The sequence below is a fragment of the Pseudomonas sp. NPDC096950 genome, assembly GCF_044762525.1.
GTDB lineage: Bacteria > Pseudomonadota > Gammaproteobacteria > Pseudomonadales > Pseudomonadaceae > Aquipseudomonas.
This window is the reverse complement of sequence record NZ_JBIWEL010000001.1, coordinates 355,549-411,916: the sequence shown is the minus strand read 5'-3', so window position 1 is coordinate 411,916 and position 56,368 is coordinate 355,549. Positions and strand designations below refer to the sequence as shown.

54 protein-coding genes and 3 pseudogenes (1 of these 57 cut by a window edge) are annotated in these 56,368 nt (G+C 58.4%); 20 read left to right on the top strand and 37 right to left on the bottom strand.

Translation table 11 applies throughout. The annotated features are described in order from the left end of the window. The 4 genes and pseudogenes from ACIQY3_RS02090 to ACIQY3_RS02075 all read left to right on the top strand — a co-directional run. A protein-coding gene (locus ACIQY3_RS02090; protein ID WP_403016771.1) for a pyridoxal-phosphate dependent enzyme crosses the window boundary here: on the top strand, positions 1 to 1,308 show its 3' portion. The gene continues 69 nt to the left of window position 1, outside the view; the window shows 1,308 of its 1,377 coding nt (coding positions 70-1,377); its start codon lies beyond the left edge, outside the window; its stop codon occupies positions 1,306 to 1,308. Beyond that, positions 1,305 to 2,483, top strand: coding sequence for a cystathionine gamma-synthase (locus tag ACIQY3_RS02085; RefSeq protein WP_403016769.1), 1,179 nt, complete (start codon positions 1,305 to 1,307; stop codon positions 2,481 to 2,483). The genes ACIQY3_RS02090 and ACIQY3_RS02085 overlap by 4 nt, the downstream gene beginning before the upstream one ends. A 158-nt stretch (positions 2,484 to 2,641) precedes the next feature. Beyond that, the gene (locus ACIQY3_RS02080; RefSeq protein WP_403016767.1) at positions 2,642 to 3,775 is read left to right on the top strand and encodes an aminotransferase class V-fold PLP-dependent enzyme; all 1,134 of its coding nucleotides are present in this window, start codon (positions 2,642 to 2,644) and stop codon (positions 3,773 to 3,775) included. 215 nt (positions 3,776 to 3,990) lie between these two features. Beyond that, a pseudogene (locus ACIQY3_RS02075) lies at positions 3,991 to 4,504 on the top strand (AAA family ATPase). A 379-nt stretch (positions 4,505 to 4,883) separates the two neighbouring features. Here ACIQY3_RS02075 and ACIQY3_RS02070 read toward each other — a convergent pair. The 3 genes from ACIQY3_RS02070 to ACIQY3_RS02060 are packed head-to-tail and all read right to left on the bottom strand — an operon-like array spanning position 4,884 to position 7,228. Then, positions 4,884 to 5,831 (bottom strand): SDR family NAD(P)-dependent oxidoreductase, encoded by a 948-nt coding sequence (locus tag ACIQY3_RS02070; protein WP_403016765.1) that lies wholly within the window; start codon positions 5,829 to 5,831, stop codon positions 4,884 to 4,886. A gap of 15 nt (positions 5,832 to 5,846) precedes the next feature. Further along, positions 5,847 to 6,767 carry an NADP-dependent oxidoreductase gene (locus tag ACIQY3_RS02065; RefSeq protein WP_403016763.1) on the bottom strand — a complete coding sequence of 307 codons (921 nt, stop codon included), beginning with the start codon at positions 6,765 to 6,767 and terminating at the stop codon, positions 5,847 to 5,849. 20 nt (positions 6,768 to 6,787) lie between these two features. Next, on the bottom strand, positions 6,788 to 7,228 hold the full coding sequence (locus ACIQY3_RS02060) for an ester cyclase (protein WP_265044821.1): 441 nt from the start codon (positions 7,226 to 7,228) through the stop codon (positions 6,788 to 6,790). 91 nt (positions 7,229 to 7,319) lie between these two features. Here ACIQY3_RS02060 and ACIQY3_RS02055 point away from each other — a divergent pair, with 91 nt between their 5' ends. Beyond that, complete coding sequence (locus tag ACIQY3_RS02055; RefSeq protein WP_403016761.1) at positions 7,320 to 8,231, top strand: LysR family transcriptional regulator; 912 nt, start codon at positions 7,320 to 7,322, stop codon at positions 8,229 to 8,231. Positions 8,232 to 8,239: 8 nt separating this feature from the next. Next, a pseudogene (locus ACIQY3_RS02050) lies at positions 8,240 to 8,647 on the top strand (LysR family transcriptional regulator substrate-binding protein); the annotation flags it as partial. Between the two features lie 39 nt (positions 8,648 to 8,686). On the opposite strand, the gene ACIQY3_RS02045 reads toward ACIQY3_RS02050, so the two are convergent. The 3 genes from ACIQY3_RS02045 to ACIQY3_RS02035 form a co-directional block, all read right to left on the bottom strand. Further along, positions 8,687 to 9,088 (bottom strand): hypothetical protein, encoded by a 402-nt coding sequence (locus ACIQY3_RS02045; RefSeq protein ID WP_403016759.1) that lies wholly within the window; start codon positions 9,086 to 9,088, stop codon positions 8,687 to 8,689. Positions 9,089 to 9,210: 122 nt separating this feature from the next. After that, positions 9,211 to 9,813 (bottom strand): NADPH-dependent F420 reductase, encoded by a 603-nt coding sequence (locus ACIQY3_RS02040; RefSeq protein ID WP_403016757.1) that lies wholly within the window; start codon positions 9,811 to 9,813, stop codon positions 9,211 to 9,213. Between the two features lie 72 nt (positions 9,814 to 9,885). Next, complete coding sequence (locus ACIQY3_RS02035; protein WP_403016755.1) at positions 9,886 to 10,620, bottom strand: SDR family NAD(P)-dependent oxidoreductase; 735 nt, start codon at positions 10,618 to 10,620, stop codon at positions 9,886 to 9,888. A 111-nt stretch (positions 10,621 to 10,731) separates the two neighbouring features. On the opposite strand from ACIQY3_RS02035, the gene ACIQY3_RS02030 reads away from it, so the two are divergent. Then, positions 10,732 to 11,094: a winged helix-turn-helix transcriptional regulator gene (locus ACIQY3_RS02030; RefSeq protein WP_403016753.1), complete on the top strand. Its 363-nt coding sequence runs from the start codon at positions 10,732 to 10,734 to the stop codon at positions 11,092 to 11,094. Positions 11,095 to 11,117: 23 nt separating this feature from the next. Here the strand turns inward: ACIQY3_RS02030 and ACIQY3_RS02025 are convergent, their stop codons facing one another. Continuing rightward, on the bottom strand, positions 11,118 to 11,612 hold the full coding sequence (locus ACIQY3_RS02025; protein WP_403016751.1) for a hypothetical protein: 495 nt from the start codon (positions 11,610 to 11,612) through the stop codon (positions 11,118 to 11,120). A gap of 123 nt (positions 11,613 to 11,735) precedes the next feature. On the opposite strand from ACIQY3_RS02025, the gene ACIQY3_RS02020 reads away from it, so the two are divergent. Then, entirely contained in the window at positions 11,736 to 12,638 is a 903-nt protein-coding gene (locus ACIQY3_RS02020) for an AraC family transcriptional regulator (protein WP_403016749.1), read from the top strand. A gap of 16 nt (positions 12,639 to 12,654) precedes the next feature. Here the strand turns inward: ACIQY3_RS02020 and ACIQY3_RS02015 are convergent, their stop codons facing one another. Next, entirely contained in the window at positions 12,655 to 14,514 is a 1,860-nt protein-coding gene (locus ACIQY3_RS02015; protein WP_403016747.1) for an ABC transporter ATP-binding protein, read from the bottom strand. A 269-nt stretch (positions 14,515 to 14,783) separates the two neighbouring features. Here ACIQY3_RS02015 and ACIQY3_RS02010 point away from each other — a divergent pair, with 269 nt between their 5' ends. The 3 genes and pseudogenes from ACIQY3_RS02010 to ACIQY3_RS02000 all read left to right on the top strand — a co-directional run bounded on the left by ACIQY3_RS02010 (position 14,784) and on the right by ACIQY3_RS02000 (position 15,984). Further along, complete coding sequence (locus ACIQY3_RS02010) at positions 14,784 to 15,329, top strand: GNAT family N-acetyltransferase (RefSeq protein ID WP_403016745.1); 546 nt, start codon at positions 14,784 to 14,786, stop codon at positions 15,327 to 15,329. 123 nt (positions 15,330 to 15,452) lie between these two features. Beyond that, positions 15,453 to 15,626 (top strand): annotated as a pseudogene (locus ACIQY3_RS02005) (AraC family transcriptional regulator); the annotation flags it as partial. A 109-nt stretch (positions 15,627 to 15,735) separates the two neighbouring features. Further along, positions 15,736 to 15,984, top strand: a complete 249-nt coding sequence (locus tag ACIQY3_RS02000; RefSeq protein WP_403016743.1) for a hypothetical protein — start codon at positions 15,736 to 15,738, stop codon at positions 15,982 to 15,984. 182 nt (positions 15,985 to 16,166) lie between these two features. Here the strand turns inward: ACIQY3_RS02000 and ACIQY3_RS01995 are convergent, their stop codons facing one another. Next, positions 16,167 to 16,919 (bottom strand): hypothetical protein, encoded by a 753-nt coding sequence (locus tag ACIQY3_RS01995; RefSeq protein WP_403016741.1) that lies wholly within the window; start codon positions 16,917 to 16,919, stop codon positions 16,167 to 16,169. 141 nt (positions 16,920 to 17,060) lie between these two features. Then, positions 17,061 to 18,236: a XylR family transcriptional regulator gene (locus ACIQY3_RS01990; protein WP_403016739.1), complete on the bottom strand. Its 1,176-nt coding sequence runs from the start codon at positions 18,234 to 18,236 to the stop codon at positions 17,061 to 17,063. Between the two features lie 176 nt (positions 18,237 to 18,412). Here ACIQY3_RS01990 and xylA point away from each other — a divergent pair, with 176 nt between their 5' ends. The 4 genes from xylA to ACIQY3_RS01970 all read left to right on the top strand — a co-directional run bounded on the left by xylA (position 18,413) and on the right by ACIQY3_RS01970 (position 23,740). Next, positions 18,413 to 19,729, top strand: coding sequence for a xylose isomerase (gene xylA / locus ACIQY3_RS01985; protein ID WP_403016737.1), 1,317 nt, complete (start codon positions 18,413 to 18,415; stop codon positions 19,727 to 19,729). Positions 19,730 to 19,878: 149 nt separating this feature from the next. Then, positions 19,879 to 20,880, top strand: a complete 1,002-nt coding sequence (gene xylF, locus ACIQY3_RS01980) for a D-xylose ABC transporter substrate-binding protein (protein ID WP_403016735.1) — start codon at positions 19,879 to 19,881, stop codon at positions 20,878 to 20,880. Between the two features lie 166 nt (positions 20,881 to 21,046). Beyond that, positions 21,047 to 22,603 (top strand): D-xylose ABC transporter ATP-binding protein, encoded by a 1,557-nt coding sequence (gene xylG / locus ACIQY3_RS01975; protein WP_403016733.1) that lies wholly within the window; start codon positions 21,047 to 21,049, stop codon positions 22,601 to 22,603. Beyond that, positions 22,604 to 23,740, top strand: coding sequence for a sugar ABC transporter permease (locus tag ACIQY3_RS01970; protein WP_403016731.1), 1,137 nt, complete (start codon positions 22,604 to 22,606; stop codon positions 23,738 to 23,740). A gap of 169 nt (positions 23,741 to 23,909) precedes the next feature. Here the strand turns inward: ACIQY3_RS01970 and ACIQY3_RS01965 are convergent, their stop codons facing one another. The 8 genes from ACIQY3_RS01965 to ACIQY3_RS01930 form a co-directional block, all read right to left on the bottom strand. Continuing rightward, positions 23,910 to 24,452 (bottom strand): adenylate kinase, encoded by a 543-nt coding sequence (locus tag ACIQY3_RS01965; RefSeq protein WP_403017627.1) that lies wholly within the window; start codon positions 24,450 to 24,452, stop codon positions 23,910 to 23,912. 192 nt (positions 24,453 to 24,644) lie between these two features. Next, a complete protein-coding gene (locus tag ACIQY3_RS01960) occupies positions 24,645 to 25,004 on the bottom strand; it encodes an antibiotic biosynthesis monooxygenase family protein (protein WP_403016729.1) in 360 nt (119 codons plus the stop codon). 41 nt (positions 25,005 to 25,045) lie between these two features. Further along, entirely contained in the window at positions 25,046 to 26,020 is a 975-nt protein-coding gene (locus ACIQY3_RS01955) for a zinc-dependent alcohol dehydrogenase family protein (RefSeq protein WP_403016727.1), read from the bottom strand. A gap of 61 nt (positions 26,021 to 26,081) precedes the next feature. Continuing rightward, positions 26,082 to 26,384 carry a helix-turn-helix transcriptional regulator gene (locus ACIQY3_RS01950; RefSeq protein WP_123509004.1) on the bottom strand — a complete coding sequence of 101 codons (303 nt, stop codon included), beginning with the start codon at positions 26,382 to 26,384 and terminating at the stop codon, positions 26,082 to 26,084. A gap of 54 nt (positions 26,385 to 26,438) precedes the next feature. Continuing rightward, the gene (locus tag ACIQY3_RS01945) at positions 26,439 to 27,113 is read right to left on the bottom strand and encodes a phytanoyl-CoA dioxygenase family protein (protein ID WP_403016724.1); all 675 of its coding nucleotides are present in this window, start codon (positions 27,111 to 27,113) and stop codon (positions 26,439 to 26,441) included. A gap of 94 nt (positions 27,114 to 27,207) precedes the next feature. Further along, positions 27,208 to 28,509: a hypothetical protein gene (locus ACIQY3_RS01940; RefSeq protein ID WP_403016722.1), complete on the bottom strand. Its 1,302-nt coding sequence runs from the start codon at positions 28,507 to 28,509 to the stop codon at positions 27,208 to 27,210. Between the two features lie 546 nt (positions 28,510 to 29,055). Beyond that, positions 29,056 to 30,072, bottom strand: a complete 1,017-nt coding sequence (locus ACIQY3_RS01935) for a LecA/PA-IL family lectin (protein WP_403016720.1) — start codon at positions 30,070 to 30,072, stop codon at positions 29,056 to 29,058. A 345-nt stretch (positions 30,073 to 30,417) separates the two neighbouring features. Then, entirely contained in the window at positions 30,418 to 30,858 is a 441-nt protein-coding gene (locus ACIQY3_RS01930; RefSeq protein WP_403016718.1) for a hypothetical protein, read from the bottom strand. 277 nt (positions 30,859 to 31,135) lie between these two features. Here ACIQY3_RS01930 and ACIQY3_RS01925 point away from each other — a divergent pair, with 277 nt between their 5' ends. Continuing rightward, entirely contained in the window at positions 31,136 to 31,966 is an 831-nt protein-coding gene (locus tag ACIQY3_RS01925; RefSeq protein WP_054615301.1) for an alpha/beta fold hydrolase, read from the top strand. A 42-nt stretch (positions 31,967 to 32,008) separates the two neighbouring features. Here the strand turns inward: ACIQY3_RS01925 and ACIQY3_RS01920 are convergent, their stop codons facing one another. Continuing rightward, positions 32,009 to 32,935, bottom strand: a complete 927-nt coding sequence (locus ACIQY3_RS01920; RefSeq protein ID WP_403016715.1) for a Gfo/Idh/MocA family protein — start codon at positions 32,933 to 32,935, stop codon at positions 32,009 to 32,011. 153 nt (positions 32,936 to 33,088) lie between these two features. On the opposite strand from ACIQY3_RS01920, the gene ACIQY3_RS01915 reads away from it, so the two are divergent. Together ACIQY3_RS01915 and proP are read left to right on the top strand one after the other, a co-directional pair. Further along, on the top strand, positions 33,089 to 33,994 hold the full coding sequence (locus ACIQY3_RS01915) for a bestrophin family protein (protein WP_403016713.1): 906 nt from the start codon (positions 33,089 to 33,091) through the stop codon (positions 33,992 to 33,994). A 117-nt stretch (positions 33,995 to 34,111) separates the two neighbouring features. Then, positions 34,112 to 35,614, top strand: a complete 1,503-nt coding sequence (gene proP, locus ACIQY3_RS01910; protein WP_403016711.1) for a glycine betaine/L-proline transporter ProP — start codon at positions 34,112 to 34,114, stop codon at positions 35,612 to 35,614. A gap of 47 nt (positions 35,615 to 35,661) precedes the next feature. Here the strand turns inward: proP and ACIQY3_RS01905 are convergent, their stop codons facing one another. The 7 genes from ACIQY3_RS01905 to ACIQY3_RS01875 form a co-directional block, all read right to left on the bottom strand. Next, entirely contained in the window at positions 35,662 to 36,030 is a 369-nt protein-coding gene (locus ACIQY3_RS01905) for a DUF6124 family protein (RefSeq protein WP_403016709.1), read from the bottom strand. Between the two features lie 492 nt (positions 36,031 to 36,522). Beyond that, positions 36,523 to 37,326: an alpha/beta fold hydrolase gene (locus tag ACIQY3_RS01900; protein WP_403016707.1), complete on the bottom strand. Its 804-nt coding sequence runs from the start codon at positions 37,324 to 37,326 to the stop codon at positions 36,523 to 36,525. A gap of 98 nt (positions 37,327 to 37,424) precedes the next feature. Next, positions 37,425 to 38,318, bottom strand: a complete 894-nt coding sequence (locus ACIQY3_RS01895; protein ID WP_403016705.1) for a LysR family transcriptional regulator — start codon at positions 38,316 to 38,318, stop codon at positions 37,425 to 37,427. A 68-nt stretch (positions 38,319 to 38,386) separates the two neighbouring features. Next, on the bottom strand, positions 38,387 to 39,601 hold the full coding sequence (locus tag ACIQY3_RS01890; RefSeq protein ID WP_403016703.1) for a pyridoxal phosphate-dependent aminotransferase: 1,215 nt from the start codon (positions 39,599 to 39,601) through the stop codon (positions 38,387 to 38,389). Then, entirely contained in the window at positions 39,591 to 40,220 is a 630-nt protein-coding gene (locus ACIQY3_RS01885; RefSeq protein WP_403016701.1) for an RraA family protein, read from the bottom strand. The genes ACIQY3_RS01890 and ACIQY3_RS01885 overlap by 11 nt, the downstream gene beginning before the upstream one ends. Continuing rightward, positions 40,217 to 40,882 carry an RraA family protein gene (locus ACIQY3_RS01880; protein WP_403016699.1) on the bottom strand — a complete coding sequence of 222 codons (666 nt, stop codon included), beginning with the start codon at positions 40,880 to 40,882 and terminating at the stop codon, positions 40,217 to 40,219. Before ACIQY3_RS01880 ends, ACIQY3_RS01885 begins: the two co-directional genes overlap by 4 nt. Further along, positions 40,879 to 41,547 carry an RraA family protein gene (locus ACIQY3_RS01875; protein ID WP_403016697.1) on the bottom strand — a complete coding sequence of 223 codons (669 nt, stop codon included), beginning with the start codon at positions 41,545 to 41,547 and terminating at the stop codon, positions 40,879 to 40,881. The genes ACIQY3_RS01880 and ACIQY3_RS01875 overlap by 4 nt, the downstream gene beginning before the upstream one ends. A gap of 210 nt (positions 41,548 to 41,757) precedes the next feature. Between ACIQY3_RS01875 and ACIQY3_RS01870 the strand changes: the two genes are divergently transcribed. After that, positions 41,758 to 42,435 carry a class I SAM-dependent methyltransferase gene (locus ACIQY3_RS01870; RefSeq protein ID WP_403016695.1) on the top strand — a complete coding sequence of 226 codons (678 nt, stop codon included), beginning with the start codon at positions 41,758 to 41,760 and terminating at the stop codon, positions 42,433 to 42,435. Positions 42,436 to 42,545: 110 nt separating this feature from the next. Here ACIQY3_RS01870 and ACIQY3_RS01865 read toward each other — a convergent pair whose 3' ends face one another. The 8 genes from ACIQY3_RS01865 to ACIQY3_RS01830 form a co-directional block, all read right to left on the bottom strand. Beyond that, on the bottom strand, positions 42,546 to 43,643 hold the full coding sequence (locus ACIQY3_RS01865; RefSeq protein ID WP_403016693.1) for a methyltransferase: 1,098 nt from the start codon (positions 43,641 to 43,643) through the stop codon (positions 42,546 to 42,548). Between the two features lie 2 nt (positions 43,644 to 43,645). Next, positions 43,646 to 44,689, bottom strand: coding sequence for an NAD(P)/FAD-dependent oxidoreductase (locus ACIQY3_RS01860; protein WP_403016691.1), 1,044 nt, complete (start codon positions 44,687 to 44,689; stop codon positions 43,646 to 43,648). Then, on the bottom strand, positions 44,686 to 46,563 hold the full coding sequence (locus tag ACIQY3_RS01855; RefSeq protein ID WP_403016689.1) for a class I tRNA ligase family protein: 1,878 nt from the start codon (positions 46,561 to 46,563) through the stop codon (positions 44,686 to 44,688). Before ACIQY3_RS01855 ends, ACIQY3_RS01860 begins: the two co-directional genes overlap by 4 nt. 93 nt (positions 46,564 to 46,656) lie before the next feature. Then, entirely contained in the window at positions 46,657 to 47,892 is a 1,236-nt protein-coding gene (gene lysA, locus ACIQY3_RS01850) for a diaminopimelate decarboxylase (RefSeq protein ID WP_403016686.1), read from the bottom strand. A 14-nt stretch (positions 47,893 to 47,906) separates the two neighbouring features. Further along, on the bottom strand, positions 47,907 to 48,281 hold the full coding sequence (locus ACIQY3_RS01845; protein WP_403016684.1) for a cupin domain-containing protein: 375 nt from the start codon (positions 48,279 to 48,281) through the stop codon (positions 47,907 to 47,909). 35 nt (positions 48,282 to 48,316) lie between these two features. After that, positions 48,317 to 49,489 carry an acetyl-CoA carboxylase biotin carboxylase subunit family protein gene (locus ACIQY3_RS01840; RefSeq protein WP_403016682.1) on the bottom strand — a complete coding sequence of 391 codons (1,173 nt, stop codon included), beginning with the start codon at positions 49,487 to 49,489 and terminating at the stop codon, positions 48,317 to 48,319. Positions 49,490 to 49,621: 132 nt separating this feature from the next. Next, positions 49,622 to 50,794, bottom strand: coding sequence for an MFS transporter (locus ACIQY3_RS01835; RefSeq protein WP_403016680.1), 1,173 nt, complete (start codon positions 50,792 to 50,794; stop codon positions 49,622 to 49,624). Next, positions 50,791 to 52,089, bottom strand: coding sequence for a SidA/IucD/PvdA family monooxygenase (locus ACIQY3_RS01830; RefSeq protein WP_403016677.1), 1,299 nt, complete (start codon positions 52,087 to 52,089; stop codon positions 50,791 to 50,793). The genes ACIQY3_RS01835 and ACIQY3_RS01830 overlap by 4 nt, the downstream gene beginning before the upstream one ends. Before the next feature lie 319 nt (positions 52,090 to 52,408). Between ACIQY3_RS01830 and ACIQY3_RS01825 the strand changes: the two genes are divergently transcribed. Next, positions 52,409 to 53,323 (top strand): LysR family transcriptional regulator, encoded by a 915-nt coding sequence (locus ACIQY3_RS01825; protein WP_403016675.1) that lies wholly within the window; start codon positions 52,409 to 52,411, stop codon positions 53,321 to 53,323. Positions 53,324 to 53,348: 25 nt separating this feature from the next. Here ACIQY3_RS01825 and ACIQY3_RS01820 read toward each other — a convergent pair whose 3' ends face one another. From ACIQY3_RS01820 to ACIQY3_RS01810, 3 genes are read right to left on the bottom strand one after another with little or no spacing between them, the layout of a single operon-like run. After that, complete coding sequence (locus ACIQY3_RS01820) at positions 53,349 to 54,386, bottom strand: GGDEF domain-containing protein (RefSeq protein WP_403016673.1); 1,038 nt, start codon at positions 54,384 to 54,386, stop codon at positions 53,349 to 53,351. A 49-nt stretch (positions 54,387 to 54,435) separates the two neighbouring features. Continuing rightward, a complete protein-coding gene (locus ACIQY3_RS01815; RefSeq protein ID WP_403016671.1) occupies positions 54,436 to 54,831 on the bottom strand; it encodes a RidA family protein in 396 nt (131 codons plus the stop codon). Positions 54,832 to 54,848: 17 nt separating this feature from the next. Further along, positions 54,849 to 55,862 carry a GlxA family transcriptional regulator gene (locus ACIQY3_RS01810; protein WP_403016669.1) on the bottom strand — a complete coding sequence of 338 codons (1,014 nt, stop codon included), beginning with the start codon at positions 55,860 to 55,862 and terminating at the stop codon, positions 54,849 to 54,851. Positions 55,863 to 56,368 lie beyond the last annotated feature (506 nt).

Here is a 56,368-nt window from a genome sequence, read left to right as displayed (position 1 = left end):
TTCGACACCGGCCCGTGCACGCTTTTTCTCAAGCTTGAATCGCAGAACCCCGGCGGCTCGATCAAGGACCGCATCGGCCTGGCGATGATCGATGCCGCCGAGCGCGACGGTCGCCTTAAACCCGGCGGCACGATCGTCGAAGCCACCGCCGGCAACACTGGCCTGGGCCTGGCGCTGGTTGGCCGGGCCAAGGGTTATCGCGTGGTGTTGGTGGTGCCGGACAAGATGTCCACCGAGAAGGTCTTGCACTTGAAGGCCATGGGCGCCGAAGTACATATCACCCGTTCCGATGTCGGCAAGGGCCATCCCGAGTATTACCAGGATGTCGCCGCGCGATTGGCCAAGGAAATTCCCGACGCGTTCTTCGCCGACCAGTTCAACAACCCGGCCAACCCGCTGGCCCACGAATGCAGCACCGCGCCGGAGATCTGGGCGCAAACCCAGCATAATCTGGATGCCATCGTCGTCGGTGTCGGTTCCGCCGGCACGCTGACCGGGCTGACCCGTTTCTTCAAGCGCGTGCAGCCAAATCTGGAAATGGTCCTGGCCGATCCGGTCGGCTCGGTGATGGCCGAATACAGCCGCAGCGGCACCCTCGGCAAGCCCGGTTCCTGGGCGGTGGAAGGTATCGGCGAAGACTTCATTCCATCGATCACCGACCTCTCCAGCGTGCGCCACGCCTATTCGATCGGCGATGAAGAAAGCTTCGATCATGCCCGCCAACTCCTGCGCGCCGAAGGCATTCTCGGCGGCTCGTCGACCGGCACTTTGCTGGCCGCGGCGCTGCGCTATTGCCGCGAACAAACCGAGCCGAAACGCGTGGTCACTTTCGTCTGCGACACCGGCACCCGCTACCTGTCGAAGGTCTACAACGACCAATGGATGAATGATCAGGGCCTGTTGCAGTACAAACGCTACGGCGACCTGCGCGACTTGATCTCCCGGCGTTTCGAGGATGGCCGGGTGATCAGCGTCGGCCCGGACGACACGCTGCTCACCGCGTTCCAGCGCATGCGCCTGGCGGATGTGTCGCAACTGCCGGTGCTGGTGGACGGCAAGCAACTGGTCGGGGTGATCGACGAATCCGATATTCTGTTCGGCATGCAAGAAGATGCCTCGCACTTTCGCTTGACCGTGGCCAGCGCAATGACCGACAAAGTGCAAACCCTGTCGCCCGGCGCCAGTCTGGCTGAACTGCAAGCCGAACTCGATCGCGGGCTGGTGGCGATTATCGCCGACGCTTCGGGCTTCCACGGCCTGATTACCCGCGTCGACCTGCTCAATCACTTACGGAGATCCCTTACATGAGTCAGCACGATGAAACCGGTGCACCCCGCGCCTTTGCCACTCGGGTGATCCACGCCGGGCAGGTGCCGGACCCGTCCACCGGGGCGCTGATGCCGCCGATCTACGCCAACTCCACTTATTTGCAATCGAGCCCTGGCGTACACAAGGGCCTCGACTACGGCCGCTCGCACAACCCGACGCGTTTCGCCCTGGAACGCTGCGTCGCCGACCTTGAGGGCGGCACCCAGGCCTTCGCGTTCGCCTCCGGATTGGCCGCGATCTCCACCGTGCTTGAGCTGCTCGACGCCGGCTCGCACATCGTCTCCGGCAACGACCTGTATGGCGGCACCTTCCGCCTGTTCGACAAAGTGCGCCAACGCAGCGCCGGGCACCGCTTCAGCTACGTCGACCTGACCGACCTGTCGGCCTTCGAAGCGTCGCTGCAGGACAACACACGAATGGTCTGGGTCGAAACCCCAAGCAACCCGCTGCTGAGCCTCACCGACCTCAGCGCCATCGCGCGCCTGTGCCGCGACCGCGGCATCATCTGCGTCGCCGACAACACCTTCGCCAGCCCCTGGATCCAGCGCCCACTGGAGCTCGGCTTCGACATCGTCGTGCACTCGACCACCAAATACCTCAACGGCCACTCCGACGTGATCGGCGGCATCGCCGTCGTCGGGCAAAACCCGGAACTGGCCGAACGCCTGGGCTTCCTGCAAAACTCCGTCGGCGCCATCTCCGGCCCGTTCGACGCCTTCCTCACCCTGCGCGGCGTAAAAACTCTGGCCCTGCGCATGGAACGCCACTGCAGCAACGCCCTGGAACTGGCGCAATGGCTGGAACGTCAGCCGCAAGTGTCCCGCGTCTACTACCCAGGCCTGCCCTCGCACCCGCAGCATGAACTGGCACGCCGGCAGATGCGCGGGTTTGGCGGGATGATTTCGGTAGACCTGAACACCGACCTGGCCGGTGCCAAACTCTTCCTTGAAAGCGTGAAAATCTTTGCCCTGGCTGAGAGTTTGGGTGGCGTGGAAAGCTTGATCGAGCATCCGGCGATCATGACCCACGCGAGCATTCCGGCGGAAACCCGGGCGCAGTTGGGGATTGGCGATGGCTTGGTGAGATTGTCGGTGGGGGTTGAGGATGTGGAGGATTTGCGGGCGGATCTGGCGCAGGCGTTGGCGCGGATTTGAAGTGATGGCTGGACTGCAAACATTGCTAATGTCCAGCAATCGACCTGATAAGGCCAGCCGCTCGATAGACGTCGCCATTCAATCCCGAGCAATTTGTCATTTGCCAAGGCTTAGCGCAGGGTCGAAACCACTGAGATCCCTGCCAAAGGAGTTACCCCATGTCAAAGCTCTATCCCAGTATCGATCCCGAGGGACTGGTCGAGTACTCAGTGGTCTATACCGACCGTTCGCTCAACCACATGTCGCAGTCATTTCAAGGCGTGATGAGGAACATTTCCAAGACCCTGAAACAGGTCTACAACGCCCAGGCTGTTGCGGTGGTCCCGGGCAGCGGCACATTCGGCATGGAAGCGGTGGCGCGACAGTTTGCCACCGACCAGCAATGCCTGGTGATACGCAACGGCTGGTTCAGTTATCGCTGGAGCCAGATCCTTGAGATGGGCAACATCCCGGCGGCCACCACGGTGCTGAAAGCCCGACCGGTCGACACCGGTCGCCAGGCTGCCTACGCCCCACCGGCTCTGGACGAAGTGCTGGCAGCCATTGCGGCGCAGAAGCCGCAGATTGTCTTCGCCCCCCACGTTGAAACCTCATCAGGAATTATCCTGCCCGACGAGTACCTGCGGGCCGTCGGCGACGCTGTGCATGCGGTGGGTGGCCTGTTCGTGCTGGACTGCATCGCCTCGGGCACGCTTTGGGTTGATATGCAGAAATGCGCAGTCGACCTGCTGATCAGCGCACCGCAGAAAGGCTGGAGCGCCTCCCCTTGCTGCGCCCTGGTGATGCTCAGTTCTTTGGCCCTCGAGCGCATCGAACAGACGCAAAGCAGCAGCTTCGCCTGCGACCTGAAAAAGTGGCTGCAGATCATGCAGGCCTACGAACAGGGCGGACATGCCTACCATGCGACCATGCCCAGCGATTCCCTCGCGCGATTTAACGAAGTGATGAAAGAGACGCAAGCCTACGGTTTCGAAAAGGTCCGCGGCGAACAGCAGGCTCTGGGCGATCGCGTACGCGCAATGTTGACCGGCAAAGGCATCAAAAGCGTGGCCGCAGCCGGCTTTCAAGCCCCTGGTGTAGTGGTGAGCTACACCGATGATGCCGACATCAAGAGCGGTAAGAAATTTGCCAACCACGGCCTGCAGATCGCCGCCGGAGTACCGTTGCAATGCGACGAGCCGGCCGATTTCCAGACCTTCCGCATCGGTCTGTTCGGGCTCGAAAAACTGCACAATATCGAGCGCACGGTCAGCACTCTGGAGCAGGCACTGGACGAGGTGATGGGTAATTAAGGCCGATTCGGGCCTGCAGTAGATAGCGAGGTTGTGAATGCCAGGAAAGCATTCGGCGCTGGGCACTGCCGGCCGATGACGCTGATCTTTGGCGAGTTTGACGCTGGTTGCCCGAAAGCTGATGTTCGCCAAGGTCTGCTTTTCGCTAAAAGCGGACATTGGCTTCGGCAGGTATTGGCCTAGACTGGGTCAACTCACTAATCGAAGGACATAGAATGCTTATTGTCTTCAGCGGCCTTCCCGGTACTGGAAAAACGACTATAGCAAGTGACCTTGCCACCAGAACAAGTGCGGTGTATCTACGGATCGATACGATTGAGCAGGCTATCCGAAACTCCGGTGCTCTGGCACAAGACGTGGGACGAAGCGGTTATATGGTCGCTAATGAGCTGGCTCTGAGTAATCTTCGCTTTGGCAGTACTGTCATAGTCGACTGTGTTAACCCTGTAATCGAAAGCCGAAAGCCGAAAGGCGTGGAGCGAGATCGCTACTCGCTCTGGTGCTCCATTACTGAATATCCAGGTGGTTTGCTCTGATAAATATGAACACCAACGACGGGTAGAAACCAGGAAGATTGATGTTCCTGGCCTGACGCCACCAACCTGGCAGTCTGTATTGGATCATGAATATGAGCCGTGGGATAACGCTCCGTTTGATATAGACACAGCCCTGATGTCTCCGGCGGAGGCAGTGGCAATGATCACTAAACGATTTTTATCCGAGAAGTAGCGCCATCTGAAAGCTCAACGTAGCAAGGGGTGATCAGTAGACGCTTGCCGCTTTTGGCCGAACGCTGGCGATCGAGAACGGCCGCTTTCTATCGCCTGGCGCTGGAAAAGCACCAGCCAGGTGCTCGTTACCATGCCACTGCCGAATCCAACCTCTCTTTTCGCCTCATAGCTGAAACAATCGGAGAAGGTCTGGGCGTGCCTACATTGACGGTGCCCGCGGATGAAGCGATGGCGACTTTCGGTTGGCTATCGAGCTTTGTGGGGAAGGACATGTCGAGCATGAGTACCAAGACACAATCGCGGTTGGGTTGGCGGCCAAGTGGGCCGGGTTTGATTGACGACCTCAGAAGCTATTTCACCCGATAGCCCGGTCAGGCTCATTTCCGGGGGCGCTGCCCGGCATCGTCCCCAATGCCGGTGAGCGGAGCCGGCAAGATCATATCGTCCAGACCCATCTGGCGCAGAAACTCCGATTGCTTCTGGAAGTACACCGCATCGACTGTTTCGGTGCCCTTATGCTGACCATCAACAGTCACGCGTAAAGGTCGTTGGCCGCGAGGCATTGCAAGCACCTCGGCGGCAGCCTGACCAACCGCTGAAACATCCAGCGCACCGCCATTAGCCAGGTCAATCGCATTAAGCTTCTCGCCCAGACCGGCCATGCGCGCGGCCAGCTCACCGTATTGATGCTCAATGGCCTGGTAAGCCGGAACCTGCGCATCGGCAAAATGTTCGGTTCCAGAGGTAAAAGCGCCCGGCACCAGGATGACGCTTTCGATACCTGATGGCCTGACCTCCATGGCCATGACTTCGGCCAGCGCATCACCCGCCACTTTGCTCGCAATGTAGGGGCCCAGAAAAGGTTCGTGCAGCCGAGCGGTCGTACTGCCGACGTACATCAACAACCCCTGCCCCTGTCGCCGCATTGCTGGCAGCGCCGCGCGATTGACCCGCAGCCACGACAACGCGTTGGTGTCGATAATTCGCGCGACCTGCTCCACTGAAAACGCCTCGGTCAAACCGGTCATCAACATTCCGGCGTTGTTGATCACGACGTCCAGGCGGCCGTGTCGTGCAAGGATCAGATCGACGGCTGCACGACAGGCGGTTTCGCACAACACATCGAGCTCCAGCACTTCTAAAGCGAGGCTTTCCTGCCGGGCCGTCTGTTCCAAAGCATCACTGCGCTCCCGGTTTGTCTTCCTGACATCACGCAGGCTGGCGTAGACATGGTGCCCGTCCCGGGCCAGCGCCAAAGCAATCGCCTTGCCGATGCCCGAACCTGCACCCGTAATCAAAACCACCTGTTGTGCATTGAGTGTCATGTTGTGACTCCCGAATCAATGGCCGATACGGATGATGACCTTGCCACACGCATGCCCGGTGGCCACTTTTTCCAGCGCGGCGCGGGTCTCGTCCAGGGCAAAGATCGAGTCGGTGATGACCTGCAACTGCCCCGCACTGAACTGCCGAACGGCTTTCTGGAGAAAAGGCGTGGCACTGGCGAAGAACACCGCCTGGCCGACATGTCCTTCGCGGGATTCGATGTCGAATTCCACCAGGGTCGCAATACGGCCGCAAATACCCAGCACCGACCAAGAGTTCTCCAGCGTGGAGCCACCCAAGATGTCGAGCACCAGGTCGATGTCACTCAGCGTGGTGAAATCCTGGCTGCGGTAATCGATCACTTCGTCCGCGCCCAGGCTCTTCACCAGTTCAATATTGCGCGCGGAGGCCGTGGCGATAACGTGGGCGCCAGCCATATGAGCCAACTGCACCGCCATGCTGCCTACGCCACCCGCTCCCGCATGGATCAACACCCGTTCGCCGCGTTTCAACTGCCCGACTTCGAATAACGCCTGTCGCGCAGTACCGAACGCCGTAGGCAGCGCCGCGGCCTGCTCGAAGCTCATGGTGGGAGGGATCACGCAAAGGTCGGCGGCGGCGACTATCAACTGCTGGGCAAACGCACCACCCGCGCTGGGTGAGCTGCGGCCGAACACGCGATCACCTGGTTTCAGGTGCGTGACTTGATCACCGACGCTGCTGACGACGCCGCTGAAATCGGTGCCGGGAATGTACGGCAGTTCGACTGGAAACACCGGCTGCATATACCCGGCGATTATCTTCAAATCCAGCGGATTGACGCTCGCGGCCTCGACACGCACGACGGCCTCGTCTGCGCTTGGCTGCCTTGGTCCGGCGTTGTGGAAAGTGACGACCTCAGGGCCGCCAAATAAAGAGATGGATGCTGCTTTCATGATGAGCCTCGTGCGGTGGTTCAAGCTTGAGCAGGGAATTGGCCGAGTTGCAGGAACAGGCCGAACCAGTCCTCCATGTGCCAAGTCGTAACGACACGCTCGCCGTCCAGTGTATGGAACTCATGCAGACGGAAGCTCACCTTCTTGCCAGTGGCGGCAATGCCAAACAATTCGCCCAGGTGGGTGCCCGTTATTTCAGCGCGAACAGCGATCTGACCAGGGACTTGGATCATGTCGTGGATAACGATGTGCACATCCGGAAATGCCTCGCCGAAGCTGCGGATAATCGGCTTGATGCCCTCCGGACCTGGACCTTGCCCAGGTGCCAATGGGATGTCGTCCCAGTCAGCGGACAGCACGCTGTCGACGAGGTCAGGATTCTTTTCGCTAAAGGCGCGATACAGAGTTTCAACTGCCTGGCGTTCGGTGTTGAGGCGGGCGGTAAGTTCGCTGGAAGTCATTGCATTGCTCTCGTCGTGGGGTATGACGAAAGTGTCAGTGATGGGCTAACATCTGTAAAACAAATGATCTGTATAGGTGTTTATTTGAATTATGGATTTTCATGGCATCGATTTGAATTTGCTGGCCGCGTTTAACGCCTTGATGACCGAGCGAAACGTGACTCGAGCAGCGACTCAAGTCGGCGTCAGCCAGCCCGCCATGAGTGCAGCGCTTTCCCGTTTGCGCAAACTGTTAGGCGACCCGCTGTTTTTACGCAGTGCTGAGGGTCTCCTGCCGACACCGCGCGCGCGTGATCTGGCCCAACCCATCGCACTGGCATTAAGGCAAATCGAAGACGCATTGGTGACGAAACCCCGTTTTGCACCCGCCGATACGGTGATCACGATGAACCTTGGCCTGTCGGATTACCCCGCGTTCGTGCTGCTGCCAAAGCTGTTGCAGGCGTTGGAAGAACACGCGCCGAACCTGTCGATCAACGTCCACGCCTTCAACGGCCGCGACCACGCGGTGGACTTGCTCGATGCCGGGGTTATCGACGCCGCCATTGGCGTATTACCGAGCCATCAGGATGGCCGCATTCTGACACGGCCGATCCTGCGCGACGCTTTTGTCACGCTCATCGCTCACGACCACCCAGCGGCCCGAGGCGGGATGGACATGGATACATACCTTGCGTTGCCCCATGTGCTGGTCTCTCCAGAAGGAGAGCGACACGGCCTGGTGGATCAGGCGTTGGCGCAACTGGGTAAACAACGCAAATTGGCACTGACGCTGCCGCATATGTTCGCGGTGCCAGCGGTCATCGCCGCTTCTCACATGACCGCCACTGTCCTGAAACGAATAGCCCTCAGCTCACCCAATGGACGGCAACTCGCCCTGTTCCCTCCACCAGTGGCGCTACCGGAGATTGTTTTTCATCTGATCTGGCACCGTCGTGTCAATGGGAGTACGGCTCAAGAATGGTTCAGGGAGATGATTGAAAAGGTCGCGTTGGAGCTGTGACGGACGAGCAGCATCCGCTGGCCGGCGAACCTTTTCTCGAAGCCTATCGCTTGCAGGACGTGGACATGGTGGTGTTCGACCAGACGTTCTTGCAACGTCATCTGCTCGATGCGTACTGCCATGCCGGCGGCGTGAACTACAGGATCGCGCTACAGAGCAATTTCGTCTCCCTGGTGATCAAGGCGACACGCGATGGCATCGGCATTTCCACCCTGCTGCAATCTGTGCAGCAACGCGAACCGGGCATTCGTGGCGTGCCGTTCAATCCGGCACAGATCATGAGTTTCAGCTTGTGCTGGCGCGCCAATGAATACCTTTCATTGGCGAATAAACGGTTTATTGAATTCGCTCAGAAGGCTGGTTTTTTTAATAACCAAGACACGCATCCCTCTCGCAAAAAAAAGCCCGGCGGATAAGGCCGGGCTTTCGTCGAGTACTGCGGTGAAACCATGCATTCAGGCGGCACGGCGTTCGAGCAGACGGTCTGCGCCACTTTCGGCAACTTGGTTGCCTTTCAGATGATCCGAACCATCAGAGGCAACAGAATCGCTGAACAGTGGATCGGTTTCAGTCGAGGCAACGGCGTCGCTGAACAGCGGATCGGTTTCGGTCGCTGCAACGGCGTCGCTGAACAATGGGTCAGTATTATTAGTGGCAACGGCGTCGCTGAACAAACGATCCGAAGCATCCGCAACAGCGCGTTTTTCCAGGAGGCGATCAGCGCCACCTTCGGTAACTCGATTTTGCATCAGATGATCCGAGCCGCCTTCAGCGATCACAGGTTGGGCAGAAGACGCGGCAAAAGCATTCAGTGCGAAGATCGAGAACGCGATGCCGAGGATGGTTTGGCGTTTCATGATGGTGTGCTCCGGGGTGTAGTGGGTGGGTATGGCGCCGATCTTACGCCCCGGTCGTAATAAGAGAACTTCATTGAATCAATGGTTGCTATTGATAGGCTTAATGATGCCCGGGTTTGAGTCTAGTGGTCGAACTTGACCAAGTCCTTGAAGATCAACTGACCCCAGCTATTTCCGCGCGCCTGCACCAGCAGTCCACCTTCCGAAAGCCCGCCCAGTTTGATCGGCGAGAAACCGAGGTTTTCAGCAAGCGTAGCAATCTCCGCTGCGGCGTCGTCATCGTCGCTCGCCAGGAACACAACTCGCTTGCCACCCTTTACAGCCGGATCCTGATCAAGGACACCAGCGACCAAATGGTTGAAGCCCTTGACCAGTCTTGCACCCGTGAAGGCCTGCGCGATGAACCTGGAAGAAGGCTGTCCTTCCAGTTCCTCGGGAGGCACGCCGTAGGCATTGGTCACATCGATGAGGGTCTTGCCCTTCCAGCTCGGCAGCGCCTTCGCGACATCCCGATGCGACTCGAAACGCACAGCCAAAAAGACGATGTCGGCCTTGATGGCATCCGCCAGTGTTTTGGGAATGATCCCGGGGCCGATTGCGGCCGCAGCGGCGGCAAAGCTTTCCGGGTCGCGAGTGGTTGCAACGGACACTTCAATGCCGCTTCGGGCAAACGCCTTGGCAAGCGCCTGGCCGAGTTTGCCGAAGCCGATAATTGCGTAGCTCATATATTTACCTCAGGTTTTGGCACGCCCAGCAGGCTCCGAATATCGATGGAGTGACCGGCCGGGCGTAGGGATTCAGATTTGCGCCAGACCGCCGTCGACGGCGACCTCACTGGCGGTCATGAAGCTGCTGTCCTGCGACGCGAGAAACGCGGCCGCCGCGCCGATCTCAGCCGGATCGGCCATGCGCTGAAGTGGATTCATCGAAGCGAAGACCTTCATGCCTTCTTCGCCTAGCGCTGCCTTCGCGAGTTCGGTCGCCGTCGGGCCGGGCGACAGCACGTTGACCCGGATGCCGGTGCCCTTCAGGTCCTCCGCCCAGGTCCGCGCGAGGTTGCGCACTGCCGCTTTGCTTGCGCTGTAGACGCTGAACGCCGGGGCGCCCGTGGTGCCGGCGCTCGATCCGGTCAGGATGATCGAGCCACCCTGGCCCATCAGCGGCAGCGCCTGCTGGACCGTAAAGATCAAGCCCTTCACGTTGGTCTCGAAGGTTTCGTCAATGTGTTCGGCGGTGATCTTGCCGAGCGGAAGCTGGCTACCCGCCCCGGCATTGGCGAAGACGATGTCGAGGGTGCCGCGCTCGGCTTTCACCGCCGCGTAGAGTCGGTCGAGGTCGGCCTCATTGGAAACCGAGCCCTTCACCGCGCGGGCATTGGACCCGAGTTCGGCGACAGCGGCGTCAAGTGCTTCCTGGCGGCGGCCGAAGATGAAGACGAAGGCGCCCTCCTCGATGAAGCGCTTTGCTGCGGCGAGGCCGATGCCGGTTGCGCCACCGGTGATCACGGCGGTCTTTCCATTCAGTCTGGTCATGACGTGCATCCTTCGTTGGAGTTTTACCCAAGCATGGATTGCTTGCTTGAGACGAGGATGCAGCGCTGATAACCTAAGGACAAGTATGCACCTTTTGGTAAGTATCCAAATATGACGACGACTTCTGAAATCTGTGGCACCGGTTGCGGGCTCAACGCCACGCTGCGCATCATCTCGGGCAAGTGGAAACCGCTGGTCTTGTTTTTCCTGCGCGACGGCCCGAAACGCTACGGCGAGCTCAAGCGTTTGATCCCGGGCGTCAGCGACAAGGTACTGATCCAGCAATTGAAGGATCTGGAAGCCGATCGCGTGCTGGCGCGGAACGACTACAAGGAAGTGCCGCCACGCGTGGACTACACGCTGACCCCGCTCGGTCGCAGCCTGGCAGACGCGATCATGCCGCTGTGCGCCTGGGGCACCGAAAACGCCACGCAAATGGCCAGCATCTTTGCCCAGCGCGACGCTTTAGCCTAGCGGGATGCTGGAGTACCGCTGTGTCAGGCGACCCTGCGCAGACACGCGCCATCTTTTCGCAAAGCGAACACCTGAGCCGCCACGCCAACCACGAGCACCAGGGCGATAAAACCCAGCGCGCCTTTGAGCAATGGCGAATTCGGGTCAGTGACGATGGGATGGCCATTGGGGACTCGACGCAGCGTTTCCGAGACGGCCGGGACCATTAGCAAGAACGCCGTCAGGCTCAGAAGGATGGTTTCAAGGTACACACCTACCCGGCCCAGCCAGGCAACGAAGTCGACTCCGTAACCGGCGAGCAACAACACGATCGTGACCGCCCCGATCACCGGGCTGATCGGTTGATGGGCCACCAGAAACACAGTCAAACCGCCGATCAGCATCGAGACGAAATAGCCAAGCCCGGCCCGCGACCGTGGCACGATGCGCCCGTGCTTGATGAACATGTAAGCCGCCAAGGGAATGGCTGGCAGGCTTCCAAGGGTGTGTACCCAGCCAAGGGCAGAGATCCCGAACATTCGACTATTCCTGTTTTGATTGGATGATGTACATCACGCAGCGCACGCTGTTGCGTTGTCGATCAACCGCGTGAAAGCGTTATGCTTTGGGGCTCAGACTATTGAAGGCGTGGCCGGACTGACATGACGGATCTACTCGAAGACTTGACCATTCGTCCAGAGATGCAGCTGGAGGGGCTGGCCACCGGCGATCTGCTCTCCCAGGTATTGGCGCAGATTCGTCTGACCGGGGACCGCGTCTACTCCACCACGCAGGCCTTGGGTCAACGACTGAAACTGGACGAAAAAAGCTCGCACATCTGCGTCCTGCAACAGGGACAACTGCACATCGAAGGCGCTGACGGGCAGGTCCAGACGATCGAACAGGGCGACATCCTGTTGCTGCCCCACGATCCGTCATCGTTGAACATCACCGTCTCCGAGGGACCTGCGTCGCTCGTCATCTGCCGCTTCTGGTTCGATGCCAGCAGCTTCCAGGCCATGCTGTTCGCCCTGCCGTGGCTGATCCATATCAAGCAAACCGAAGCCGCCGCGTGGGCCGAAGGTATCCTGCATTTCATGCTGATCGAGGCCAATGACACGCAGCCTGGAGGCGCGTTGATGATTTCGCGCCTGATTGACCTCACCGTCATTCGCATCCTGCGCACCTGGGTTCAGCACGGCATGGCGTCAGGCTGGCTAGGCGGCTTGTCCGACGAGCGCATCGCCCGAACCCTCAGAGCGATCCATGAAAAGCCCGGGCAACAATGGCGCATCGAGGCACTCGCCACGATCGCCGGCATGTCACGCTCAAGCTTCTGCGATCGGTTCAGTGCGCTGGTGGGACGCTCGCCGCTGCGTTACCAGAATGAATGGCGACTGACCCTGGCAAAAACCATGCTGGCCAAGCACAACAGCCGCATCGGCGAGGTCGGGTTTGCGATTGGCTACGAGTCCGAGGCTTCTTTCAGCCGCGCCTACAAGGCGTATTTCGGACGCTCGCCACGGGACGACAACAGCCAGGGTGGGGTTGAAGAACAGGTTTGAATCAGACGCGGCGTCCTCACAACTGATCCACAGCCTCGAACACGCCCTTATCCTCCCCCAGGAACCCGCCGCTTTGATGCTGCCACAGCCGCGCATACACGCCGTTCTTCCCCAGTAATTCGGCATGGGTGCCCTGCTCGATGATGCGTCCGTCATCCATGACGATGAGCCGGTCCATGGCCGCAATCGTGGACAGCCGATGGGCGATGGCGATCACGGTCTTGCCCTGCATCATTTCATCGAGGCTTTCCTGAATCGCCACTTCGACATCCGAGTCCAGCGCACTGGTAGCCTCGTCGAGCAGCAGGATCGGGGCGTTCTTGAGCATCACCCGGGCAATCGCGACCCGTTGGCGTTGGCCGCCCGACAGCTTGATGCCACGCTCACCCACCAGAGTGTCGTAGCCGGTGTGGCCTTGCCGGTCGCTCAGTTGGCTGATGAACCCATCGGCCTGGGCATTGGCCGCGGCGTTGCGGATTTGCGCGTCGGTCGCATCGGGACGGCCGTAAGCGATGTTGTCGCGAATGGAACGGTGCAGCAGGGAGGTATCCTGCGTGACCATCCCGATGGCGCCGCGCAAGCTGTCTTGCGTCACGTGTGCGATGTTTTGGCCATCGATGCGAATCACCCCACTGTCGACGTCATAGAAGCGCAGCAGCAGGTTGATCAGCGTTGACTTGCCGGCGCCGGAGCGGCCCACCAGGCCGATCTTTTCGCCCGGACGGATGCTCAGGCTCAGGCCATCGAGCACCTGGCGTTCGCCGTTGTAGTTGAAGCGGACGTTGTCGAAAGTGACCGCGCCGCCGGAGGTCGCCAGCACGCCCGCGTCCGGCGCATCCTGCACCTTGGCGCCCTGGGTCAACGTCGCCATGCCATCCTGTACGGTGCCGATGCTCTCGAACAGCGACGTCATCTGCCACATGATCCAGTGCGACATGCCATTGATCCGCAACGCCATGGCAGTGATCGCCGCCACGGCACCTGCGCCCACCTCGCCTTGATGCCATAGCCACAGCGCATAACCACCGGCGGCCATAATCAACGCCACGACCAGTGCCTGGTTGACGATCTCGAACAGGCTGACCAGGCGCATTTGGCGAAAGCCGGTTTGCTTGAAATCCTCCATCGCCGCACGGGCAAAGTGCGCTTCACGATTGGAGTGGGAGAACAGCTTCACCGTCGTGATATTCGTGTAGGCGTCCGAGATACGCCCGGTCATCATTGACCGCGCATTGGCCTGTTCCTGCCCGACTTTCCCCAGGCGGGGCACGAAGTACAGCATGGCCAGGCCGAACAACACGACCCAGGCAACGAACGGCAGCATCAGCTTCAGCGCGAAGCCGCCGGCCAGTGCGATGATCGCGATGAAATACACGCCGATCCCGGGCAAGATCTCGATCAGGGTGAACAGCACGTCGCGCACGGCCAGTGCAGTCTGCATGACCTTGGTCGTGACCCGGCCGGAAAACTCATCGGAAAAAAACGAAAGGCTTTGCCGCAGCATCAGGCGATGGAAATCCCAGCGCAGCCGCAACGGCAGGTTAATCGCCAAGATCTGGTGCTGCACCATCGTGCGCAACGCCACCAGCCCGACGCTGGCCACCATGACGATGCCCATACCCCACAACACACGACTTTCCTGCGCAGCCGCCTCACCGCCGGCCTGCCAGGTCGAGAGCAGATCCACGACCTGCCCGAGGAAGGAAAACAGCCAGGCTTCGTAAATCGACACAGCGGCACTGAGCAGCGCCAGCGCCAGGATGTAACCGCGAGCACCCCGAGTGCAGGCCCACAGGAAGCGAGCCAGGCCGTTGGGTGGCGGTGGTACCTCGTCAGGAGGAAAAGGGTCGAGTCTTCGTTCAAACGCACGAAGCATGGTGTTCTCCAAAACGATCAAGTTGAGGGGATTCTGCCATTGATCGGTTGCCTTGAGGGTTTTGCGGAGTGCCTGCAATTGGCCAATAGCTGCCTTTCAGGAAGGGCAACTAACGATCCAAAACCGCACAGCCAGCTGTTACTCGGAAAATAAATCCATCCCCTTTTCTACAGCGATGGCTCCATCATTACCCGTCACATTGGATCTTTCTTTATCAAACTGCCGCTCTAGACTGGCTCCCCCCCTCTTGGCCAATCGGAAAGAAACCCATGTCCGTCCCCGACTTCGACTGCCAACCCGATCTGTGCGGAAGCTCCCTGAGGCTTAAACCTCTGGCAGACAGTGATTTTGAAGGTATGTTTCAGGCAGCGGCTGATCCAGACATCTGGGCCAGCCATCCCGCCAGGGATCGGTATAAACGCGAGGTGTTCGAGGCGTACTTCGCCTCTCTACTCGCCACGAAGAAGGCGCTCGCTGTCATTGATATTGCCTCGGGGGATATCGTTGGCACATCAAGCTACTACACGCCGCCGGATCTACCGAACAGCATTGCCATCGGTTTTACATTTCTGGTGCGTGCGAAGTGGGGTGGCAATTCCAACCGCGAGCTTAAGCAGTTGATGCTGGAGCATGCATTCAAAGCTTACGACATCGTCTATTTCCACATAGCGACTACGAACATTCGCTCGCAAACAGCCACGATGAAGTTGGGTGCGGTGCACTTGTATGACGCCGAACTGAAAATATCCGCCGCGCCTGCCTTGGCGAAGTGTTACGGACTTACGCACGCTCAATGGAAGACGTCGCAGGGGTAAAAGGGGCGGTCACTCATCTATGGCTGTGTCAACCCAAAACCCGCGTTGAGCAAACCCGGCTAGGCACGCTTCCGTCGCTATAGTCGACTCTATTGCCGACCGTACTTCCAGGAGCTTGTCCCAGTGTCCGACACGCCGATCAACGTCGCTTACACAAAGCGCTTCAACGCCGTACTCGCCTACATTGATGAGAATCTTGAAGGTGATCTGTCGGTGAAGACGTTGAGTCATGTGGCGAATTTTTCGACGTTTCACTTCCATCGCCAATTCACCGCGTTCGTCGGTATCACTCAAAGCCCATCTCGACGCATCAAAAAAATTTGAACCGCTTTTGGACGCGCTCGCCTAATGATCAGCATGTGGAGAATCCCACAGGCAATGTGCCAATACCGGCATACTTCGAGAGGTGGTCAACGTGGCTAAAGACGAGAAGAAAAGCAAAGGCGAGTCTTCAAAAGCCAGCAAGGAATTGAAAGACAAAAAATCATCACCGGCCAAGAAATCAGCTGCGGCCTCGGCTCTTTCGAAATCTTCCGACAAGAAAGACACGAAAAAAGATGCCGAACCGAAAAAATCTGCAAAAAAAGCTGATAGCAAGCCAGAAAAGGCTAAAAAATCAGAGAAGGCAGAAAAGCCGGCGAAAAAGAAAAAGTGATGTCTACTATCTGCTAGGGCTTTACGCCCTAGCATCTTCACGCTGTGTTGCCTTCACTATCGCCACCGGTAGCAATAGGTTGGTAACGGCCATTCGCGACAGGCAGCTATCAGCCAGAAGCAGACATTCGGCATCAGGAACCAACAGTGAAGAAGCATCGAATGATTTTACCGCGTTGCCGCTTACCAGAATTTCCACCATGGCTTGCGCGGCAGTGGCAGGTCATGAAGGCGCAGGTACCAGATACGCGGCTTGAGGGCATTGTCCCACGGGCAAATCCCGAGGTATTCGCTTAACGCTTCATAACTCAAGCGGCTGCTTAACCCGAACTCTGGCACCTCCACTTCGCGATCACCCAGATAGTAGATCTTTTGCCACTCATCCTGAGGGCAATTATCTTCCTCAAGGTAAAACTCAGCCGATGCCCAGCGTTCTTCAAACGGTTTCAAGGGCCCGAATTGCTGCACCGGGTTATCGCATGAATGCAGTCGTGATCGCGTCAGAACTCCGTTCTCGATGAATGCGTAGCCGTAGGTGCCTCCGGAGTCGTATTGGCAGAACGGGATGATCATTGCTGGCGAGCCCAAGGTTCGATGCAATTCGCTGGCGTTATAGTGCGGATTTTCCAGCAGCGGCATGGTCAGCGCGTCGCTGCTGATCACCCAGATATCACCGTATTGCTCAACAGCCACCTCATTAGTCTGGCGAGTGTCAAAGCGCGGGGGGCATTGAGCGAGCACCTCAGCGCGCTTGTTGAACAGATCAGACACCACCCGCTGAGGATTGAAATCGATCTGCGGAGTACGGAATGCGATTGCTGCTTGCGAAACGCCCACGTGGGTATCCTTACTGAGGGTTTTTTTGAGGTTATACAGACAGGTGTATCGGCCCTGCTGTTTTGGGCTTGAGTGCTCGTTGAATGAAAGAAAACTCATCAATTGTCTGGCTAAGCTGCTAGTGACAGTCAAACTGTGATCGTCCGTTCTGGCTCGAAAGCAGTCGCTCGTGAACGGTTGCTTCTGGCCGAAACCAACCTTCTCCCCCCCACAACAATCCACCAATCGCACCCCGCATCACTACCTGGCGCCCTGCTGATATTCACGAGGCGTACACCCAAACTCGCGACGAAACACCGTGTGCAGATACTGTGCGGATTTGAAACCGCACGTGCGGGCAACGTCCGCAATCGCGGTGTCGGTATTTTCCAGCCCGCTCGTAGCCGCCGCCAATTTGAAACGCAGAATCTCGTCGTGAACGCTGCAGCCTCGCTCAGCGCGAAAGTGCGACTCCAGCGATGAGCGCGACACACCGACATAAGCCGCCACTTGCGCGGTCTTGATGCCCTGGCAGGCATATTGGCGGATAAACAGCAGCGCTTGCATGACATAGGGGTTGCCCAACGGTTGGTGCAAGCTCGACACCTGCACGTTGATCGCATCCGGCGGGATCAGGATGTGCGTGCCTGTGGACGGCATGCCGTGCAGCATCTGATGGAGCAGTTGCGCGGCGGTGCGGCCCATGGTTTCGGTGCCCTGGATGACCGAGCTCAGGGGGACCCGGGTCAGGCTGCGTGTCAGGGGGTCGTTGTCGATGCCGATCAACGCCACCTGCTCCGGTACGGCGATTCCGGCGGTCAGGCAGGCTTGCAGCAACTGCCGGGCGCGGGCGTCACTGACAGCGATAATACCGATGGGTTTGGGCAGGCTTTGCAGCCAGGCGATCAGTTGTTCGACGGCGCTGTCCCAGAGCGGTGCGCTGGTGCCCATGCCGCGATAGACCTCGGCGTGCAAGCCGTCACGCTGCATCAGTCGTCGAAAGGCTTTTTCCCGCTCCTGAGCCCAACGATTGGCCTGCGCTTCAGGCAGGCTGAAACAGGCAAAACGCTGCAGCCCCGCCTCGATCAAGTGCGCGTAAGCCAGGGTGATCAGTGCGTTATTGTCAGTGGCGACGTATGGAATCCCTTTCGGGTAAGCGTGCTCATCCTGATAAGAACCACCCACCGCCACCACCGGCAACTTGATGTCGGCCAGCGCCTCGCCAATCAGCGGATCGTCGAAGTCGGCGATGATCCCGTCACCTTGCCAGCGCTCGATCCCTTTCAACCGACAGAGAAAATCCTCTTCCAGGAACAGGTCCCAGGACGCGCGGGTGCTGCTCAGGTAGTTGCCGATGCCGCTGATGATGCCCCGGTCATAGATCTTGCTCCCGTTGAACAACAGTGCGATGCGGTGAACAGGCGGTACTGTTTTCATTGTTTTCAGGCTTGTTCCGGGGCCCCTTCTCACGGAGGCGGTTTGCACAGACTAGGCGCGCAGACGACGAATCTCAATACGCAAAATCGCACCCTGTGTTGGTGATTTTCATAATCAGCAGGCACGGGGCCGTTGCTAGTATCGAGACACCGCCAAGAACAACAAGGACATTGCCAATGCTGTACTTTCCCGATGTCGACAAGATTCGCTACGAAGGCCCTGCCAGCGATTCTCCCCTCGCCTTCCGTCACTACGACGCCGACAAAATCATCCTCGGCAAGCCCATGCGCGAACACCTGCGCATGGCCGCTTGCTATTGGCACACCTTCGTCTGGCCGGGTTCCGACGTGTTCGGTGCAGGTACTTTCAAGCGCCCATGGCAACACGCCGGCGACCCGATGGAACTGGCCATCGGCAAGGCGGAAGCCGCGTTCGAGTTCTTCTCCAAACTGGGTATCGACTATTACTGCTTCCACGACACGGATGTCGCCCCGGAAGGCAACTCACTGAAGGAGTACCGCAACCACTTCGCGCAAATGATTGATCACCTGGAGCGACACCAGGAAGAAAGCGGGATCAAGCTGCTGTGGGGAACCGCCAACTGCTTCAGCAATCCGCGCTTTGCCGCCGGCGCCGCCAGCAACCCGGACCCCGAAGTGTTTGCCTTCGCCGCAGCCCAGGTCTTTAGCGCCATGAACGCGACCCAACGCCTGAAAGGGTCCAACTACGTGTTGTGGGGCGGTCGCGAAGGCTACGAAACCCTGCTCAATACCGACTTGAAACGTGAACGCGAACAACTGGGCCGCTTCATGCGCATGGTGGTCGAGCACAAATACAAGATCGGTTTCAAAGGCGACCTGCTGATCGAACCCAAGCCGCAGGAGCCGACCAAGCACCAATACGATTACGACAGCGCCACCGTGTTTGGCTTTCTCCAGCAGTTCGGCCTGGAAAAGGAAATCAAGGTCAACATCGAGGCCAACCACGCGACCCTGGCCGGTCATAGCTTTCATCACGAGATTGCGACGGCCGTCTCGCTGGGGATTTTCGGCAGCATCGACGCCAACCGTGGTGACCCGCAAAACGGCTGGGACACCGATCAATTCCCCAACAGCATCGAAGAAATGACCCTGGCCACCTATGAAATTCTCAAGGCCGGCGGGTTCAAGAATGGCGGGTACAACTTCGACTCCAAGGTTCGCCGCCAGAGCCTCGATGAGATCGATCTGTTCCATGGTCACGTCGGTGCAATGGACGTCCTCGCCCTGTCCCTGGAGCGGGCAGCCGCCATGGTGCAGAACGACCAGCTTCAGCTGCTCAAGGATCAACGCTACGCCGGCTGGCAGCAGCCGTTCGGGCAGGCGGTGCTGGCAGGTGACTTCAACCTCCAGTCGCTGGCCGAACACGCATTCGCCAACGAACTGAATCCGCAGGCCGTCAGCGGCAGGCAGGAAATGCTCGAAAACGTCGTCAACCGGTTCATCTATCGCTGATCGCCAACGGCGTCTGCGGGCGCAACAACGCTGTGACATTCGCACGACAAATCTGTGTCCGCTGCGTCTGCCGATTCTCTACAGTTCTACCAGCCCGAGACTCATCGTCTGGCAGTGTCTTTCAAACAAAAATAAAAGGACGCACCACCATGAAGAATGTAAAACGCGCGCTATTGGCCAGCGCCCTGGCGCTGCTGTCGCTGCCGGTAATGGCCGATGCCGCCCACCCGAAAATCGGTTTCTCCATTGAAGATCTGCGGCTGGAACGCTGGTCGCGTGACCGCGATTACTTCGTGGCGGCGGCGGAGAAAATGGACGCCAAGGTCTTCGTACAGTCGGCCGATGCCAACGAGCAAAAGCAGATTTCGCAAATCGAAAACCTCATTTCCCGTGGCGTCGATGTGATCGTCATCGTGCCGTTCAACGCCACGGTCCTGACCAATGCAGTGGCCGAAGCGAAGAAAGCCGGAATCAAGGTCGTATCCTATGACCGCCTGATTCTCAACGCGGATATCGACGCCTACATTTCCTTCGATAACGAAAAGGTCGGCGAGATGCAGGCCAGCGGCGTGCTGCACGCAGCGCCCAAGGGCAATTACTTTCTGCTCGGGGGTGCGCCTACCGATAACAACGCAAAAGTCCTGCGCGAAGGTCAGATGAAAGTGCTGCAACCGGCCATCGACAAGGGGGATATCAAGATCGTCGGCCAACAATGGGTGAAGGAATGGAACCCTACCGAAGCGCTGAGCATTGTTGAAAACGCCTTGACCCGCAACGACAACAAAATCGACGGCATCGTCGCCTCCAACGACGCCACGGCAGGCGGCGCCATCCAGGCACTGGCCGCTCAGCAACTGGCCGGCAAAGTGCCGATCTCCGGGCAGGACGCAGACCTCGCAGCGGTCAAGCGAGTGATCGCCGGCACGCAAACCATGACCGTGTACAAACCGCTGAAACTCATCGCCTCCGAAGCCGCCAAGCTTTCGGTGCAACTGGCGCGTAACGAGAAACCCGCCTACAGCTCGCAGTACGACAACGGCAGCAAAAAAGTCGACACCATCCTGCTCACTCCGACTCCGTTGACCAAGGACAACATCGACCTGCTGGAACAGGACGGGTTTTACACCAAGGCGCAGATTGCCGGGCAATGACCAAGGCATCAATCCCTGGTTATGCGAAACCCCTTGTGGGAGCGAGCCTGCTCGCGAAGACGGTGGTTCAGCCTGCATCGCGATTGAATGTGCTGACGCCTTCGCGAGCAGGCTCGCTCCCACAAAGATTAGTGCCATGTGAGTCTTTGTTATACGAGCCCTCTCCATGTCCGACTATCTGCTGCAAATGAACGGTATCGTCAAAACCTTCGGCGGTGTCAAAGCGCTCAATGGCATCGACATCAGGGTCAAGCCGGGTGAGTGCGTCGGGCTGTGCGGCGAGAATGGCGCCGGCAAGTCCACGCTGATGAAGATCCTTTCTGCGGTGTACCCCTATGGAACCTGGGACGGTGAAATCCTCTGGGACGGTCAACCGCTGAAGGCGCAATCGATCAGCGAAACGGAAGCCGCCGGTATCGTCATCATTCACCAGGAACTGACGCTGGTTCCCGACCTGTCGGTAGCCGAGAACATTTTCATGGGCCATGAACTGACGCTGCCCGGTGGGCGAATGAATTACCCGGCGATGATACACCGCGCCGAAGCCCTGATGCGTGAACTGAAAGTGCCGGACATGAACGTATCGCTGCCGGTTTCGCAGTACGGCGGCGGCTATCAGCAACTGGTGGAAATCGCCAAGGCACTGAACAAGCACGCGCGCCTGCTGATCCTCGACGAGCCTTCATCGGCCCTGACCCGTTCGGAAATCGAGGTGCTGCTGGACATCATCCGCGACCTCAAGGCCAAGGGTGTCGCCTGTGTCTACATCTCCCACAAGCTCGATGAAGTGGCCGCCGTGTGCGACACCATTTCGGTGATCCGTGACGGCAAACACATCGCCACGACCGCCATGGCGGACATGGATATTCCACAGATCATCACCCAGATGGTCGGGCGGGAAATGAGCAACCTCTACCCCACCGAGCCACACGACATTGGCGAGGTGATTTTCGAAGCCCGCCACATCACCTGCTACGACGTCGACAACCCCCGGCGCAAACGGGTCGACGATATTTCGTTCAGCCTCAAGCGCGGGGAAATCCTCGGCATCGCCGGGCTGGTCGGTGCAGGCCGCACCGAACTGGTGACAGCGCTGTTCGGCGCCTACCCCGGTCGCCACGAAGGCGAAGTCTGGCTGGACGGCCAACTCATCGATACCCGCACGCCGCTCAAGTCAATCCGTGCCGGCCTGTGCCTGGTGCCCGAGGACCGCAAGCGCCAGGGCATCATTCCAGACTTGGGCGTCGGTCAGAACATCACCCTGGCCGTGCTGGACAGTTACTCGAAACTGACCCGCATCGATGCCGAAGCCGAACTGGGCAGCATCGATCGGGAGATCTCGCGCCTGCACCTCAAGACCGCAAGCCCGTTCCTGCCGATCACCAGCCTGTCCGGCGGCAATCAGCAAAAAGCCGTCCTGGCGAAGATGCTGCTGACCAAACCCCGGGTGCTGATTCTCGATGAGCCCACCCGAGGCGTGGATGTCGGCGCCAAGTATGAGATCTACAAGTTGATGGGGGCGCTGGCGGCCGAAGGTGTGTCGATCATCATGGTGTCGTCGGAGCTGGCCGAAGTGCTCGGCGTTTCCGACCGCGTACTGGTGATCGGCGAAGGCCAGTTGCGTGGCGACTTCATCAACCACGGACTCACCCAGGAACAGGTGCTCGCCGCCGCACTCAGCCAGCCCGATGGCCATAACAATAATGATCGGAAATCCGCGTAAATGAATCAGGTCAAGCAACTCTTCACCCGCTACAAAATGCTCGCGCTGGTGTTTGCCGTGGCGTTTATCTGGCTGTTCTTCAGTTGGCAGACCGAGGGCGGATTCCTGACACCACGCAATCTCTCAAATCTGCTGCGCCAGATGTCCATTACCGGGATTCTCGCCTGCGGCATGGTGCTGGTCATCATCAGCGGCGAGATCGATTTGTCGGTCGGCTCATTGCTGGGCCTGCTCGGTGGCGTCGCGGCGATTCTCGACGTGGTCTACCACCTACCGCTGCTGGCGAACCTGAGCCTTGTCGCCCTGTGCGGACTGCTGATCGGCCTCGCCAACGGCTACATGGCCGCCTACCTGCGCATTCCGTCTTTCATCGTGGGACTGGGAGGCATGCTGGCTTTCCGGGGCATTCTTCTGGGGATTACCGGCGGCACGACCATCGCCCCGGTATCGCCGGAACTCGTCTACATCGGCCAGGGTTATTTGCCCCACACCATCGGCACGGGCCTGGGCGTTCTGCTGTTCGCACTGACGTTGTTCCTGACCTGGAAACAACGGCGCAATCGCGCCCTTCATGGCCTGGCGGCACATTCACTGGTGCGTGACGTCGTGCGCGTGCTGTTGATCGGCGCGGTGCTGGCCGGCTTCGTCCAGACCCTCAACAGCTATGACGGCATTCCTGTACCGGTCCTGTTGCTGCTGGTTCTGCTGGGCGGGTTCAGCTACGTGACCAGTCAGACCGTCTTCGGCCGACGCGTCTATTCCGTGGGCAGCAACATGGAAGCGACGCGCCTGTCCGGTATCAATGTGCAAGCCGTGAAGCTCTGGATTTTCGGGATCATGGGCGTGATGTGCGCCCTCGCCGGCGTGGTCAACACCGCACGCCTGGCCGCCGGTTCGCCCTCGGCCGGCAGCATGGGCGAACTCGACGCCATCGCCGCCTGCTTCATCGGTGGCACCTCCATGCGCGGCGGCTCCGGCACTGTCTACGGCGCCCTCCTCGGCGCACTGGTCATCACCAGTCTGGACAACGGCATGTCCATGCTCGACGTCGACAGTTACTGGCAGATGATCGTCAAAGGCAGCATTCTGGTGTTGGCCGTGTGGGTCGATGTGAGCACCCGGACTGGGCGGCGTTGATGCGCTGTGGATGAAGGCAACCGCGACTGTCTGCTTCACGTGACGGTTGTTATGCAGCCACTGATGATCAGTGGCCGGTGGTTTTGTCTGTCGTGACCGGCAGAAAACGGTCCAAAGCGAACTTCTCTCAGCGCGTTGAGAATCGTGCCTCTGCCGTCCCGATTTCGAGCTATTGCGATATCAGCGACACCGCATGAATGACATCCGCAGCCATCTTTTGAGCACTATTAATCCCGTCAATCCGTAAGACCGGGGCCGTTTGCTCTGATAGCCACGCCTCATGCCACGCTCGGTTGCGTCCGGAAAAGTTCGGATTGTCATACTGCGAGGCCCACTCCCGAAAAGCGACATGTATCCCGTGCATGTCACCACCGGGCGCTATCCGATCTCCAAAACGCTCCTTTTCACGAGCGGCCAACCGTTCAAGGCGAACAGGCGTTGGCGTCACAACGAACACAATCAGGTCGACATGACTAATCAGCGCATCTCCCCAACCCATACAAGAACCGGTCAGCACCCAACTTTCATCACCGAATTTTTGCTGGATCAATGACACGCGCTCATTGGCAGGTCGCTTGGTCGTAAAAGGAGGGTTGGTGGGCATCCAGAAAAAATCATCGACATCGACATGTCGCACACCGAGCAGAGTTGCGAAGTTTTGACCCAACGTGGTCACGCCCGCACACGAAGCACCTGTCATGTAAATCCGCAATTTTTCCTCCATGAATACACGTCGTGTTTTGAGGTCAGCAAGATATCCGATACCCACCTGAGCCTCACTTTTTTTCTGAACTATAAATGACCGTTTCTGGCCAAAAGCGCTTCAGGATGTCCAGACGTCACACCCTGGCTTCCTCAGACCAAGTTGCCTGGTCTGCCTATTTCCGACATCGGCCAATTTGCTTTAAAGCCACAAACCTCTTGAGCCTCCCACGCTAACGGCGCTGTTCGAATCATCATGTCCGCCGGCAAAAAAAGCGGCCCCTTCAATATGGTAGACCTTCGGTTCCTCCGAAAAATATTCCTCCAGGCCCATCATGAACATCCGATGGTCTTCACTTTCTTCGAAGCCCGGTGTGTGATCCTCAAGTGAAGCCCAGCGCACAATCAGGTTGAATAGCTGAGGGGTTTCAATCCCTTGCGCGAGCAAGTGGCCGCCGTAGCCCTTTGCGCGGGCAAGCAAAGGAGCGACTTCGGCAAATGCACGTCTGAACATTTCAATGCGTTCATTGTGGACGGGAAGTAGAGCGATCTCATAAATCATGGGGCGTTCCTCTGATATGACTTAAGCGGTTAAATACACACTTACGAGATGAGCGATGGCTCGACGGCAATCGCGATTTTTCCTCGAAGGCCGTTGTTGGGGCTCTCCAACCGGGCATGGGCGAGACCGATCTCGGTAAGCGAATAGACAGCTCCAACGTATGGCCGCAGCTGACCGCGCGCGACCAATGCACTCAGCTCATCCAGCTTGCCGCGGTTCTGTCTTGTGAAAACGAAGTGATAACTCGCGTTCTTACCCCAGGCCTGGATAACGTTTTGTGGCTGTGCGATGTCCACAATCGTGACCACGCGGCCAAGTTGTGCGAGCACGTCGGGGCTACGCGACAGTGTGTTGCCGCCGATGGTGTCGAACACGACATCGACGCCGCGACCATCCGTTTCCCGGAGTATGGCGTCGACGTAATCCTGCTTTTCGTAGTCGATGACCACATCGGCACCCATGCTGCGTGCGAACTCGGAATTTGCTTCTCGCACGGTCGTGTACACCCTTGCACCCATGGCTTTTGCCAGTTGGATCGCCACATGACCGACTCCCCCCGCGCCGCCGTGTATGAGGATGCTTTCCCCCACTCTGAGCGCTGCACGCACGACCAGTGCTTCCCACGCCGTCCCGCCAACCAGGGTCAGGCTTGCCGCCTCAAGATGGCTCAGTGATGGCGGCTTCTTCCCGACAATGCTTTCGGCCGCGACGTGGTACTCGGCATAACTGCCTGGCCCGTCGAATATTTGCGGGGTGTACCAGACTTCGTCTCCTGGAACGAAGGTCGTCACACCTGGACCAACTGCTTCGACAACGCCCGATACGTCATGTCCGGTAATGGCCGGCAGTTGCACCAGGTCGGGATAATCGCCACGTCGAACCTGGTAATCCAAGGGGTTGATGGAGGTTGCGTGTACCCGCACCAGGACTTGTCCCGCACGCGGCACGGGCTTGGGCACGTCGCAGAGTTCGAACGATTCCGGGCCGCCAAATGATTTAAGCATCATCACTTTCATGGTAAATCCTCGTATCGATAAAAAGGGATATCGAGATATCTCGATATATTGGAGTAAAAAATTACAGATCTTTCCCGATGATCTCGGCAAGTGCACTGATGGTTGCTTCATTGCGTTTGTAGTAGGTCCACTGCCCGATGCGCCTGACTTCGACCAGGCCCACTCGTTGCAGCGTTGCAAGATAGCCAGACACCGTAGACTGCGACAGCCCGATACCTTCTTGAATACTACTGACGCAGACCCCCACCGTGAGAACGTCACCTTCATCCTGTGGAGGGAAGTTCTTTGCGGGGTCCTTCAAGCCTTTCAGGATTTCAAGGCGCGTAGGATTTGAGAGGGCTTTGAATATTTCGAGTAATTCCATGAGCCGAGCATATCGAGATTTATCGATATGTCAATGCGAGAGTCAATGCGAGATTCAGCGGAGGACGAAATCCGCAGGCTCGAACCGCCCACTCGTATCCATCCGAACATTGCGCAGCCCCACCGTTTCCAGGTGCGACGCATACAGCAGCTCCGAACAATAGCTGATCAGAATCGAGCGGCGGCGTGCGCCGTTTAAGTTCAGACTGCCCGCATGCACCAAATCGACATCGAACACTAAAATGTCTCCGGCCGAGCCTGAAAGCTGTAGAGACCGTGACTCGTCATTAAAATCGAATGGCGGCGCTCCTGGCTCGGGGCGATGACTACCGGGGACGATCCGTGTCGCACCGTTTCCGGGGCCATAATCGTCGAAAAAAGCCAGGGCAATGGCGATGTCGCCTGGCCTTTGAGCCGACAAGTCGCGGTGCAGCAATTGATGGCCGCCCCCGGCAAGGGGCTCGCGCCCCTCCACCTGCGAGAGAAAGAACCGCTCCCCGATCAACTCACCGACCACCGCCAGTAACTTGGGCAGACAACACACCGCCTGAACCGTCGAATCATCGTCCAGCATCGAACAGCGCCAGCCCACTCCACGCGGCACTGGCCATTGCTCCGACGGCTTCACACCCGTATCGAACACGGCACGCAGGTCACCCAGCCATTCGGCTGGGATCGCTCGACGGAGCAATGCGTAGCCGTCTCGATGGAGTTGCTTACGGTCGGTCATGGTTTTCTCGGCTTCCTTGTCTGGATGAAATCGGCCCCCACGTCGTTGTTATGGCGAGTCACCACAAACACTCTTTCAAAAACGCTGTTGCGCCCTATTCCGCCGCCTTGAGCGTTTTGATCTGGACCATGAGCATGGAAATATCAGAGGTTTCCACGAACAGGTCATAGGCCTCAAGGTAGAGGTACACACTGTCTGTCTTCAACCCGTTGTTGGCGGCGCAAGTCACATTACGCGCCATCCCTTGCAGCGAGGCGACTTTCTGGGTGGCAGAAAAGGACTCGCCCACCGAACATTTGAAATGTTGCACGAACGGTTTGCCCGTGTTGTCGGTAAAGCTTTTGTTGTAGGCAACAGCAGTCCCGGGTTTGAGGTTTTGCCAATCGCCATCCAGATCGATGCCTGTGAGCGTGCTTGCCTGGCCAGTTTTGCCGGGGAGCTGAGCGCTGTTCGTCGCGGCAAGCTCAATCAGCCCGCGCCAGCGGATGCTCACAGACTCCTTGCCCAAGGCGCCCGCCGCCTGCTCGCGCCATAGTCCGCGGGCCGGGCCCGGTTGCAGATACAGGTCCAGTGGGCTGTCTTTGATCACGGCGCCGGGCACTATTGGAGAGGAAGCGCTGTACGTGAGTTGCAAATGGCTGAGGGTGTGGGTCGGTTGTCCCTGGGGCAGTGCGCTGACCTGTGCCAGCAGTGAAGTCGAAACCTCAGGCGTGCGCAGGGTCGGCGGTAATTTTTTACGGATGTCTGGCGTAGCGAGTTGCGCCAGGCTGGCGGGTGCGGCGCACACCGCGTCAATCAGTCGAGCCTGTTGCGCTTTGTCCAATGCACTGTCGAGCGGCTGTACGGACGCTGGCAGCATGCTCTGGCCGTTTAAACGATAGGTCAGGCGGTTGGTGACCTGGCGGGCAGCGCAGTCGACCTCGACACGCTCCAATTGTCGGTCGTAAGGCGCCCCTTCGCTTTCATCGAGGCGGGTGCGGCCATAGTCGATGCCCGCCCATATGGAACGTCGAGAGTTATCCATGCTGAGGGTGCCGGGGTCTAGCAACAAGGTGTCTTCGCTGTTGCCGGGCAGTTGCTTCCAGGCGCTGTTCCGGACTGCTTGGCACATCTGCTGGGCGATGTTCCGTGCGAGGTCTGCCGGCAGGGAATAAGGACTGCTCAAATCCTTTGCGCGGCGATAGGTCATGGACACTTTTGTCGAATCGCAGTCAGCGAAAAGCCGGGCCTGGGTGGCTGGCGCGGCACCTTCAGCGGGTACATTCACGGTGACCACGGCAGTTCGGCCAAGGCCGAGAGTGCTATCCAGCGTCAGCGGCAGGGATTTTATGCGGCTCGTCATGGCTTGATTTTCTACCTCGCGCTCGGCAGCCACGCGTTTGTAGTAGTTGGCCATCCCATTGCCTTGCAGGGCACAACCGGTCAGGGACACAGCGAGGACGGCACCCGACAGGCGAACTAGTAATCTCACAGCAGACAGCTCCTTGGCGCGCCACGAATTCATCGCGATAGCGGGCGCGTATTTTGTAGGTTTATCGAAAATTTGAGGTTATTGCGGCGTGGCCAAGACGGCGCTCCGGTGTCGTCGGAGGCCAAGGAATAGCGAGGCAACTGTATTTCCGGTGTTGCGAGGGGAGTTCATGGACGGTCCTTCGTCGATTTCTGAGCACAAGTCCCTTTGAGTCGGCTTAACAACCAAAACCTTTAGGAAAGGCTTGTTCCCGCGCCGGTAACGCGTTCAACTTTTTTGGAGGTCGATCATATGCCGTTTGCAGCCGTGCGCGAGAGGCGACAAACGGCCAATAGAGGACGTACGGTTCGGTCTGATTTCGACGAATTCGACCATTAGTATCGGCGCGAAGTTGGTTGACCCCTCGTTACCAAGGGGCCGCTTGAATCAGTTGTGGATGGTAATAAACGCTTGTGGAGACAAGACCACTGCCTATCGAGCTGTTGGGCCAGATGTTATGGCCCGCAGTACTTTCCAGCTTCCGGTGCCGACGCCGGCTCTGTTTGGAGAACGGTTTGTGTAGACGTTATAACCGTTGCTCTGCCTTCCTTCGAAATGACCACAGGTATCCAGGTATCCACCTTGAGAATTGTTGTATTCGTTTCGGAGGTTGATCGGGTCTCCGATATAGATCTGTGAGCCGACAGCACCGAACATTACGACCCAATCGAGAGTTTTATGACCGGTTTTTTCAACGCCGCGGTTCGCCATTTCCGCTGTTGAGACATTGTAAAGCTCTGGTGTGGTGGCGTGATTGTTCGTATCGAGGTAGCCGCCTCCGTTTTTGTCGCTGTACCCTGGGCCGTCTCCGTACAGATTCAAAAGCCTGATGGTATCGCCAGAGCGCACCCTGTCACCGTTTGGCTTACCCGTTGCGGACCCGATCAACCAAGTGTCGATGGGGCCTTCTTTTTCGGGTGAGAGAACAGTCACGACCGCATACTTGGCACCGAACTCCTTGGAGCTGTCATAAACAGAGAGATAGCCGCCGTTCCAATTGGCATAACCGTTGAGAAAGCGAACTTTGTCGCCATATTTGAGTACATCGGCTGTCGGCTCAGTGATGAGCGTTTTCTTCTCTACGCTGACGTTGAATGAGCCGCTGTTGTTACCGTAATCTCCCGCTAAATCATTGATGAGAAAGGTGAGTTCTCCATCGGCCGGTACCGTCCAGCGGAACACTCCGGTATTGATCGGAGTGAGATAGTCATCGCCGATCTTCATCAGGAGCGCACCGACAAGTCCATCCGGATACACCAATCCCGTGGGCTTGTACGAACCAACCAGGCTCTCGTCCCCTTGGGGACCGAAGGCCCTTCCCGGGCCACGCTCTACCCATCCCGACGCGACAATCGTGATTACGTCGCCCTTCTTAACCGTGAAACCTGTCTTTTTGCCGCTCTCCAGCTTTGCATCGACTGTGCCGGACCAGATATCGGATTGAGACATTGTGAAGCTCCTTTTCTATAGTGATTTCCCTAGCATTTGCCGGGAGGCAACAACGTTCTCCGCGTTGTGACCTGCGTACTCACTAGTGAAGGAACCCACATTTCAAAGATACGAACTGGCTTAGCTCCATGCTCATTCTCACTGCTTGGGATTCCTTCCCGCAGGTCGCGAACTGACTATAGAGGGCGAGGATAATCTGTCAAAAAATTACCGAAAGCAGCCGTCCATGTCTGACCGCTTTGGGTCGGTTGATGCTCTTCGCGATGGGCAGAAAACGGCCAGGAGCGGTCAGTCACTAGGGCCCGCAGCTAAGTATTCAACACCATCACAGGATTGCAGAAATACTCAACGCTTTATTCCGCGAGCAACGTTTCTGCAATCCAATAGCAAGTCATCCAGGAATGGATTGATTTCCAGCGATTCCATTAGCTCCAGCAACTCTGCAGCGGCCGTTCTGATCGGTCGCCACTCGTCATGATCAAATATCAGTTGATCGTGACAGTGGAATGCAGCCTCAGTAAGGCTATTGCATAGTTCCCAAATATCTTGCAGCCGTGCCTTGATTTCCGCTGGTAACGCGCTGTCGCAGATCGAAAGAACCTCGTTCAACGGAAGGATCATCTCTGACCAGGCTTCACATGCTGGGCAATCCGGGATGGTTCTCTGCTGTAAATCCGAGGTCAGTGCCAGGAACTCGAGCGCCGGGATCGCCTTGCACACCGCAAGAACTTGCTTGTATTCATCTTGGCCGTACCACTCCCACAACGTTGTAGAGAAACCCATCATCAAGCTCCAAAAACAATCCAGTCGACCTATTACCATCTGTGGGCAGATTCAACTCTATCAGTTCGCTCTTGCGTAGGTCGAACGGCTGCAATGGGTCGATAGCTGCCGGTCATCAATGACCGCTTTGTCGCTGGCCTGCCCCACCCATCGCTTGAAAGCCCCTCTCCTCGCCTGTCTTCTACACTGACCAAGCCCGCTCGTGCCCCTTGGCGCACGACCGCGGGCCCACTGCCTTTTGCATGCCCCACACCCACCAAATCGCGAGGGGACACACGCCATGAACTCAATTACGACCAAAGACGGAACACAGATTTTCTACAAGGATTGGGGGCCGAAAGATGCGACGCCCATTGTGTTTCACCACGGCTGGCCGTTGAGCGCGGATGACTGGGACAACCAGATGATGTTCTTTTTGCTCAAAGGCTTCCGGGTGATCGCCCACGACCGCCGTGGACACGGACGCTCGACCCAGACCTGGGAAGGCAACGAAATGGACACGTATACCGCCGATGTCATCGAGCTGACCGATGCGCTCGATCTCAAGGGTGCGATCCATGTTGGCCATTCGACCGGTGGTGGCGAAGTCGCACGCTACGCCGCACGAGCCAAACCGGGACGGGTGGCCAAGGCTGTGCTGATCAGCGCGGTTCCGCCGATCATGGTCAAGTCGGAAAAGAACCCCGGCGGACTCCCCCTGGAAGTGTTCGACGGGTTTCGCGCGGCGCTGGTTGCCAGTCGTGCGCAGTTCTACGTGGACGTACCGGCGGGGCCTTTTTACGGTTTCAATCGACCTGGAGCCAAAGTCTCCCAAGGCGTCATCGACAACTGGTGGCGGCAAGGCATGATGGGCGGCGCAAAGGCGCATTACGATTGCATCAAGGCGTTTTCCGAAACGGATTTTACCGAAGACTTGAAGGCGATTCAGGTGCCGACACTGGTCATGCACGGCGAGGATGACCAAATTGTGCCGTTCGCCGACTCGGCGCCGCTGTCGGCCAAACTGTTGAAGCATCCAACGCTCAAGACTTACCCAGGCTTCCCGCACGGAATGCCGACGACCAACGCGGATCAGATCAACGCTGATTTGCTGGCGTTTATTCGCGGTTGAGTTTGCGCTGAAGATAAGGGGACATTGCCTGTCCCCTTTTTCTTAATCGAAAAACGGTTCAACCAACGTTCGACTGCCCACAAAAAAACTATCCGCCACGAGCCGCAACGGCTGCAGGTCCAGGTCACTGGCCTTGTCGCCAATCAGCCGTTGAAAATGCCGATACACCGCCGCGTACTCACCCTCCTCCGATACCGCTTGGCGCACGCCGTCAATACTCAACAATGCGCCACCGTTGTCCAGGCGCAGGACGCCTTCGGTGCAGCGAATCTCGATGCTCCAGAGTTCGTCATGGCCGTGGTCGAAATCGAATTCCGCGCGGACGTCGAGGTGTCGCGCGTCGGACATCTTGATTGATGCGGCAATCGGTGACTGGCAGTTGCTGGGCACGCGCAGTTCGGCAGATTCGACAAACAGCGGCAGCGCCAGCAGATGAGTGGCGATCGACAAGGCATTGATGCCGGGATCGAACACGCCGAGGCCACCGGGTTGCCAGATCCACGCCTGGCCGGGATGCCACTTGCGCACGTCCTCCTTCCAGTCGATCTGTACGCTTTGCAGGGTGCGGGTGGCCAGCCAGTCGCGGGCCGCTTCGATGCCGGGCGCGTAGCGTGAGTGCCAGGCGAACAATCCGCTGACGCCTTGCTCCGCGACCTGATCCACCAACGCCATCGCCTCACCCAACGTGGCGCACGGCGGTTTTTCCACCAGCACGTGTTTGCCTGCGGCCAGCGCTTCTTGCACCAGAGCAAAGCGACCTTGGGGCGGCGTGCAAAACGCAATTGCATCGACGAGCGGGCCGTTTTCCAGCAGCTCGCTCAGGGATTGAAAATTCTCAACCCCGGCGCACGGTTGCCCTTTCGTGGCGACGGATACCAACTGGAACGCCGGGTTGGCGTGGATCGCGGGGACGTGTTGATCCTGGGCAATCTTGCCGTAGCCCACCAGACCGAGACGGATCGGTTGCATCAATGACTCCTGATTATTTTTCTTATCTTGGTATGCGAACGCCCAAGGTTACACCTCTCGGATCATTGATCGCAGCCCCCCACCGAACCTTTACCCGACAACCACCGTCCGAGTTAGAGCATTAATGCTCACCACTCGCCGCGAGGTCGCCGTTTGAAAGCTGCCGTCATCAAAAAATACCGCCTGATCATCAAGACCATGGGCTACGTAGGCTGGGCTCTGTTCTGGTTATTGCTGTGGGATATCGCCGTCACCGTGGACTTCATGCTGTTTCTCAACAGCAAGATCAACCTGCCGCTGATGCCGCTCACGTTACTGGGCTCGGCGTTGGTGGTGCTGATCAGTTTTCGCAACAGCAGTGCCTACAATCGCTGGTGGGAAGCGCGCACGTTGTGGGGGGCGATGGTCAATAACTCCCGCAGTTTTGCGCGGCAAGTGCTGACGTTGCTGGATGATCGGGGGCACGAGGTCAATCCGATGAAGGCCACCCTGCTGCGTCGCCACGTGGCCTATGTGAATTGTCTGGCGGCACACCTGCGGGGCCAGCCATGCCCGGACGAGATACGCGCGTTTATTCCAGCCGAAGAGTTCGCGCGCAGCGGCACCACCAATAACTTTGCCAACGATATCCTCAACGGTTCCGCAGCGTTGCTGGCCCAGGAATACAAGGCCGGGCGCCTGGACAGTATTCGCCTGGCGCGGCTCGAATCGACCCTGGTTGACCTGTCCAACAGCCAGGGCGGCATGGAGCGGATTGCCAATACGCCACTGCCCTACCCTTACGTGTATTTTCCACGGCTGTTTATTTCGCTGTTCTGCCTGATCGTGCCAGTGGGGCTGGTGGAGTCCCTGGGTTGGTTTACGCCGCTGGCATCAACGGTAGTGGGTTTCATGCTGCTGGCCATCGAGCGCATCGGCACCGATCTGCAAAGCCCGTTTCGTGACAGCGAACACCAGATCCAAATGGAAGCCCTGTGCGAAACCATCGAGAAAAACCTGCAGTCGATGCAGCGGGATTCGCTGGGTGGCGATCGACTTGCCCCGCCCGCCATTGCGTAGCGCTAACAAATAAAAGCGGCGGGCGGTGAATTATTCAGTGTCCTCATGTATCTGAACCATAGAGCGCGTGCCATTAAAACAATGGCAATGAAATGGATCAGCGACAGAGTAACCCGGATGAAATCACGCAAAAAAACCGTCAATCCCATCGGATTGGAAGACATCACCATCGTCGACGACGCCAAGATGCGCAAGGCGATCACCGCCGCCGCACTGGGCAATGCCATGGAATGGTTCGACTTCGGCGTCTATGGCTTTGTCGCCTATGTGCTCGGCAAGGTGTTCTTTCCCGATGCATCCCCCAGCGTGCAGATGATTGCCGCGCTGGCGACCTTTTCGGTGCCGTTCCTGATCCGTCCCCTGGGCGGTCTGTTCTTCGGCGCCTTGGGCGACAAATACGGTCGACAGAAAGTCCTCGCGGCCACCATCGTGATCATGTCCCTCAGCACCTTTGCCATCGGGCTGATTCCCTCCTATGCCTCGATTGGCATCTGGGCGCCTATCCTGCTGTTGCTGGCCAAGATGGCGCAAGGCTTCTCGGTGGGCGGCGAATACACCGGCGCTTCGATCTTCGTCGCCGAGTATGCCCCGGACCGCAAGCGCGGCTTTCTCGGGAGCTGGCTGGATTTCGGTTCCATCGCCGGTTTTGTACTCGGCGCGGGCCTGGTGGTGCTGATTTCCGCCGTGATCGGCGAAGAGCGGTTCCAAGAGTGGGGCTGGCGCCTGCCGTTCTTCCTCGCCCTGCCCCTGGGCATGATCGGGCTCTACTTGCGTAACGCACTCGAAGAAACTCCGGCGTTCCAGCAGCATGTCGAAAAACTCGAACAAGGCGACCGCGAAGGTCTGGCGCGCGGCCCGAAAGTGTCTTTCAAAGAAGTCGCCACCAAGCACTGGCGCAGCCTGATGACCTGCATCGGTGTGGTGGCCGTTACCAACGTCACCTACTACATGCTGCTCACCTACATGCCGAGCTACCTTTCGCACAACCTGCACTACAGCGAAAACCGTGGCGTGTTGATCATCATCGCGATCATGGTCGGCATGTTGTTCGTGCAGCCCCTGATCGGTTTTATCAGCGACAAGATTGGCCGTCGGCCGTTTATTCTTTTCGGCAGCATCGCGCTGTTCTGCCTGGCGATTCCGGCCTTCATGCTGATCAACAGCGGCAAACTCGGGCTGATATTCTCGGGACTGCTGATCATTGCCGTGGTGCTGAACTTCTTCATCGGCGTGATGGCTTCGACCCTGCCCGCCATGTTCCCCACCCACATCCGTTACAGCGCACTGGCCAGTGCCTTCAACGTCTCGGTGCTGATCGCGGGCCTCACGCCGACCCTGGTGGCCTGGCTGGTGGAAAGCACCAACAACCTGTACATGCCGGCGTACTACCTGATGGTAATCGCCGTGGTGGGCCTGGCGACCGGCATCACCATGAAGGAAACCGCCAACATGCCCCTGCGCGGAGCGGCTCCGGCGGCGTCCGACCTGGAGGAAGCGAAGGAATTGCTGCAGGAGCATGAGGACAATATTGAGCAGAAAATCGAAGACATCGACGCTGAAATCGCTGCGCTGGAGGCCAAGCGCAAAAACCTGGTGATGCAGCACCCGCGTATCAACTGACAGGAATGCAGTGAGGGAGCACGCTTCCTCACTGCAGCGTCTGGCTGCTACCCAGGCTTGTGGTTATCCAGCATGCGATTCGCCGCCCTCTCACCCATCGCAAGCGACCGATGCAACACCACCATCGTTTGGCGTCGCGGGCCTTCCGACAGCTCCACGAGATCGTTGACCATCGCACAGGCCGATGTCAGCGATTCGTAGACCTCGACCATCAACGTTTCTTGATCCACCGCTGCGTCGATGGAGTACAAAGTGCCGGATCTGCGGGGCGGTATCTGCGTTTTCGTCGCCCCGGGGTCGAGGTAGAACTTGAGCGCACGGTCGGCCGCCGCTTTCATTTTTTCAGGGTCAAGATTAAATGCGGCGTCGAACGGTACTGGACCGGTATTCGGAGGGTTAGGCGTTACTTTGAACATAGATGAGAACTCCTTGTTGCAGATTTTAAGAAGCCAACACCCTCGCTACCAAACGAATGGGTGGCGGCCATACGTGGGTTGGTAGACCGGCTGCAACAGGAAACCCGGCGCTCCCGAAGGAGCCCCACGCATGACCACCATAAAGCGAGTCCCAACAACTGGGCTGCATAAGGCGTTGCCATACGGCTGTAACAGGCGGGCTACCAAACCCGATCACTGTTTTGCAGTGACCCGGAAACGATATCGCCCACCCCTTAGCCGCACAAGCCGGCGGATTCTGGCGCACGCGTAGGCAACGACGCAAGGCGTTGTAGCCGCTTATGACGTAACACCGAGTGTCTTTAAACGTTCGCGCAAAAAACCTGTTTAACCGCCGTAAAAGCCGAACGACATCCAACCCGGTGTCTTTGCGAACACTGTAGTTACATATTGCACAGCAGCATCTTTCGGATCAGCTGGTCGCGGAGCGTTGATGTACCCGCGAGCTACAAATCAGTCCAGCTGACAGGCCTTATGGAAATCAGCAATCTCCCGCCACATCGCAATCGGATTGGAATACATCGGAAAGTGCCCACACTCCGGAATCGGTGCCAGCCGTACGCCTTCGGCCTCGATATGAGGCAGGTACGACAGTGCGGCGTTCTGTTCGCCGTACATGAACAGGCGCGGGCATTTCAGGCCGAGAAACTTGCTCATCAGGTCGGCGTTGTCCGAGAGCTCAACCATCGACTGGAAAATCCCCCGCACCGCCCCCGCCCGCACTTTGTGGCGCAAGCTCGCCGAATACAGGGCGCTGGCGTATGCCGGGGCCTGTCGGGTGCGTTGGATAAAGGCTGCGAAAAACGTCTCGGGATCATCGCTCGGATAGTCGTTGATCTGGCGGCTGAGGAAGCAGTCTTCCGGCGCGATGTTGCCTTCGATATCGACAAAGCTGAGCACCCGATCCGGGAAATGATGGGCCAACATCAGCGCCGTGAGCCCGCCCATGGAGTGACCGACCAGATGGAAGCGCTGAATATCGAAATGCGCCAGCACCTGCAACGCGGTCTGCATCAGGAACGGGATGGAGATTTTTGACAGATCGCTGCATTGGCTTTCGCCACAACCCGGTGCGTCGTACGCGAGGAACGGACGACCGGCGAGGGCTGGCTGCAGCACGATGTCGGCATAGTCTTCCTTGGTTGAGCCGAAGCCATGCAGGAATACAATCGGCGCCAGCGCACCTTCGCGGTGGATGGCGGCGACGTTCAACGAGACGCCCTCGACGGTCAGGGGGAGCGTTTGAGACAAGAACACGTAGATGACTCCTTAAGCGCAAAGTCTGCCAATTTCAGGTGAATCGAGGCGTCTGTAAATTCCGGATTGGCTAACGCTTTCATACGCCAAACGTATGGTCAGGCTTTCTCGCGGAACCGGGCGATGACCTCGTCTATCAGCGGGTTGGGTCGATCCGCATTCCACGCCACCGCCGTCGTCACCACGTTGAGCTTTTGGTTGAGCGGTCGAAACACCACGTTGTCCGGCGCCAGTTTTTTCAGCGAGGCTGGCACCAGCGCGATGCCCTGGCCATAGCTGACAAACGCGATTTGCGAGGCCACCGAACGCACTTCGTGCAGCACTCGCGGGGAAAAGCCGCTGGCCCGGCAGGTCGCGATCAGGTTGTCGAAATACACCGGGCTGACCTTGCGGGAAAACATCACCAACGTCTCGTCGGCCAAGCTCGACAGGCTGATGCGCGTGCGCGATGCCAAGGGATGATCGGCGGGCAATGCCACCACCAGGCGCGCCTCCAGCAGCGGCAGCGATTTGATCGAAGCGCCCAGGTCACCGTCGAGACGGGCGAAGGCCAGGTCGATATCCCCGGCCTCCAACGCCGGCACCGCCTCGACGCTGTCGATTTCCCTTACAGACACGGTCAGGTGCGGATAGTCGGTTTTCAGCTGCTCGATCAACCCCGGCAACACGTCGAACATCGCCGTGGAGATCGCACCGATGGTCAACATCCCCGACTGCCCCGCCACCGCTTCCTCTACGGCCAGTTCCAGGCGTTCGAGTTGTTCGGCGAACTTGCGCACCGCCGGCAGGATCGCCGCCCCCACCGGAGTCAATTTCGCCCCGCGTCGGGAGCGCTCGAACAGCTTGACCTTGAGCGCCTGCTCCAGCACTTGGATCTGCTCGCTCAGCGGTGGCTGGGACATCCCCAGGCGTTTGGCGGCGCGGCCGAAATTCTGCTCTTCGGCCACGGCCAGGAATAACCAGAGGTGACGGATCAGGCGGAAATTGATCATGATTAATCCATAGGTTCAGCGTATCTGACGTCAACTTGACCAGTAACCTACCTATCAGACAACCCCTTTTATTTAAGCGATAAGCAAAATTGGCGGATGGCTTCACACGCCTTTAGCAAAGAGTCGTCATCCAGGGCGTAGGCGATGCGGAGATACGGCGCCAGTCCAAACGCACTGCCGTGCACGACCGCGACATTGGCCTCCTCGAGCAAGGCAAGGGCCACGTTTTCATCCGTCTCAAGCAACGTGCCGGCGGGCGTGGTGCGTCCCAACAACCCGGCACAGGACGCAAAGGCATAAAAGGCCCCAGACGGACTCATGCATTCCAGACCTGGCGTGTCATTCAGATGGGCAACCACCAGGTCCCGACGCTTTTCGAACGCCGCGCGCGATTGAAGGATGAAATTCTGTGATCCCGTCAACGCGGCGATAGCCGCTTGTTGTGAGATGGCGCTGGCGCCTGAGGTTTGCTGGCCCTGAAGCTTCTCCATCGCCTCCAGCAACCAACGCGGACCGGTGGCAAAACCGATGCGCCACCCAGTCATGGCGTAGGCCTTGGACACGCCATTCATGGTCAGGACCCGTGGCGCGAGTTTCGGTTCGACCTGAGCCAGCGTGTTGAAAACCTGGCCGTCGAACAGCAGGTGCTCATAGATATCATCGGCCAGCACCAACACACGGGGACGCGCCAACAGAACCTGCGCAAGCGCTTTCAACTCATCCTTGCTGTACACGGCACCCGTGGGATTGGACGGCGAGTTCAGGATCAACCAGCGGGTGTTGTCATTGATCGCGGCGTTCAATGCCGCCGGTGAAAGCTTGAATTGATCGTCGCTGGTACACGCAAGGATCTTTGCCGTGCCGCCGCACAACTCCACCATTTCCGGGTAACTGACCCAGTAAGGCGCCGGGATAATCACTTCATCCCCTTCATTCAAGGTCGCGGCCAACGCGTTGTAGATGACGTGTTTGCCGCCATTGCAAATGATCGTGTCCTGCCAACTGACGTCCAGACCATTCTCGTTGCGAAACTTGGCGGCGACCGCTTCGCGAAGCCCACGCACACCCGCGACTTGCGTGTAACGGGTGTGGCCGTTCTGGATGGCCTCGATGCCGGCCTGGCGCACGTGCGCCGGCGTGTCGAAATCCGGTTCGCCGGCGCATAAAGAGATGATCTGTGCCCCGTCAGCCCGGCGTGCCGCCACGCGATCCATGATGCGGTAGGTGGCGGAGGGTTGCGCTTGGGCGAGGCGAACATTGAGCTGTCGGATATCACACTTCATGGCGGGCTCTCCAGCTCGTCAAGTTCATCAATTCCAGCGTCGAGCGACCCTGGCTCAGGGCAATCATCATGTCTGCTTCCTTCGCGGCCCGCGCTTCGGCTTCGGCAATCGTCTGCGCCACTGAGCCTTGGGGGATGATCAGTACACCGTCGTCATCGGCCACCACCAGATCACCCACCGCCACGTGCGCGCCGTTGAAGTTGAAGCACTGCCCGACCGAGGGGGAACTGGCCTTCACCGTGCCTTTCATGGAGATTCCGCGTGCGAACACCGGAAATTTCCGGGCGACCAACGCCGCGATATCGCGCACCCCGCCGTCAATCACCAACCCGACGACACCGGCGGCTTCGGCGGCCACGGTAAGCACTTCGCCCCAATAACCGGCCAGGTGATTACCGGTCGAGACCACGAGCACGCTGCCCCGGGGCACCCGTTCCAGCGCAATGTGGATGGACAGGTTGTCACCCGGCGAGCATTCCAGCGGATACGCCGGCGCCGCGATAAAAGCGCCCTCCCAGATCGGCCGGATGGCCGGGTCCACCGCGCAGGGCAATCGGGACGCTTCGTAAAGGGTCGATGAGCCGAGCACTTTCAAGCGTGCGTGCATGATCGGGTTCATTGTTCCTTCCTCTGCAAGGTGTGGTAACCGAGGGTTTCCCTGGCTTGCTTGAGGGTTTTGCCCTGGCTGATCAGCGTGCGGATGTCGCTTTCGACGGTTTCGATTTGTCGGGCACGCTCCGCGACTTCTGCGGCGCGAGCCCGTGGCACCACAATGACGCCGTTGGCGTCGGCCACCATGATGTCCCTGGCACACACGCGCGCACCGCCGATGGACACCGGTTGATTCACCGAAAGCACCTCGACCCGGTCCTTGCCGGTGCGCATGTAGCGCCCCTGGCTGAACACCGGATAGCCATCGTCGAGGGCTTTGCTCACATCACGACAGACGCCATCAATCACCGTTCCGGCGATGCCCCGCGCCCCGGCGTACTGGGTCATGATGTCGCCCCACACGGTGCAATCGGAGCGCCCCTCGTTGGCGATCACCACCACATCCCCGGGGCTGACGTCCTCGATAAAATCGCCCACCGTACCGGGTGGAATGCTCGCCGGAACGTATTGCACCGTGAACGCCGGACCCACCACCACGGATCGATAGTTCTCCAGCGGCGCGATGCCCAGGCATTGGCCGGGAATGCCCAGTTTATCCATGGCATCCGAAACGCCAGGGGTGTCCAGCCCTGCAAACAGCGCCACGAGTTTTTGATCTTCGCTGTTCATTGCGCAGACTCCACGGCAATGGTCTCGAACTGCGTGTCGTGCATCACCTCCACCACCGAGCGCCCGCCCCGTACCGCCGCGACCATGGCCGCCTCGCGCCGGGCAATGCGCTCGCCCAGGTTCAAGACGTTCTCGATGTGCGCCGCCGGGATAAACACCGTGCCGCAGGTGTCGGCAATCACGTAGTCATCCTCCGACACGGCGACACCGGCGACGCTGATGGTCACGCCGGAATCGACCTGCACCACGCGGTTACGGGCGCTGATCATCGTCACGCCACGGCCGTAGACCGGATAGCCGATGGACGCACTGCCGTCGATATCCCGACTGAAGCCATCAATCACCGTGCCACGAATGTTCTTGATCACAGCGGCGTTGGCAATGATGTCGCCCCAGCAGGAAATCCCCTCGAGCCCACCGGCGATTACCAGCACCCGATCGTCGCTGGTAATCGCGTCGATGACCGGGGAAATCATGTGCACCGTCCGGGCGCTGCCGGTTTTCGGGGCCAGCTTCACGGTACTGGCCCTGCCAACGATTTTTGGGCAGTTCCACAACGGCCTGATTCCACCGGTTGCACCCGGCAATTGCAGAAAATCCAGGGCGTCGGAGACGGTATTGGTATCGAGTTCGGCCAGGCGCTGAAGCGGGGTTGAAGCTGGCATGGGATGAGCCTCTGTTGTCGTTGAGGCTCGAGTGTCGGTGAGGATGGGTGATAGGTATATTCGTATTAGCGGAAGGGAAACATAGGCTGAACGTATGGCTATGGATCCCAGGGTGATGGGTCCGAAAGCAGGGCCTGGTCAACCAAAAAGACCCGCGTCACGTGCGCTTGCCCTATCCTTCATCCAACCACCCCACTCCGGACATCCGCCATGCCCGCCCCCGAATCCACGCTACTCGACAGCTGGCACCACAACGCCCACGCCTGGATCGACGCCATCCGCAACGGCACGATCGAAAGTCGCCTGCAAGTCACCAATCAGGCCATCCTGCTGGCGGTGCTGGGCCGTCAGCCCGAGCGCATTCTGGACCTCGGTTGCGGTGAGGGCTGGCTGTTGCGCGCGTTGGCTGATCGAGGAATCGAGGCGACCGGTGTGGATGGCGATGCGACGCTGGTAGACGCCGCGCGGGCGGCGGGTTCTTCGCAGGTGAAGGTGGCGAGCTATGAAGCGCTGGTGGAGGCCAAGGTTGATATCGGCAGTGATTACGACGTGATCTGCGCCAACTTCGCCCTGTTGCATCAGGACATCATCCCGCTGCTCGTCGCCATGAACGCCCTGCTCGCTCCTGGCGGCGCGCTGGTGATCCAGACGCTGCACCCGTGGACCGCAGCGGCGGGCGACTATCAGGATGGTTGGCGCGAAGAGACGTTCACCGGGTTCAAGGGCCAGTGGCAGCCCATGCCGTGGTATTTCCGCACGTTGTCCAGTTGGCTTAATGCGCTGGACATGGCCGGGTTTCGGCTGGCGGGCCTGCAGGAGCCGCAGCACCCGCAGAGTGCGGTGCCGCAGTCATTGTTGTTGGTGGCCGAGCAACGGGACCGGGGTTAAGCGTTGGTCGAAAGCAGTCGGGCTGCTTTCGACCACTAACGGGCATTGCCTGACGTCGGGTGATCAATGCTTCGCGCTCATTGCTCCCGGTCCGATCTCCGGCGGACGCCTCACGATGCCTTGCTGGCAAGCACCGTGTCGCGACAGCCATGCGCACGATTGAGCTGCACCTCGATGTGCTCGAACTGGTTGCCAGACAGCAGCGTCACCAGCGATCGCGCGGTGAAATTCTGCCCGCCTTCGGTCAGGATCTGCACATAGAGACTCATGAGCGCCGGCAGAATCGGCCCGGCCAGATCGTCGTCCAGCAAGGTTTCACTGACCACCAGGCACCCTCCGGATTTGAGGTGATGGTGCGCGTTGGCCAGCAGCGTGACTTGATAATCGTGACTCCAATCCCCCAATACAGCGGAAATCAGCACCACATCAAAGTCAGCCTCAGCCAACGGCAAGCGCGCAAAAATATCCCCGGACAGGCATGAAACACGATCGCCCAGCCCCTTGCGACCGACTTCGGCGCGGGCGTAACGCGTGGCTTTTTCCAGATCGATCAATGTGATCTGCGCCTGCGGGATTGCCTGTGCAATCTCAATGGACACCTGCCCACCGCCGCCGCCCAGATCCAGAATGCGCAGCGGCGCCGCAGTCCCGACTCTCGCGTTCAGGGCCTCGGCAATGCGGGTTCCGGCGCCTGTGCTGAAGGTGTTCATGGCCGCCATAAACACATCGAAGTCGTTCTCGCTTTTATCCAGCTCGGCGTAGAACTCATTGGTATCGCCTTGTTCCGGGGACAGCTGCAAGCGATCGGAAATTGGCTTGCCACTTTTGAGCGACTCGGCAAGCTGACCGAATAACGGATAGACATGCCGGCTATGGTGCTCGACCGCCGAGCAAATATTCTGGGCGCTGTGACGGGAGAGCAGTTTCTGCGCATCGCTTGAGTTGAAGAACTGATCACCCCGCTGAATGATCAATCCCACCGACAAACCGAAGGACACCAGTTTCTGGACTTGCGCGGCGCTGAGCAGGCACGCGTCGGCCAATTCGCTGATGGCGGTGCCTGATGTCTCATTCAGATGACTGAACAGGTCCACCTCTACGCAACCGAATAACGAGGCAGACAACATGTAGCCATTGACCAGGGTATGCACCAAGGCTTCAGAACTTGGCAATTTACCGCGAAAATCAATCGTTCCCTGATTCAGCATATCTATGATCCCAGTATTGAGTTGAGGTAAGCCAAGGTCCTGGCCGGGGCGTACTTGAAAGCGGCGCCTTCGCCGAAAGCAAATACATGTGTGTGTTCGGGCAATACGGTTTGCGCCTCGGGCGCCACTGAATCGAAGGCGTCTGCCGAGCGTGTTGTGCGCACTCCGGAGAATGAAAGCGGTACGGGGGCGTAGCGCTGCAAATGCGCCAGCGCTTTGTTCAGATGAGCGTCGGCGCGATCAGGCAGGTTGTCCGGTGCAACGTCCCAATCCGGCTGGGGAACGCCAAATAGAATCTCCCCGCTTGCAGTCGGACGGGCGTGAAAACCGCTGTCGTGTTCAACCACAAAAGGCAGATGGGCCAGGTTGTGGCCTGCAAGACGATGAACCGTGATGGTTCGATTGCGCACCACCGCCGGCAGCCCCAGGCGTTCGAGCAGGCTGGGCGTCCAGTAACCCGTGGCAAAAATCACCCCGTGAGCCCCGTAACGCCCCGCTTGCGTCAACACATACCGGGCACGGGTACTGTCCTCGAAAGCCAGGACCTGATGACCAAACCGGAAAGTCACCCCAAGCCGCTCACACGCCGCACGCAGCGCATGCCAAGTGATCAGGGGATCTCTGAAGCCCGCGTGTTCATCCTCCACGGCGTAATCCACCGATCCCCATTCGACAGATGGCCGGCGGGCCCGCAGTTGTGCCCGCGAAAGCACGCGCATGCCGCTCGCGTGGGCCCTGTCCAGCAAACGCTCATTGGCAGCGGCACCGAAGCCGTAATAACTCGGGCATGGACGGAAATCCTCAGCCAGGCCCAGGGCCGAGTAAAAATCATGGCTTTGTGCGACCTGGGCGCTGATGCCCGGGTCAGGATCGAAAAAACGTATCCCGGCCCCGGACAGCGTGGAGGCGTTTGTCACCTCGGACATTTGCTCGATGACACACACCCGCCGCTTGCGTCGTGCCAGGTGCAGTGCGGTACACAGACCGACTATCCCGGCACCGACGACAAGCCAGTCGTAATGGCTGGAGACCTCGCTTGCACTCATGGACGATCCAGCTCGCCGATCACTTGCGGCATGATGCAGCCCAGGTGCAAGCGCAACAGCGCCATGGCTTCGGCCTCGAGGTACATACTGGTGCGCCGCTCACCATGATCGGCCGAATCATCGAAATAACCGCAGGTCATCCGCTGGAAGCGAGTCAACACATCAAGCAGTTGCTTGACCGAGCTGGCGTATTGCTTGACGGCATAGCCGTTGGGTACACCGAGGGCGTTGCCGAGATGGATCTTGTGTCGATTGAAAAAAGTGTCGTATTCCTGATGCAGCCGAGTCCAGGCGCCGGGTTGCGGAACGACTCCCGCGAAATGCCCGTCAAGTCGCTGTCGATGGATCGCGAACAACTGTGTCAGATCAGCCATCGTGCTTTGACGAAAGCTTTCGAACTCACTGCGATCATAGTTTTCGCGACTCACGTCAGGTCTTTTCAGCGACAGGTAAAAGCGATACCAGTCAGCAACAGCCGGCGAGGTAAACACGTCGTTGGCCCAGATCGCGTGGTTGCGGCTGGTGGAAAACTTCAACTGATCCAGCAGCAAAAACTCATTGACCACGAACGTGATCTTCATGGCCCGCACCCCGAGCGCGGCGAACAACTGCGGGTACAGATGGGCGTAATAAAACGAGTTGTCAAAACCCATCAGGTGAATGATTTCAAAGTCTGCGCCGTTCAGGCGTTCGATGGCTTGTTCGACATCGCTGACTTCTTCGCCAAATACACTCTTGTAAATAGCCGCCAGGTAACCGGCCGCCATTTCGATCCAGGCCAGATAGGATTGTCCGCTCAGCTCCGGATGCCTTGAAGGCACGCCCCACTCGCTGTGGAATGTCACCACATAATCTTCCTGCGCGAGTGCCCGTTGCTTGAGCAGGTACTTTTCAAGTTTCGGTGGCGCGGTGACCTGAAAACCGGCGCGGACAAAGTCGGCGGCGCATCGGTCCAGATCCAGTACGCCCTTTTTACCCTGGCGCAGAGTCGGCGCTGCACCGCACAAGTTGCACGACACCTCCCGCAAGTTGTAACTGTTATTGGGGCTGCCGCAGTCTTCGCACACGCACCCGTTTGAAGGCGCGTGACAGGTGGGACAGCCGCCCCGGGCAAAGGCGTCAAATACTTCAAGCCGGCAATCGGCGCACCAGGCGATGTCCTGCGGCTTAATCTGCAGAATGTCTTTGGCCACCAGGCGCTGGATAAAGTCGTGAACAAATTCGAGGTGAAAATGGCTGTCGCAATCATGCACGTCGTCATAACCGATACCGGCATTATCGAAGGTGCACATGATGGATCGACTGAATTGCTCATAGACATCGCGGGCATTGATACCCTGTTGCCGCGCCTTCAGGTCGACATAGGACTGGTGCTTGTCCAGACCGACAATCAGGCTGGCCGGCGTGCCCTGACTCTGTAGATAACGCTTGATGATATCGGCGCAAATATAAGGTCCGGAGATATGCCCCAGGTGCAGATCGCCGTTGGGTGTCGGTGGCGGCGTAAACAGAATCTGGCGAGTGGTCCGGGCCTCGGATTGTGATTGAGCGTCCTCCCACCAGATACTCATGAACTCGACTGGCGACTGAGGATGAGCCTCGATGTAGTGTTCGCTGAAAGGCTTGATGTAAATAACATCTCCCGCCGAGATATTGCTTCGAATGTTGTCCTGAACAAATTCGCCGTGCCCGGAAACAATGATGAACGTTTCATGTTCATGGTGCAGATGCGGCTTGCTCAGCGTCCCGGCTTCAACGGTGACACAGGCGGAACCGAAGGGTGTACGCAGCGACGGCTCAGGATAGATGCGCTTGATCAGTGCGTTGTATTCATGACTCAACTTGAACTGCTGGTGCTTTCTGACGACTTCCATGGTTGTCTCCCCAACTTGCAAAATGCTGATCACCGGGCGCACGAATCCCCGGATGCAGACTGATGTCTGCACCCTTAATCCGTTCTTATTGGTTTAAATCGTTTCCAGCGAAAGTAACTCGTCGAATGTCTGGCGACGACGAATAACCTTGACCGAGTCGCCATCCAGAAGTAGCTCCGGAATTAACGGCCGGGTGTTGTAATTCGATGACATGCTTGCACCGTAGGCGCCGCAATCATGGAAAACCAACAAATCATCCACCTGCAGCTCGGGCAGCAACTGGTGATCGATTTCGCCGTTGCTCTGCTGAGTGAATACATCGCCAGCCTCGCACAACGAACCGGCTACCACGGTATTGCGCCACAACTTGCGATCAGCCACGGGGCCTTTCTGAAGCGCGGTGATCCGGTGAAAACTGCCATACATGGCCGGTCGCATCAGATCGTTGAAACCGGAGTTCACCAGTACGAAATGATTCGTCCCGACATCCTTCTTGGCCCTGACCTGAGTCACCAGGCACCCGGATTCGGCGACCAGCAGGCGCCCCGGTTCGATCTCCAGCGTCACCGGGTGTCCAAGGTGATCCTGAATCTGGCGACGCGCCAGATCCCAGATGCGGAAGTACTCGTCGAGGTCGATCTGCGGGTCCTCGTCACGATAGGCGACCGGCAACCCGCCCCCCGCCGATATCGCCGAAATATCGAACGGACAACGCAGCACATGCTCGACCATACTCGCGCAGACACGTTGCAGATGCTCGTAATCGACCCCGGAGCCAATGTGCATGTGCAGCCCCACCAACTCCAGACCGTAGGTTTCGATCAGCCGGTAGCAGACGTCCAGGTTTTCATGCCAGTTGCCGTGCTTGCTGCTTTGGCCCCCGGTGTTGGTTTTGCGGCTGTGACCGTGACCGAATCCCGGATTTATCCGCAGCCAGACTTTATGCCCGGGACTCGCCTTGCCCAGTTGCTCGAGCATTTGCGGTGAGCCGGCGTTGACCGGAATGTTCAGTTCGATCACCCGCTGCAGTGTCGCTTCGTCAAGCACGTCACAGGTGTAGACGATTTGAGCGTGCCCTTCATCGTTGCGAAACCCTGCCCTGTGGGCGCGTTCAATTTCGCCCAGTGACACGGCATCGACCATCGCGCCCAGACTTTTCATCAACTTGAGTATCTGAATGTTCGGGTTGGCTTTCTGCGCATAGCGAATCACATCGAATGCGCGCAACTGCGCAGTCCGGCGGCGAATGGAATCGGCGTCATACAGCCAGAACGGCGTGCCGAACTCATGCGCCAGTTGATGGATCAGCGAATCGTTGATCTTGTTCACAGTGAGACACCCGTTCAAAGAGCCGGAGGGCTTAATTCGTACCAGACGTAAGCTTTTCGGGACGGTTCGAGCACCTTCCATTCGCCCTTGTAACCGGCGGGAAAGACCAGTTGCATACCGGGCACAAACAACACCTGGGTGCCCTGCTCGTCTTCGATCATGATCCGCCCCTCCAGCAGGCTGGCGAATTCATGCCCGGTGAAGTTCACCGTAAAACTGCCCACGCTGCATTCCCAGACCCCTACCGAGAACAACTGGTCAGCGCTCTCGAACTGCTTGTGGAACGTCTGCACCGGACGCCCTTGCGTGCATTTTTCCAGGGGTGTTGCGAATTCGGTCACGTCCATGGCCGGGTTGGCCAGCGAGCGAATGTGGCGATTGTCGAACATGCTGTTATCTCGTGAAGGCGTTGAAAGAACCGGGCTCAATGACGCTCGATGTCAAACAGGTCGGCGGACAGCCTGGCCGTCTGGAACATGAAGTCAGGTGTGTCCTGATGCTCGATCGGCCAAAACCACTCCACATGGCCTTCACGGGTTTCGAAATTCTGTGCGTCCCTGTCGGAAAAATCTCCGACGCCTTTGTAAAGACTGAGCTCGTGCACACCCTCGGGCAGCGCCACGGGATTGATGCGGGTGATCTTTCCAGGTGCCGCCTTCAGGAAGGCGACCGCTGCGGTGCCCCGGCGCTTGATCAGGGGCATGTCGTCGTAGATATCGCAGTAGCTCTTGGCGTGCAGGGCATAGAGATCAATGCCCAAGGAGCGATAGACCAAGTCGATGATCCGGTCGCCGGCGGGCCGGGCGCCGACCTCAATGATGAAAGGCACCCCGTCCACAATCTTGATCTCGACATGAGAGACGCCGCGTTCGATACCCAGTGCCCGACATGCCTTTTCGGCGGTCTCGCGCAAGGCATCATAATCAGCCCCGGCGTAGGGAACGATGTGACCCATTTCAGCAAAGTACGGACGTGGCGAGAGTTGCTTGTGGGTGACGGCCGCCGCCGTACTTTCGCCCGGTCGGCAATAAACTTCGACGGAGACTTCAAGTTCACTGTCGAGAAAGGCTTCCAGGTGCACACGCTCCGGATCGATGTAAAGAATGTCCTTGTACTTGTGCAACAACTTCGCAGCGTCATCGATCGCCACTTGCAACTCCTGCGGGTTGCTCACCAGGCGCACGCCGCCACTGCCACCAAAGACACTGGGTTTGAAAATGACTTTTTCCTGATCCTTGAAGACGTAGCCGGCGACACCTTCATTGACCGCCAGGGTCGGCGCCACATTCAGTCCGGCCTTTGCCAGTTCGGTCTTCATCAGCAACTTGTCGCGACAGCGCAGGATCACCGCGTCACTGTGAAACGGTATGGCGTATTGCTTGGCTATCGCAGCGCCAGCCTCCAGGACAAAATCGTTGACCGGGATGACCGCCGCCGGTGTGAGGCCTGTCTTGCGTTCGTACTCTTTGACCGCCTCAAGCGCGCGCACCGGATCCAGCAGATAGGGGCTGACGATGTAATCGTCAGCCAGGCTGGCTGCCGGCCGACGCCGCTGGGCCAGCACCTCGCCGGGATAGGCCAGCACCACCACAGCCATGCCCAGCGCTCGTGCGGTACACAACACGGCCCGCTCCCTCATGGGCAGATCGGCGCCGATCAACAAGGCGTAACGATTGGATAACGTCATTTCGAATCCTCAAACTTTTACGTAAATAAGGCGCGATTCTTATCAGGCGCCGACCGAGGCGGCGTTCCCCTGCCCTTGGGCGAAACGCGTCGCAGAGGTCTGCAGCAAGAGCGCGATGGACAACATGATCATCAGGAACGGTACGAGCCAGGCCGTGTCGATCAGTGCCAGTTGCAGGCTCAGGACCAGCAGCAGCACAGGCGTAGCCAGCGCATTGGCTCTGCTGACACAAAGGCCGACGGCGGCCTCGCTGTAGCGATAGGCAATGGCAGCGCGGATATGCACCCGGGCGCCGCCAAACGCCATGCCCAGAATCAACAGGCTCAGGGCCTTGAGGACAAGCGTGTCGGGGACCAGGAACCACACCAGGGCGGCGGCGACAGCGAGCGCAATCAGCCCGGACAAAAAGACCAACAGGTTTCGGCCGGTATTGGCCAAAATGATCAGCACGCCAATCAACGCCATGCCCATGCCGAATACGGCGTCCAGCACACCTAACTCGAACAGCGCCCAGCCATGGCTTGCCACGTAAACCGGGAGCATGAAGTTGAAGGCGCCGAGGATCGGCCAGATCAGCACCATCGGAATGAATAAGGTCAGCGGAAGCTTCGCCGGCGCCACCGGAGCACTGCCCTCCCGGACTTCAATCACGGCCGAACCGTTTCGGGTGTAGCAAACCGCAGCGACGAGCAAGAAGCTGACGCACAGAAGAATGGAAAACCCCATGCCGGTCAGAATCGGCATCAGGCCGGCCGCCAGCAGCGGACCAATCATCAGCGCAGCCTGACTGGTGGCGGTGGTCGCACCGCTGATACGCCTGACCGTCGCGGCGTCCATGCCACGCTGGACCTGGGTAAACCACATGTCCAGGCTGGCTTCCAGCAACATGAAGATCAGCCACACAAACAGATTGGTGATCAGCAGTCCGACCGTGATATCACGGCACACCCCGGCGACCAGGCTCAGACCTGCGAGACAGGCCAGGAACCCACTGCTCATCTGGCGACCGTTCATTCGGGTCGACAGGCGCTTGATCATCATCGGCGTCACAAACGCCGGAATAAATGAACAAAAAATCGCGAGTGCCAGCGGCAAATAGCCGCCTTCATTCTGATTGAGAATGGTCCAGGTCAGGGACACCAGCAGTGCACCGGAAAACAACCGGTAAACCGTGGAACCGACCAAGAACACAATCAGCTCTCTGGACATTTTCATGACGTCATTGCTCCCTGCATGACCCTGTTACTCAGCGTATTGACGATTTGCCCGCCCACTTCATGGGATCGCCGTGAAATAACCGACAGCAATGTATCGCTCAGGCCATGGGTATGTTCCGACATGCCCTGGATATAGATGTTGGGTTTAAAGTCATCCGTCATCTGCAAAACGTAATGACGGCTCAAGCGCGGTATTTGCGCAGGTTCTGCCCAATAAGGCTTGAGTGAATCCAACAGTGCCAGGTTGTTCTTGCGGCTGTAACCGGTCGCGCAAATAACAACATCCACTTCAAGTTCCTGGTATTCACCGTCGAGCGTCGACACCAACGTGACGGACAACGCATTATTGTGCTCGATCACCTGGGTAAGCCGTTTGAACTTGAGTACTCCGAAGCGCTCGGCATCACCGCCGATCATGGCTTCATACTCTTCACGGTACAGGCTTTGAATAATCGCCAGATCGGCCACCGAGTAGTTGGTGTCGAAGTGTTTTCGAATCAGTGCCTGACGATTTTCCGGATCGAGGTCATAAATCCGGTCGATCATTTCGTTATCAAACACTTCATTCACGTATTCACTGTCATCGGCTTGCTTGAACCCGATACCGCTGCTCGCCACCCGCACATCCGCATGACGGTAATGACTGATCAGGTGCTGATAGATCTCCGCCGCGCTTTGCCCGGAACCCACCACCAGAAACCGATAGCGCTTGCTTTCATCGTAGTCCGGCAACTTTTCCAGCAATTGCGAGGAGTGGAAGACGTGTGGGCTGGTGCATGCCACCGGCATTGCCGGTTCACCGCCAATGGCGATGGCGAGGTTTTGCGTCCTGACAACCTGTGTGTTGCCCGTCAACGTGTCATTGACGGTGACATCAAGCGCAACGACTTGATTATTTTCCGTGACCGGCAGAACCGATTGAACCCATGAAGAATAACGCGTCACATGATTGAAGTGCCCCGCCACCCAACGCAGGTAATCATCAAACTCCTTGCGACTGGGGTTGAAGTCCCGCAAGTTGGCGAAAGAACCCAGTCGCCGATGTTCATGCAAATAGTTCACAAACGTGAAGTGGCTTTTCGGATTGCGCAAAAAGCAAAGATCTTTCATGAAAGAAATTTGCATCTTGGCACTGGGCAACATCATCGGGTGGTGCCAGCCATGTTTGTTCTTGGCTTCAAAAAACGTAATCTTTTTGCCTTCAGTCTCTTCTTTATAATCTTCGTAAAGAGAGACCGCCAAGCCAATATGCGAAGGACCAAAACCAATGCCGACCAAATCATGCATTTCCATAAGTTGACCCCTCACATGGGTCGATTCCAGTTCATCCATTGGCAAACTTGATCCGCTCTTACTCACCCTCGCAGACTCTCGACGACGATATCGGTGCCGCTGAATAACAGGCACCCGATCGCACATCTGAAGGGAAGCAGAGTGGTAGAGGTTTATTTGTCGGGCCAGTGTAATTACATGGCCACTACATTCAAAATATCATTTCTTTTTAGGTGTCTTTCATTTCTGATATACCCAGCACAAGGCTGAAACGGCCCCGCATGCTATGCTCGGCGGCGCTTTTCAATGGATTAAGGCCGTGTCTGCCTTGGGGGATAGAGTGAGATTCAGTTTCAGGCAAGTCGAAATATTCTGGGCGATCATGACCACCGGCAGCGTGACCAAGGCAGCGGCATTGCTCAAAACCTCACAACCGACCGTCAGCCGTGAAATCGCTCGATTCGAGCATGTCCTGGGGCTCAAACTGTTTGAACGGACACAGGCGCGCTTGCAGCCCACCACTCAGGGATTGAGTTTGTTCGAGGAAGTGAAAACCTCCTATTACGGGCTCGAGCGCATCCACAATGCGGCGCAATCGATCAAGAATTTCCAGACCAGTCTCACGATCGCCTGCCTGCCCGCTTTTTCGCAGAGCCTGTTGCCCTACGTGTGCGGACGGTTCATCAACGCGTTCCCGGAAGTGAACATCAACATCACCCCGCAGGAATCCCCGCTGCTCGAAGAGTGGATGACGGCCCAACGGCATGATTTCGGGCTGACTGAAAACAGCGAAACGCCGCCCGGCACTCGATGTGAAAACATCTTTACCGGCGATGAGGTGTGCGTGCTGCCATCCGGTCACCCGCTGTGCAGCAAAAAGGTGATTACGCCTCTGGATCTGGCCGGTATCAACATGGTCAGCCTGTCAGGCCAGGACCCTTACCGGATCATCCTCGACAAGATACTTGCCGATGCCCAGGTCAAATGTCGCACCGTCATAGAAACCCACAGCGCGGCGGCCGTATGCTTTTTCGTTCAGCAAAACGTCGGGGTCGGCATCATCAATCCACTGACGGCCTTGAGTTTTGCCGATCAGGCCGTGTGCTTGCGACGGTTCTCGATTTCAATACCGTTTTGCGTCAACCTCATCACCCCGCTGTATCGGCCACAGACGTCTGTTGCTACGGCCTTCATTGATGAGTTGAAGTTGAGTGCCGGTGAACTGCACCAACAACTTCACAAATGGCTGGGGTAGCGATGAGGAATGGGCCGGGGAGCGATCACACGACTTGATTGCGCCCACTGCGCTTGGCTTGATAAAGCGCGTCATCGGCACGCACCACCAGGCTTTCCACCGTGTCGTCCGCATTGGCAAGGGCCACGCCAAACGACGCCGTCACCGTATCAAGCACTTCCTGGGTGCCGCGCGCCTTGATCCGCAGCGCCTGGACCTTCTGCCGCAGCAGCTCCGCAAAGTCACGGGCAGCGCTGAGATCGGCGCATTCACGCAGGATCACGCAAAACTCTTCGCCACCATAACGCGCCGCCAACGCCTGGGGTGGCAGCGAGCTGCGCAAGACCTGGCCCACATGCTTGAGCACGCGATCGCCCAGTGGGTGGCCATATTGGTCGTTGAATTGTTTGAAGTGATCGATATCCAGCATGACCAGCGCGACACCGTGCGCATTGTTGCTCAACGCTTGCTCCAACAAGCGCGAGAAGGTGCTTCGATTGAGCACCTGCGTTAGGCCGTCCAGCGTCGCGTCGAGCTGGGCTCGCTCCAGTTTGTCGCGCAGGTTTTTAATCTCGTTTTGCGCCGAGTGCAATTGAGCGAGGAAGCGCTCTTGCTGATCGTGCATCGCCTGCGTGCTCTGTTGCAGCTCGCTGAGTATCGCCGGCAAGCGGTTATCGACCGGCTCGGCGAGCATTTCCAGGCATTGCCCGAGGCTGGCCTTGAAGTTGAGGCTGCCACTCACGCTATGGGAGACGTCGCGCTCCATGCCATCCACCAGATTGATCGCTTGTTGCTGGCCGGCGCGGGCATCTTCCAGTTCGTCGCGAATGATGTATTCACGGAACAGCTTCGATGCGGACTCCGAGGGGAAATAGTCGAAATCCTTGACGACCCGGTCCAGGTGGCGATTGAGCTCCGGTTCCAGGCCTTTGCTGTAGGTGTACCAGAGCGCGTAGTGCACCGGGTTCGGCGGGATGTTGTGCCGCACCATGAGCGGCACTGCCTGCTTGAGCAAGGCTGCCGCCTCGCGGTAGTCCTCGGGATACAGTGCTAAAGCAGTCGCATGCAGCTCTGATTGGCTCATGGCATCACTATTGTGGGTTGTTATTGGCGATTTGCGCGGCAGCATAGCCTTACGTTCGCTGCACCGCTATGCACTTGATCTCCACCAAAAGCCCCGGATGCGCCAACTCACTCACGCCGATGCATGTCCAGGCGCACAGCCCTTTGGGGAACAGGCGGTTTTTTACCTCCCGGAACGCCGCCATGTGCTTTGACATTTCGACGTGGTAGGTCGTCATCTCGACCACGTCGTCGAAGGTGCAGCCGCCCGCCTCCAGCACCTGACGGAGGTTTTCCCAGGCGCTGATGAACTGTTGTTCGGGGTCTTCGATGACTTGCAGGTCAGGCGTCCGGCCTACCTGGCCGGCGCAGTACAGCGTTTTGCCGACCTTGACCGCCGGGGCATAACCCGCGCGCTCGATGATGGGCCGCATGGCCTCGGGAATGATGATTTCACGGTCCGACATCAATGGGGCTCCGGGGATTATTTGACCAGCCGCGTTTCCTTGGATGGTCGGTAGCCAAAGTACGAGCTGTAGCATTTGCTGAAATGACTGGGCGAGACAAAACCGCAGGCGACCAGCACGTCCACCTGGGACAGTTCGGTGTGCTGTAGCAAGCGACGGGCCTCGGTGATGCGCAATTCCATGTAATAGCGTTGCGGCGTGGTGCCCAGTTGTTCCTTGAACAGACGCTCGAGTTGGCGACGGGAACGGCCGGCGTACACCGCCAGTTGCTCCAGCTCCAATGGCTCTTCGAGGTTGGCGTCCATCAGCTTCACCACCTCGCGCAGCGGTGCGCTGACGCAGATGTTTTCCGTCGGTTTGATGCGCCGGTAGCGGGATTCTTCGAACGCCAGGATGTCTTCGATGCCTTCGACGAGTGCTTTGTCGTGCAGGCCTTTGATCCAGTCCAGCGCCATGTGGAAGGCCCCGGATGGACTCGACGCCGTGAGTCGGTCGCGATCAATCACATAGGGTTCGCTGGTGACTTGCGCGGCTTTGGCGATTTCCGCCAGTGCAGGGCGATGCTCGGGGTGGATGGCGCAGCGGTAGCCGTCGAGCAAACCGGCGCTGCCGAGGAACCAGGCGCCGTTCCACAATCCGGAGAGGATCACGCCGTGGTCTGCCGCGCTTCGGAGCAAGTGGATCAACTCATCGCTGGCTTTGAGTTCGGTGCGGTAGCCGCCACAGATGACCAGCAGGTCCAGGTCTTGAATCGCGACAGCATCGAAACGCGCATCGGGCCGAATCACCAGGCCCAGGTCGCTGATGACTTCGCCATCGTGCAAGCCGAACGTGCGAGTGGAGAACAACTTGGGGCGAAGCAGGTTCGCGGTGACAATCGTGTCCAGTGCTTGCGTGAAGGCCGGCAGTGAAAAATGCTCCAGCAGCAGAAAGCCTGTGCGCGCCATGGGGACTGGCTCGCCAGATTGCTCATTCAAATAGCGGAGATTTTTCCCCTTCATGCCTCCGCTGAATTGGCGTCGTTCGATCAAGGTCTGGGTTACTCGGTGATGGGGGCTGATGACCTCGCCATGCTACCTCCAGACGGGTGTTCGGGCTATCGGGCTGAATCCCTGACCTTTTTTTGATTGTAGGAGCGAGGCCTGCTCGCGAAAGCGGGGTGTCAGGTGACAGGGATTTCGACTGGGATGACGCGTTCGCGAGCAGGCTCGCTCCCACAAGGGATCGGTGTTGGCCGCAACTCTTGCGAACGACACCGAACCAGTGTGGGAGCGGGCTTGCTCGCGAAAGCGGGGTGTCAGGTGACAGGGTTTTCGACGGGGCTGACGCCTTCGCGAGCAAGCCCGCTCCCACAGGGGGGGGCGGTGTTGGCCGCAAATATTGCGAACGACACCGAACCAATGTGGGAGCGAGCCTGCTCGCGAAAGCGGTGTGTCAGGGGATTGGGGTTTTGACTGAACTGACGCCTTCGCGAGCAAGCCCGCTCCCACAGGGTATCGGTGTTGGCCGCAACTCTTGCGAACGACACCGAACCAGT

Coding starts and splice junctions, on each gene's coding strand:
- ACIQY3_RS01845 (WP_403016684.1), bottom strand. CDS start 48,281: ATGTTCGACAATCGCCACATTCGCTCGCTGGCCAACCCGGCCATGGAC.
- ACIQY3_RS01935 (WP_403016720.1), bottom strand. CDS start 30,072: ATGTCTCAATCCGATATCTGGTCCGGCACAGTCGATGCAAAGCTGGAG.
- xylA (WP_403016737.1), top strand. CDS start 18,413: ATGCTGTACTTTCCCGATGTCGACAAGATTCGCTACGAAGGCCCTGCC.
- ACIQY3_RS01925 (WP_054615301.1), top strand. CDS start 31,136: ATGAACTCAATTACGACCAAAGACGGAACACAGATTTTCTACAAGGAT.
- ACIQY3_RS01895 (WP_403016705.1), bottom strand. CDS start 38,318: ATGATCAATTTCCGCCTGATCCGTCACCTCTGGTTATTCCTGGCCGTG.
- ACIQY3_RS01820 (WP_403016673.1), bottom strand. CDS start 54,386: ATGAGCCAATCAGAGCTGCATGCGACTGCTTTAGCACTGTATCCCGAG.
- ACIQY3_RS01905 (WP_403016709.1), bottom strand. CDS start 36,030: ATGTTCAAAGTAACGCCTAACCCTCCGAATACCGGTCCAGTACCGTTC.
- ACIQY3_RS01890 (WP_403016703.1), bottom strand. CDS start 39,601: ATGAAGTGTGATATCCGACAGCTCAATGTTCGCCTCGCCCAAGCGCAA.
- ACIQY3_RS02045 (WP_403016759.1), bottom strand. CDS start 9,088: ATGAAACGCCAAACCATCCTCGGCATCGCGTTCTCGATCTTCGCACTG.
- ACIQY3_RS02055 (WP_403016761.1), top strand. CDS start 7,320: ATGGATTTTCATGGCATCGATTTGAATTTGCTGGCCGCGTTTAACGCC.
- ACIQY3_RS01940 (WP_403016722.1), bottom strand. CDS start 28,509: ATGGCCAACTACTACAAACGCGTGGCTGCCGAGCGCGAGGTAGAAAAT.
- ACIQY3_RS02035 (WP_403016755.1), bottom strand. CDS start 10,620: ATGACCAGACTGAATGGAAAGACCGCCGTGATCACCGGTGGCGCAACC.
- ACIQY3_RS01930 (WP_403016718.1), bottom strand. CDS start 30,858: ATGATGGGTTTCTCTACAACGTTGTGGGAGTGGTACGGCCAAGATGAA.
- ACIQY3_RS01960 (WP_403016729.1), bottom strand. CDS start 25,004: ATGATTTATGAGATCGCTCTACTTCCCGTCCACAATGAACGCATTGAA.
- ACIQY3_RS01995 (WP_403016741.1), bottom strand. CDS start 16,919: ATGAGTTTTCTTTCATTCAACGAGCACTCAAGCCCAAAACAGCAGGGC.
- ACIQY3_RS02040 (WP_403016757.1), bottom strand. CDS start 9,813: ATGAGCTACGCAATTATCGGCTTCGGCAAACTCGGCCAGGCGCTTGCC.
- ACIQY3_RS01840 (WP_403016682.1), bottom strand. CDS start 49,489: ATGGCTGTGGTGGTGCTGGCCTATCCCGGCGAGGTGCTGGCCCAGCGG.
- ACIQY3_RS01945 (WP_403016724.1), bottom strand. CDS start 27,113: ATGACCGACCGTAAGCAACTCCATCGAGACGGCTACGCATTGCTCCGT.
- ACIQY3_RS01990 (WP_403016739.1), bottom strand. CDS start 18,236: ATGAAAACAGTACCGCCTGTTCACCGCATCGCACTGTTGTTCAACGGG.
- ACIQY3_RS01875 (WP_403016697.1), bottom strand. CDS start 41,547: ATGCCAGCTTCAACCCCGCTTCAGCGCCTGGCCGAACTCGATACCAAT.
- ACIQY3_RS01865 (WP_403016693.1), bottom strand. CDS start 43,643: ATGCTGAATCAGGGAACGATTGATTTTCGCGGTAAATTGCCAAGTTCT.
- proP (WP_403016711.1), top strand. CDS start 34,112: ATGAAATCACGCAAAAAAACCGTCAATCCCATCGGATTGGAAGACATC.
- ACIQY3_RS02020 (WP_403016749.1), top strand. CDS start 11,736: ATGACGGATCTACTCGAAGACTTGACCATTCGTCCAGAGATGCAGCTG.
- ACIQY3_RS02085 (WP_403016769.1), top strand. CDS start 1,305: ATGAGTCAGCACGATGAAACCGGTGCACCCCGCGCCTTTGCCACTCGG.
- ACIQY3_RS01920 (WP_403016715.1), bottom strand. CDS start 32,935: ATGCAACCGATCCGTCTCGGTCTGGTGGGCTACGGCAAGATTGCCCAG.
- ACIQY3_RS01830 (WP_403016677.1), bottom strand. CDS start 52,089: ATGGAAATGCATGATTTGGTCGGCATTGGTTTTGGTCCTTCGCATATT.
- ACIQY3_RS01885 (WP_403016701.1), bottom strand. CDS start 40,220: ATGAACCCGATCATGCACGCACGCTTGAAAGTGCTCGGCTCATCGACC.
- ACIQY3_RS02065 (WP_403016763.1), bottom strand. CDS start 6,767: ATGAAAGCAGCATCCATCTCTTTATTTGGCGGCCCTGAGGTCGTCACT.
- ACIQY3_RS01860 (WP_403016691.1), bottom strand. CDS start 44,689: ATGAGTGCAAGCGAGGTCTCCAGCCATTACGACTGGCTTGTCGTCGGT.
- ACIQY3_RS01950 (WP_123509004.1), bottom strand. CDS start 26,384: ATGGAATTACTCGAAATATTCAAAGCCCTCTCAAATCCTACGCGCCTT.
- ACIQY3_RS02010 (WP_403016745.1), top strand. CDS start 14,784: ATGTCCGTCCCCGACTTCGACTGCCAACCCGATCTGTGCGGAAGCTCC.
- ACIQY3_RS01855 (WP_403016689.1), bottom strand. CDS start 46,563: ATGGAAGTCGTCAGAAAGCACCAGCAGTTCAAGTTGAGTCATGAATAC.
- ACIQY3_RS01870 (WP_403016695.1), top strand. CDS start 41,758: ATGCCCGCCCCCGAATCCACGCTACTCGACAGCTGGCACCACAACGCC.
- ACIQY3_RS02080 (WP_403016767.1), top strand. CDS start 2,642: ATGTCAAAGCTCTATCCCAGTATCGATCCCGAGGGACTGGTCGAGTAC.
- ACIQY3_RS01970 (WP_403016731.1), top strand. CDS start 22,604: ATGAATCAGGTCAAGCAACTCTTCACCCGCTACAAAATGCTCGCGCTG.
- ACIQY3_RS01815 (WP_403016671.1), bottom strand. CDS start 54,831: ATGTCGGACCGTGAAATCATCATTCCCGAGGCCATGCGGCCCATCATC.
- xylF (WP_403016735.1), top strand. CDS start 19,879: ATGAAGAATGTAAAACGCGCGCTATTGGCCAGCGCCCTGGCGCTGCTG.
- ACIQY3_RS02070 (WP_403016765.1), bottom strand. CDS start 5,831: ATGACACTCAATGCACAACAGGTGGTTTTGATTACGGGTGCAGGTTCG.
- ACIQY3_RS02025 (WP_403016751.1), bottom strand. CDS start 11,612: ATGTTCGGGATCTCTGCCCTTGGCTGGGTACACACCCTTGGAAGCCTG.
- xylG (WP_403016733.1), top strand. CDS start 21,047: ATGTCCGACTATCTGCTGCAAATGAACGGTATCGTCAAAACCTTCGGC.
- ACIQY3_RS01835 (WP_403016680.1), bottom strand. CDS start 50,794: ATGAAAATGTCCAGAGAGCTGATTGTGTTCTTGGTCGGTTCCACGGTT.
- ACIQY3_RS01955 (WP_403016727.1), bottom strand. CDS start 26,020: ATGAAAGTGATGATGCTTAAATCATTTGGCGGCCCGGAATCGTTCGAA.
- ACIQY3_RS02030 (WP_403016753.1), top strand. CDS start 10,732: ATGACGACGACTTCTGAAATCTGTGGCACCGGTTGCGGGCTCAACGCC.
- ACIQY3_RS01880 (WP_403016699.1), bottom strand. CDS start 40,882: ATGAACAGCGAAGATCAAAAACTCGTGGCGCTGTTTGCAGGGCTGGAC.
- ACIQY3_RS02060 (WP_265044821.1), bottom strand. CDS start 7,228: ATGACTTCCAGCGAACTTACCGCCCGCCTCAACACCGAACGCCAGGCA.
- ACIQY3_RS02015 (WP_403016747.1), bottom strand. CDS start 14,514: ATGCTTCGTGCGTTTGAACGAAGACTCGACCCTTTTCCTCCTGACGAG.